A 56,795-nucleotide genomic window follows, 5' to 3' on the forward strand; every position below is an offset into this window, starting at 1 on the left:
AGGTCAACCGCTTGACATCCAAGCTCCTGGGATGTCTTTGAGGTGTCTCGTAAAACTCGACGCATGTGGTTACGTCAGCATTCGACGGCCCGGTCGTCATGTTGACGGGCTCAGGAGGGGGTTCGGTTGTCAGGCCTCTCGGGGCCGCGCGTGGAGGGGGTCGTCTGCGGGCGGGGAGTGGCGTGTACTTACATTGTTGTGGGCAGGCCCGCGGGTCCTGCGTTCGTGCGCAGCGTGGCGCTCCTTCCCGATGTCGACCTCTGTGGTCGGGGCCCGCCCCGGTTCTGGAGCGACAGAGCGAAGGAGCGCAGCGACTGAGCGGCGGAGTGAAGAACCGGGGTTAATAGGGCCCCGACCCGCGCCGCCGGAGGCGGCGCCGAAGATAGGGGTGTTGTTTTGGCCGAGACCACCGTGCTGGTCACCGTTACCGGGCCCGACCGTCCCGGTGTGACGTCGGTTCTGCTGACGGCCATGTCGCGGCACCGGGTGAGTCTGCTCGATATCGAGCAGGTGGTGATTCGCGGCCGGCTCACCCTGGGCGTGCTGATCAGTTGTCCGTCCGATCCCGAGTCGTTGCAGGACGAGCTCGAGGAGGCGATGAACACCGTCGGTATGCAGGTGGATATCGATATCGATGCCGATGTCGCGCGGGCCCCGGTGTCCACGCACGCCGTGGTGGTGCTCGGTTCGCCGGTGACGGCGCGGGCGTTCAGTGCCGTGTCCCGGGAACTGGCCGGGCTCGGGGCCAATATCGATACGATCCGCGGTATCGCCGACTACCCGGTGACGGGTATGGAACTGATGGTCACCGCGCCCGACCACGGCGGAAATACCGATTCGCGGTTGCGAACCGCGCTGGCCGAGGTGGCGGTCATCGAACGCGTCGATATCGCGGTGGAGCGGGCCGGGCTGGCGCGCCGGGCCAAACGGCTGATCGTCTTCGATGTGGATTCCACCCTGATCCAGGGGGAGGTGATCGAGATGCTGGCCGCCTACGCGGGTGTCGAGGAACAGGTCCGGCAGGTCACCGAGGCGGCGATGCGCGGGGAGATCGATTTCGGGGAATCGCTGCGGCAGCGGGTGGCGACCCTGGCGGGACTGGACGAATCGGTGATCGGCGAGGTCGCGGCCACGATCACGCTCACTCCCGGTGCCCGGACCACCATCCGCACGCTGAAGCGGCTCGGGTTCCGGTGCGGGGTGGTTTCCGGCGGTTTCCGGCAGGTGATCGACCCGCTCGCGCGCGAACTGGATTTCGATTTCGTGCAGGCCAATGTCCTGGAAGTAATCGACGGGAAACTCACCGGCCGCGTGGTCGGGCAGGTCGTGGACCGGGCCTACAAGGCGACCGCGTTGCGGGCGTTCGCGGCGGAATCCGGGGTGGCGATGGAGCAGACGGTCGCGGTGGGCGACGGCGCCAACGATATCGATATGTTGAACGCGGCGGGGCTGGGTGTGGCTTTCAACGCCAAACCGGCACTGCGCGAGGTCGCCGATACCGCGCTTTCGCACCCCTATCTGGACGCCGTGTTGTTCATCCTGGGCGTGACCCGGGACGAGGTCGAGGCCGCCGACGCCGAAGACGGCCTGCTACGTCGCGTTCCGCTGGGGTGAGAGGTGTGCATGGCGCGCGGTGGTTCGAAGGCCGCTCGTGTCCCGTTGTCGCGCGCTCGGGGCCGGCGCCCGCGGCGGATACGCTCGGCGGGCCGAACGGCGGGACAGGCCTCCACCATTCGACGGCCTCGTTCGACCCGCACCGCGGCGGTCCGCTGGTGAGTTCGTGGGTAGGCTGTCGTCCGGTGTTGCTCGGGTGCTGGGAGGGTTGGTGAAATGCCGGATAGCGGCGTGACGGATGTGGCGGCGAACGGTCACGACATTGATGCGGATCCGGACCTGGAGGACGGTATGGATCCCGACTTCTTCACGGACCCCGGATTTTCCGAGCGTCACGCCGAACTCGCCGCGGGATACGGGGGTCTGGGTGACCCCGAGGATCCCGCGCAGGTGCAGGCGATGCAGATGGTGCTGCACATTCCCAAGACCGACCCGCCCGCGCGCAGCGATGTTCTCGCCGCCGCGGCGGCCGCGGCGGTCGCGCTCTGCCTGGATCCGCGCGTCGGCTCCGAAGGTGAATGGGAGCAGCGGTATCTGGCCTGGAAGCGGTCGCGGATCAGGAAGGTCGCCCGGCGGGCGCGCGGTGCCCAGTGGGCGGCCGCGAACGAGGTCCCGGGTGTGACCTTCGAGAGCGGCGGTGCGCTGGTGCGGGCACTGGCACCGGGCCCCGTGGGATCGGTCGACGCCCGGATCCGGCGACTACAGATCGGCGGCACCGACCTGGAATCCGACGATCCCGGTCCGGTACCGCTGGATGTCCCGGTGTTCTGGGTGAACGCCGAACTCGGTATGACGGTCGGCAAGGCCGCGGCCCAGGTCGGGCACGCGAGCATGCTCTTCGCCGGCGCGCTGCCGGTGGAACAGGCCCGGACCTGGGCGGAGCGCGGATTCGCCTGCGCGGTTCGCGAAGCCGGACCCGACCAGTGGCAGATGCTGCGCGCGGCCGTCACCCGCAGCGCGGCGACGGCGGTACGCGACGCCGGTTTCACCGAGGTCGCGCCCGGGTCGACCACCGTGATCGCCACCCGGCCCGCGCGGCCGGACCAGTGGTAGCGGATGCGCACCGTGCACGTCGTCACCCACCCGGAAGCCACGCATCACGTCGACCGGGTGGGCGGCTGGTACGACTCCGGGCGCATCGCCGCGGGTGAACGCGCCGCGGCGGTGCGCCGGGGACTCGTTGCGGTCGTGGTGAGCCGCTGCGATACGCGCCACCTCCGGGCCCGCCGCTGAGACGCCGATCTCCCGGGAATCTGCCCCGTTGGTCCCGTTTGTCGCATACCCGCAGGTCTGGGCGGCGTGTCGCGTGGGGTCCCGTCCGGTGCTCCGGTGAATCACGGGTGCCCGGTGCCGCGATCGTGTTCGCCTCGAGACAAGATGGAGCGCGTGGCGCACCCCGATCCAGATCTGCTCATCGACTTCACCAACGTTTCCATCCGCCGCAACGGGCACACCCTCGTGGGCCCCGTGACCTGGCAGGTCGAACTCGACGAACGCTGGGTCGTGCTGGGCCCCAACGGAGCCGGTAAAACCTCGCTGTTGCAGATCGCGGCGGCCGAGACCCACCCCTCCTACGGCACCGCTTTCGTACTCGGTGAACGACTCGGAAAAACGAACGTCAGCGAACTGCGGCCCCGGATCGGGTTGTCATCGGCGGCGCTGGCCGCGCGCATCCCGGCGGAGGAGCGGGTGGCCGATCTGGTGGTCTCGGCCGGTTACGCGGTACTCGGCCGCTGGCGCGAGAAATACGACGACGTCGATACCGATCGAGCGATCGACATGTTGGAAAGCCTGGGGGCCGAACATCTTCTGGACCGCACCTACGGCACGCTGTCGGAAGGTGAACGCAAACGGGTCCTGATCGCCCGTGCCCTGATGACCGACCCGGAACTGCTCCTGCTGGACGAACCGGCCGCCGGTGTGGATCTGGGCGGCCGCGAGGAACTGGTGGAGAGCCTCGGCGACCTGGCATCCGATCCCGACGCTCCGGCGCTGGTACTGGTCACCCATCATGTGGAGGAGATCCCGCCGGGGTTCACCCACTGCATGCTGATCAGCGAGGGGGAGATCGTCACTCAGGGGTTGCTCGACGATGTGCTCACCGCCGAACATCTCAGCGAGGCTTTCCGGCAGTCGATCGCGCTGGACCGGATCGACGGGCGGTATTTCGCGCGGCGGGCGCGGCGGCTGGGGCGACACCGGTCGCGATAATGGTGACATACATCAGGGGCGCAGCCCCGCTCGAGTCGGTGCGCAGACAGCACAGCTACTGTGCGAAGGGTGACTGAGACGACTGTGCCGGATTCGGACACCGGGGTGCCCGACGCCAAGGACGCCTCGACCGTGATGCTGGTGCGGGACGGTGCTTCGGGTCCGGAGGTGTTCCTGCAACGGCGTGCCGGGGCCATGGAATTCGCCGCCGGGATGACTGCTTTCCCGGGTGGGCGAGTGGACCCGGTCGACGCCGAGGTGGCGATCGAATGGGCCGGGCCCGTGCCGCGGTGGTGGGCGGAGCGGTTCGGGGTGTCCGAGACCCGGGCCAAGGCGCTGGTCTGCGCGGCGGTGCGGGAGACCTTCGAGGAGTGCGGGGTGCTGCTGGCCGGCCCCACCGCCGAGACCGTGGTCGCCGATACCACCGGATACCGGCGGGAACGGGAGCGGATCGAGGGGCGGGATCTGACGCTGTCGGAATTCCTGGCCGAGCAGCGGCTGGTGTTGCGCGCGGATCTGCTGCGCCCCTGGTCGCGCTGGATCACTCCGACCGTGGAACATCGTCGCTACGACACCAATTTCTTCGTCGCCGTGCTCCCCGAGGGCCAGTTGGCCGACGGAGCCACCACCGAGACGGACCTGGTGCAATGGTCGACCCCGGCCGCGGCACTGGCGACCTGGCGGGCCGGCGAAAATGTGCTGCTGCCACCGACCTGGTCGCAGCTGGCCTCGCTGGCCGATTACGCGGATACCGCGCAGATCCTGGCGGCCGAACCGCGCATCGATCCGATCCAGCCGGTGTTCGGTGAGGTCGACGGGAGGAAACTGCTGCAGTTCCCGGACAATATGCGCTACTTCGCGGACCTGCCGGATCCGTCCCGGCTGGTCGGGTCGAAGGGGATGCGCGATACCGATCCGTCCCTGCTGGGCGGCTCGGGGAATGCGGGCGACGCCGCCGGCGGCCGGTAGCGTAGCCGTCCATGGCGGAATTCGTATCCCTGTCCCGGCTCGGGTCCGACGACGCGAGCGGCCCCGGGCGTGGTGTGGCGGTGCTGCGTATCGCCCGCCCGCCGATGAACCTGTTCGACACCCAGCTGATCCGTGAGATCGCTGCGGCGGCTGCCGCGTGCGGTGCCGATCCGGCGATCGCGGCACTGGTGGTCTACGGAGACGAGCGGGTCTTCGGCGCCGGTGACGATCTGGCCGAACTCGCCGAACTCCCCGCCGAACAGGCCGCCGCCATGGCCGCCGATCTGCAGGCCGCGCTGAACTGCCTGGCGGCAGTCCCGCAACCCACGGTCGCCGCGATCAGCGGATACGCTCTCGGGGCGGGCCTGGAACTGGCGCTGGGCGCGGATCGGCGGATCATCGGCGACAATGCGAAACTGGGCTTTCCGCAGATCGATGCCGGTCTGATCCCGCTCGCCGGGATCCGGCGGCTGTCGCTGCTGATCGGCCCCGGGCCGGCCAAGGACCTGGTGTACAGCGGCCGTTTCGTGGAACCGGACGAGGCCGCGCGGCTGGGTCTGGTGGATCAGGTCGTCGCGCCCGACGACGTACTGGGGGCGGCGATCGACTGGGCCCGCCGGTTCGTCGACGGTCCGGCACGGGCGTTGGCCGCCGCCAAGGCGGTTTTCGAGGCGGGACCGCATGGTCACGAACGGGCGCGCACCGAATGGGCGCAGCTGTTCGCCACCGAGGATCAACGTATCGGAACCCGCTCCTACCTGCGTGACGGGCCGGGGTCGGCAGTGTTCACCGGGCGCTGAACGATTCGCGGGCCACCACAACTCACCCGGTGGTATCGAACGGCCGACGGCCGAAGGAAGGCGTACCTCCGCCTCCGCTCCGGCCGTGCGCGGACTGCGGATGGGCTACGCCCGGTAGCACCTATTAGGCTCTCCGACCATGACGGTACGCCCCGACGACCCCGCACCACATCCGCACGCCACCGCCGCGGAGGTCGAAGCAGCATTCGAGGACACCAAGCTCGCCCAGGTGCTCTACCACGACTGGGAAGCCGAGACCTACGACGACAAATGGTCGATCTCCTATGACGAACGCTGTATCGACTACGCCCGTGGCCGGTTCGACCTCGCGGTCGGCACCGATGCGGAGCTGCCGTACGACCGGGCCCTGGAACTGGGCTGCGGTACCGGTTTCTTCCTGCTGAACCTCATGCAGTCCGGGATCGCGAAGAGCGGTTCGGTCACCGACCTGTCGCCCGGCATGGTGAAGGTCGCCCTGCGCAATGCCGAGCGCCTGGGCCTGGATGTGGACGGCCGGGTCGCCGACGCCGAGACCATCCCCTACGACGACGACACCTTCGATCTGGTCGTCGGACACGCGGTCCTGCACCACATCCCGGATGTGGAGCAGTCGCTGCGGGAATGCCTGCGGGTGCTCAAGCCGGGTGGCCGTTTCGTCTTCGCCGGGGAACCCACCACCATCGGCAACCTGTATGCCCGCAACCTGGGCAACATCACCTGGAAGGCGACCACCGCCCTCACCAAGCTCCCGTTCCTGCGGGATTGGCGCCGCCCCCAGGAAGAGCTGGACGAATCGTCGCGCGCCGCCGCGCTGGAAGCCGTGGTCGACCTGCACACCTTCGATCCGACCCAGCTCGAGAAGATGGCCCGGTCCGCGGGCGCGGTGAACGTCGCCGCGAAGACCGAGGAATTCGCCGCCGCCCTGTGGGGCTGGCCGGTGCGGACCTTCGAGGCCGCGGTTCCCGACGATAAGCTCACCTTCGGTTACCGCATGGCGATGTACCGTGCGTGGCTCGGGCTGAGCTGGGTGGACGAGAACGTGATGCGCCGGGTGGTGCCGCGCCAGTTCTTCTACAACGCCATGATCACCGGAGTGAAACCGGCCGCCGCCGGAAAATAGTGGGATACGGCTTCAGCGCGGCCGATATCGGCTACCTCGGTGCGGCGGACGGCGCGGCCGCGCTGGCCGAGGTCGCCGGACTGGAACTCACCGCGGCGTCGCAACTGCGCGACGTGGCGGTGGTGCGGCGGTGGTACGGCGAGCGGGCTCCGGCGCTGATCGAAACGGTGCGCCTGCGCCGCCGCGCGGCGGCCAAACTGCACGGTGCGCAGGACTGGCTGCTGACCGACGAAGCGGTACAGCAGGCCACGCCGACCCTGGTCGCCCGCCATCGTGCCCACCGGCTGGCCGGCCGCGACGTCCACGATGTGACCTGCTCGATCGGCGCGGAGCTGGCCGAACTGGCCCGGGTGTGCCCGCGGGTGGTCGGCAGCGATCTGGACCCGATCAGGCTCGCCATGGCCCACCACAACCTGACCCACCCGATCCCGGAACCGATCCACGCCAGCCTACTGACGGCAGCACCCTCGGTAACCACCCGCCAAGGGAACACGCCCATGGGCGGGGCCCGCCCCGATTCTGGAGCGACAGAGCGAAGGAGCGAAGCGACTGAGCGCCGGAGTGAAGAACCGGGGTTAATAGGGCCCCGCCCCGCGGCGCCGAAGGCGACGCAGAAAAATACCGTGCTGGTGCGCGCCGACGCGCTGGCCCCGTGCACCTCCGGCACGGTCGTCGTTGCGGATCCGGCGCGCCGGGCCGACGGCAAACGCACCTCCGACCCGGCGGCGCTGCAACCGCCGCTACCGGATCTGCTGGCGGTGTACGCGGGTCGTGATCTGGTCGTGAAATGCGCTCCCGGATTGGATTTCGACCGGTTGGACTGGGACGGTGAGGTCGAGATCGTTTCGCTGGACGGTGGGGTCCGGGAAGCGTGCCTGTGGTCGCCGGGGCTACGCGAACCCGGTGTCCGCCGCCGGGCCACCGTTCTCACCTCGGCGGGTGCGGCGACCATGCTCACCGATACCGATCCGGACGAGATCCCGGAGCGGGAACCGGGGGAATGGATCGTGGACCCCGACGGTGCGGTGGTCCGCGCCGGACTGGTTCGTCATTACGCGGCCCGCCACGGTCTGTGGCAACTGGATCCGCGTATCGCCTACCTGACCGGTGACCGTCTTCCCGAAGGTGTGCGGGGCTTCCGGATTCTCGACCGCTGCGTGCTCCGGGAGAAGGTGTTGCGGGCCGAACTGCGCCGCCGTGACTGCGGCCGGCTGGAGATCCTGGTCCGCGGTGTCGATATCGATCCCGATGTCCTGCGGCGACGGCTCAAGCTCGCCGGTTCCCGGCCCTATACGCTCGTCATCACCCGCATCGGCAGTACGGCCACTGTATTCCTGTGTGAGGCTTCGCGCCCCTGAGCGGGCGCGCGGCGCGGAGCAGCTCACCACAGCAAGTGCCGCGCGAATCCGGCCGGGCGAACGTATCGCTCGCCGCGGGGCGGCGCCGACCGGAACAGCGCCTGCCGGGTAGCGGAAGTCATCGATACCTCGGGTGCCGCGCAACAGCGGAACGGATTCCGCGGATCGCATATCCGGAACATGTTACGGAAGTCCGATGTAGCGCGGCGGCTCCCCGTCCAACGCCTCCAGGATCGGAATCGGTTTATCAGTGGGCAGTCCGTTCTCGTCGAACGAGAGCACCCCGCTGGCCCCGCGGACCGCGGTGGCCCCGTGCAGGCGTTTCATCGCCTGTAGGACCTGGTCGGAGTGCACGGTGCTCCCGGCGTACCCGGCTGCCTGCCGGATCGCCTGGACAGCCGTCACCACCGCGTCGTGTTCCATGACGGCAGCGAAATCCTCCAGGGTGTCGTCGGAGAACGCGCGATAGCAGACCGGGCCCGCGCAGCCGGGCGAGAACTGCTGGACGGAGTGCACATTGAACCTGTCCGGATGGTCGAGCCAGGCCTGCGGATGGACGAGCCCGGTGTACAGCACCGATACTCCGGTTTCGAGCGCGACCCGGGCGGGGCTCTCCGAGATGCGGTAGTACGGCATATCGTCGGCGGTGACCACCCGGATCGGCAGCTCTCGGCAGCGGCGTTCGGCGAGCGCGGTCAGGAAGGTGAGCGCGTGCGCGGCCCGGCCCGCGAAATAGATGGTGTCCGGGGCGTTCTGGCAGATGTTCGGCATCATGTAGTGGAACGCGTTGGCCACATTGCCGATATCGGAGTCATAACCCTCCACCGTGCCGGCGAAGCGTTGCGGATCGTCGGGGAAGCTCGCCGCGAACGCTTCGGCGAGGGTCCGGCCGTAGTGGTCGACCGGACTGTCGTCGCGGACGATCAGGATTCGCCGGCTGCGTGTGGAAAGGTATTCGGCGGCGGTCCGCGCGTGGTCCGCGGCGGAGGGGGAGACCCGCAGGAATCCGCGGAGCACCGGCAGATCGCCGGCGGTGAGAGTGGAGCCGACGACCGGGATCTGCAGTCCGGTGAGATGTTCGATGGCCCGGACCGCGTTCTGGACACTGAACGCGATGCCGGTGACCGCGACGATCCGCTCGGACGCGCGCCGTGCCTCGATCTCGCCGACCGCGGTTTCCCATTCGGCGAAATCACTTCCGGGGTTGGCCGGCAGCAGCCTGATCTTGGGTGTGTCCCCCCACACCGGGGTCCGGTTCGCCGCGAGCTGTGCCAGATGCGCGCCTTCGAGCCGGTGCCGGATACCCGATATGGTCACGATGCCCTCGGTCGTGTCGCCCGGTGTCATCGGCGACAGCATCACGATGCTCACATACGGAGCACCGGAACTCTCGACGGCGCGGTTCTCGTCCAGGATGCGCTTCTCGATATCGGCGAGTTCCGGGGCGAAGACCACGTGGCCGTCCGTGACACCGACGCATTCGTCGTGTGGTCCGCTGTGGACGACGCCCGCACCGCAACTGTTGTCCGACCGGAACACCGTGGGCAACCAGATCACGGCGGTGACGACCAGCGCCACGACCACGAACGTGGCGGGGACCCACCACCACTTCCGGTAGCCGGGTGGTGGGGGCTGGATAAGAGTGCTCATCGATACCGCTCCGCCCTTTCGTACAGCAGCAGGGCCCCGCGGCCGAGACCCCTGGCCAATTGCCGGAATTCGTTCTCGATGGTGCGATCCAGGGACCGCTGCGGGTCGCCCAGCGGGTCGTTGGAGACCCACAGCGCGGCGATCAACCAGGCCAGTTGGTGTTCGGGTTCCAGACCGTTGTCCCGGACGATCGCCTCGACCTGAGCGAACGGGGTTCCCTCGTCGTCCGGCCGGCGCGGAGCGGCGGTGATCAGGTCCAGATCGGACAGCCAGGCGGTGGCCGTGGTGCGGCCGAACTCGGCGTGGCCGGGTACGAACGGCCGCCCCAGATACTCGATCGCGCCGTCGAGCCGGCCGAGCGCGAGATCGTGGTAGAGGGCCTCGGCCTCGTCCTCCGGATCCCCCTCCGCGAACCTGCGCCGGTAGACCTCCCGGCAGATCGTGTGGGTGCCTTCCCAATTCCGCGGATCCTCCGGTCCGCGTCCGGCGAGTTCACAGAGCAGGATCCGGCGCAACCAGGTATCGAGCACCATCTCCGGTTCCGGCCCGTCGACGGTGCGGATCCACAGCCGATTCCGTAGTTCCTGAAGCAGCGCTTCGCCGTCCGGTAGGGCGGAATCCAGGACTTCCGGCTGATAGATGACGTCCACCGTGCGGCCCGCGGCGGCGGTCACCAGGTCGCGCATGCTCTCGGTCTCCAGGAAATCACCGAGCAGCCGTTCCCGGGCACGTTCGAGCACGGTGCCCGGTATCTCGACCGGGTCCGGCAGCGGATCGTGCGCGGTACCCACGGTCGCGGTGAGGACGGTGCGTGCGCCGGCGAGCGGATCGTCCGCACCGGTCTGGCTCAGTGCGGCGATGACATCGGCGGTCCCGGCGGCGTTCCCGGCGGTCAGCGACCGGACGAAGGCCGCGACCCGGGGGATCGAACGCATCCGCTGGTCGGCGGCGAGGTCGCCGATGGTCTGTTCGCTCAACCGGCTCAGATCCACCAGGTACCAGGGGAGCCAGGACGTCGCCGGACTGTCGGCCGATACCCAGTCGGCGAGGATATCGGGCGGGTTGCGCGGGGCGGGCCAGTCGATACCACCGGTGCGGTGTTCGGGTTCGCGGCGTTCGGTGTCCTCGCTGGAGCGGTGCATTCCGGGGCGGTGCCAGCATTCGCTCCACGCCGGTAGCCACTGCTCACTGGTGGCGACGACCACCAGCGGATCGGGCTCGGCGCCGTTGCGCCGGCGCGCCTCGCGCAGGGTCTGCAGGAATTGCCGTCCCGCGGGGGTGTGCGCGTTGTCCAGCAGCAGTACGGAATTGAGCGTTCGCCGCGCACCCCGGACGCCACCGTAGGCTCGGCGCAGATCGTGCAGGAAGGCCATACCGAAAATTGCGTCGGCCTCGGTGCGGGCCTCGTCGTCGCCGTGTGCCCATTTGGCGAGATCGATGAGCATGTCTTCGCGCTGGATCTGGTCGCCGGTCAGCCGTGGGCCCTGTTTGATCCGCCGCCTGATATTGAGCCGATTCAGGCTCTGCAACAGGGTTTCCACGGTCATGCCCACCCACGGCGACATCCCTTCGGGCACCTGTCCGGCGGCTTCGAGGATATCGGCGACACTCTGACTGCGTGCTTCCATCGGCTGGGCACTGGAGACGACCTGGCGCAGATTCTGCAGCGCCGCCCGGCGATTGTCGTCGTGCATGTGCAGCGTGCTGCCCACCGCGACCAGGCACAGCCACAGTTGCGGAAAGGCGATCCGGCCGAACTGGCGCCGATACCGGCCCAGCTCGAACGCGAGTTCCCCGAACACTTCACGTGGTGCGCGTTCGCCCTGCCGCAGATCGACCTGCGCGAGCGGAAGTTTCGCGCAGCGCTGCGCGAGTGCCTGCAGCAGTACGGATTTCCCGCTGCCCGGCGGCCCCACCGCCACCACCACCGGCAGCGATCGGCTCCGGCCCTCCGGCCGCTGGACCAGCTGCTCGATCAACACCCCGGTGATCGGCTCCAGCCCATGCAATTTCGGGCCCTCCACAGGCATCGCCCCTCCCGGATCGGTATCGATATCCGGCATATCGATTTCCGGCACCTCGTGGACGCCCCGGTCACCCCGGTCCGAGCTGGGCGAACCGGTCGAAGATATCGATCGGTACAGCCATCGTATGCGTACCTCAGCCTTCGCTCCGGCCGTGCGCGAAAATATGTCGACATTCCGACCACAGCACCGGCAGGCCCGAGCCTCGGCAATTACCCCGGCGTTGCCGGGCGCATGGAAAAAGCGAAATGTGAAACGGGGGCGTGCGAATTGTCCGGTCGTGATCCCCCGGGCCCTCGGGGATCGTCAGCGCCCCGACACCGAGGCCGACAACGACGACAACCAGCAGAGGGGGGTCGGGGGGTACTGCATGGTGCACACGAGACCGACTCGCCCGGGTGCCTGCTGCTCGACGACCGGCTGTGGCCGTGGCTCGAGCGGTAGGGCCGAGGATGTGGCCGCGGTGGCGGCCGGGACCGTCAGCAGAGCCGATACGAGCAGACCTGCCCGGAGAACATGACGCATGATCACTTCCTTCCGATCGGGCGGTACCGATCAGCATCGAGGCTAGTGACGTTCGCCTTTGCGGCACAGCCCCGAGTTGCCCTGCCCATGGTTCTCCGGGCGGCCCGATCCGTCGACCCGTGGGGCGGGAGCGGGTCCTCCGCCGGTGTCGGAGCGCCGGGGTACGGTCGCTGCATGACCATGTACGCCGCGCTGCTGCGGGGGATCATGCCCAGCAATCCGAATATGAGCAACGACAAGTTGCGCGGCGTGTTCACCGGACTCGGATTCGAATCGGTGGCCTCGGTGCTGTCCAGCGGCAATATCGTCTTCGCCACGGCGGATACCGATATCGCCGAACTCGAGGATCGCATCCAAGAGGCACTGAACACCGAACTCGGTATTCCGGGCGGCACCATCATCCGCGCCGAGTCCGAGCTGCGGGATCTGCTCGATCGCGATCCGTTCGCCGGTTTCACCCACGGTCGCGGCACCTACCTCACCGCGACCTTCTTCAAGAGAACCGGAGAGGCCCCGCCCGTCGAGCCGGCCGACGGTGATCCACTCACCAAGATCATCGGTTACGACGCGTCGGCCCGCGTCTTTCTCACGGTGATCGACAACAGCACGTCGAAGACGCCGAATTTCATGGCCTGGCTCGAGCGTGCCTACGGCAAGGACATCACGACCCGCACCTGGCTCACCGTGCAGCGGGTCCTGAAGAAGATCGATGCGGTGAAGTAGGCGGCGGGCTCACGCCTCCTGGGTGACGCCGTTCTTCTTCCGCGCGATATCGGCCAGCGCCGCGTCGCGGGCCGCGCGCGCGGCAGCCCCGGCTTCCCAGGTCGATTTCCGGTTCTTCACCACTCGGGCCGGTGCGCCGACCGCGATGCTGTAATCCGGGATCTCACCCTTGACGACCGCGTGCGCGCCGAGCACGCAGCCGCGGCCGACGCGGGTCTCGCGCAGCACGGTGACCTTGGCCGCGATCCAGGTGTCGGGGCCGATCCGGACCGGGCTCTTCACGATGCCCTGATCCTTGATGGGCAGGGTGATGTCGTCCATCCGGTGATCGAAGTCGGTGATGTAGCACCAGTCGGCGACCAGGGTGGATTCGCCGATCTCGATATCGAGGTAGGTGTTGACGACATTGTCCTTGCCGAACACCACCTTGTCGCCGATGCGCAGCGAACCCTCGTGGCAGCGGATGGCGTTCCCGTCACCGATATGGACCCAGCGCCCGATCTCGAGGCGGCCCAGTTCGGGGGTCGCGTGGATCTCCACATTGCGTCCGAGGAACACCATGCCGCGCAGGATCACGTGCGGATTGGCGAGCCGGAACTTGAGCAGCCGGTAGTAACGCACCAGGTACCAGGGCGTGTAGGCGCGATTGGCCAGCACCCAGCGCAGCGAATCGAGAGTGAGGAACCGGGCCTGCCGCCGGTCGCGCCGCCGGGAGCCCTGCCATCGTGTGCGCAACGGTGCGCCCCACATGCTCGTCACGTACGTCTCCTCGTATCCTGTGCTGCCCAGTACTGCCGAACAGCCTACTTTCGTGCTCGGGGGCCCCGGCCTATACCCTTCCGTTAATCTCACACACACGTGGGCCCGGGGAGACAGGACTACAGAGGAGACCAGCAGGTGCGTATCGGCAGCGGCGTACGGACCGTGTCCTGGCTTGCGGCGGCGGTGGCCGCGCTGGGGGTGCTCACCGCGTGCGGGACCGATGTCGACGACATCACGGTCGGCCGGGGTCTGGGCTGGCCCGCGCCCGGGCACGAGAGCCGTAACAGCGGCACCACCCCGGTGACCGGTTCGCGGGCGCTGAGCCTGCAATGGTCGCGGCCGGTCGGTGGGCCCATCGTGCAGCCGCCCACGGTGGGGTCGGAGGGGCAGATCTTCGTCACCAGCCGCACCGACGCGCAATGCGATATCTTCTCCTACCAGATGCGCACCGGACGTAAGCGTTTCTGTAATCCGCTGGGCCCCCAGGCCATCTATTCGCCCACGCTGCTCGATGGTGCGAACAATGTCTATGTCGGTCTCGACAGCGGGGTCGAATCGGATAATTTCCTCGGTCAGCCGCGCTGGCGTACACCGGTGGCGGGCGTGCCGATCGGGATGCAGTTCACCGGGGACGGCCATCTGCTGGTGATCACCCAGTCCGGCCAGGTCGATGTGCTGGAACGGCAGACCGGTAAGCGGATGGTCCCCACCCGGCAATTGCTGCCGCAGCCCGATTTCCTGCAGTCGCCGAACCTGGACTGGCCACCGGCCGGTGCCGGCCTCGACGACTGCCGTACCGGCGGTCCCGACTGTGCCGTCGCGACGGTGGCGGCCATGGATACCGACAGCGGGCGGATCTACGCGACGGTTCGCAAACCCGGTGAATCGAAGGCCGCCCTGGTGGCGCTGCGCTACGCCGACGGCAAGGTCGTGCAGGAGTGGAGCCGGGAGATCCTGGTCGACGGCAGTGCCACCGATCCGGCGCTGTCCGCCGATGGCGCGACACTCTACGTCGGTGACAACAGCAAACGCCTGATCGCGGTGAACACCGCCGACGGGACCCCGAAATGGGAGGCTCAGCTGGACTGGGAGCCGCGCCGCGGTATCTCGGTTTCCGACGACGGCCTGATCATCCCGGCCGGTGACGACGGCTATCTGATCGCATTGCAGGACACCGGCACCAGTTTCGAAAGGGTCTGGGAGCGTAAGGATCTCGCGCTGCGCGGTCTCCCGGTGCAAACCGCGGGCGGGACCGGGTACGTCACCGCCGCGATCGGCACGGGATTGAATCTGGTCACCTTCGACACCAGCACGGGTGCCACCCTCGATTCCGATGTCCTGCCCGGCGCCCAGGGCACGACCACCGGTACCGCGGTCGGCGCCGAGGGGGAGGTCGTGGTCGCCACCCGGATCGGGGAGATCTTCGCTTTCGCGGAGAACGACTGACCCGGCCGGGAATCACTCGGCTGTCCCGCCGAGCGCGCATCGACGCTGTCTACGCGAACGAGTCGGCGCTACTTCGGGTCCCGCTCCGGCAGCGGGCGTTCCACGATCACCGGGCGGCCCAGCGGATTACGCACCCGCCGCTTCGCATCCGAATAGATCCCGGCGGTTTCGGCCGCCACCACATCCCACGCGAAATCCGCGGTCAGTCGCTCCCGTGCGGCGAACGCGCGATCCTGAGCGGCGGCCGGATCGTCGAGTACCGAGATCGCGGCGTCCACCAGCCCGTTCACATCGGCGGGTTCGAACGAGGCCCCGGTGACCCCGTCGATCACGGCTTCGCCCAGACCGCCGGCGGTCGAGGTGACCAGCGGAGTTCCGGCCGCGGCCGCCTCGAGCGCGACGATCCCGAACGGTTCGTAGCGGCTCGGTAGTACGATCGCGTCGGCCCCGTGCAGCCAGCCGAGCAGTTCGGCATGATCGAGCTGGCCCGCGAAATGCACCGCCCGCGCCACCCGGTGCGTCCGGGTGCGCTCGCGCAGCCATTCGAACTGGGTCCCGACCCCGGCGATGGTGAGAACAGTGCCGGGGTGGGCCCGGCGGATCCGGGGCAGCGCGGCGATCGCGTCCTGTACGCCCTTCTCGTATTCGAGGCGTCCCACATAGAGCAGTCGCGGTGGGCCGCTGCGCGGTGAACGGGTGCGGAATGTCCACGCCCCCACATCGATTCCGTTCCGGATCACATGCACCGGCACACGGTCGGGCCGGTACAGCCGCTCGACCTCGTCCTTCATCGACGTGGAACAGGTGATCAGCACATCCGATTCGTTGGCCAGCCACCATTCCACCGAATGCACCTGCCGGTTGACCCGGCCCGCGACCCAGCCGCTGTGCCGGCCGGCCTCGGTGGCGTGGATCGTCGATACCAGCGGCACATCGTAGTACTCGGCCAGCGCGATCGAAGGATGGGCCACCAACCAGTCGTGCGCGTGCACCACATCGGGGGTCCAGCCCTCACCGATTCCCGGTTTGTCCAATGCGATACCGGCGCGCACCATCGCGTGCCCCATCGCCAGGGTCCAGGCGAGCATATCCTCGCCGAAATCGAAGATCGGCGGATCCTCGGCGACCGCCACCACCAGAACCCCTTCGGCGACGAAGGAATGGGTCGGGTGGGTGGCCGGGCTGGTACCGGTGGGCCGCCGGGCCAGAACCACCACTTCGTGACCGGCCGCGGCCAGTGATATCGCCAGGTGGTGGACATGCCTGCCCAGTCCACCGACGACCACCGGGGGGTACTCCCACGACACCATCAAGATTTTCATCGCGGTCCTTCTGCAGGGGTGACGCGTAGCCTACGCGCGTCCAAGGCCGGGAACACTCCGTCGGCCACCGCCCATCCTGCCGCCAGATCGCGTGCTCTGCCGAGTTGGCCGGCTTCGACCGCGCCGGCGATCTCGCGGACCGCGTGCGCGTGCTGATGGGCTCGGTCGCGGGCGTAACCGGCGGCGGAGTCCTTGCTGACCATGAACGCCCAGTCGCTCGACACCGCCAGGATCGCTTCGCGCAGTAGCTGGTCGGCCACTGGATCACGGCCGGTCGGGGCACCGGCGCGCATCTTGGCGGTCGTATCCAGCGCCAGCCGGACGATCTCGGAATTCAGATCCACCAGATCGCTCACCTGATCACCGGCCCAGACCCGCCAGTCCTTGCCCGAACCCCACGACGAATCGGCGAGCGGGACCGGTTCCCCGACGAATCCGCGGTCGCGCGCATCGGCGAGGGTGCCGACGTCGATCCCGGCCTCCGGCAATGCCCGCAGCACCCGCGCCAGCCACTGCGGCCCCTCGTGCCACCAATGCCCGTACAGCTCGGTGTCGAACGCGGCGACCACGAGCGCCGGGCGCCCGATCCGCTCGGATTCGCTGATCAGCCGCTCCCGCACCGTCTGTACGAAATCGTCGACATCGCGCCCGATCTGGGCCGCGGCGAGGCCGGGATCGTAAGGCGCCTTGTCCGGCCCGGCCACGGTCTTACCAGTGACCCGGGCGGGTTTGAGGCCGGTGGCGTGGTCGTAATGGTGGAAATCCCGGTACGCCCCGTGCCCCGGATAACCCGATTTCGGCGACCACACCCGGTAGCTGACCGTGAGATCGCGGCCGAACGCCAGCACCGGCGAATCGTGTACCGGGCGGCCGAGGGTCGTATCCCCGCGCAGCGCGGGCCCGTCGACCATGAAATGCGTCACACCGGCGTCCGCGTACCCCCGTTCCATTCCTGGGGTGAAGCCGCATTCCGGCGCCCAGATCCCGGCGGGGGTATGGCCCCAGCGCAGGCGGGCGTCGGTGAGTCCCTCGCGGAGCTGGAATTCGCGCAGCCGGTCGTCGAGCAGTGGCTGGAACGGATGGGCCAGCGGGCCGCCGAGGAGTTCGATGACATCGCCGTCGAGCAATTGCCGCCATACCGGTGCGGCGCCGTGGCGCCAGTTCCGCTCGAATTCGGCCAGTGCCGCGGCCGCCAGCCGGTGTTCGTGCCCGCCCAGCGCGCGGTTTCCGGATTTCGCGGCCTCGTCGGCCCGCAATTGCCAGTTGCCCAGCCAGTGGTGCATACCGGCGAGACAGTGCGGATCGTCGAGCTGGGCGCCCAGGACCGGAGTGATCCCGAGGGTCAGCAGGTGCGAGCGGCCCTCGGCCGCCAGAGTGCGCAGTACCTCGACGACCGGCAGATACGACGCCGCCCAGGACTGGTAGAGCCACTCCTCGCCGACCGGCCACCGGCCGTGGTGGGCCAGCCAGGGCAGATGGGAATGCAGGACGAGCGTGAACTGTCCGGGTACCTCGTGAGTCTGCTTGCCGCTCAAGGCTTCACCGCGAGTGCCACGAGATCGAGACTGGTATCGATGGTTTCGGGGGTCAGCGCGAAATCGTCGGTCGTGATCCCCGCTACGTCGGCGGTGAGTTCGGCGGGCCAGGGCTCGCCGGCCAGGGCGCGGTCGATCTGGGCATCGATGAACGAACCGCCGTGTTTGGCGTCGAGGGCCCGCAGGTTCGGACCGTGATGCACACCGGTCATCAGATCGACCCGGAACCCGGCCTCCTCGAGGAGTTCGGTCAGTTCGGCGGCGTTCAGTTCGCGGGTGTGGAAGGGATTGAGCGGAGTATCGCGACCGGGCGAGAAAGTGATGCGGTTCGGGGTGCTGATGAGCAGTTCCCCGCCGGGGCGCAGCACCCGCAGGCATTCGCGCAGAAACTCTGCCTGATCCCAAAGGTGTTCGATCACTTGGAAATTGACCACCGCGTCCACCGCGGCCTCCGGCAGGGGCAACGCGGCGAGATTGCCGCGGATCATATGTACGGCCGGGTAGCGGGTACGCACATGGACCGCGGCGCCGCGGTCGTAATCCAGGCCCACGACCGCCTGCGCGACTCCGGCGATCATATTCGCGCCGTATCCTTCGCCCGACCCCGCTTCGAGAACGACCTTGTCCGCGCAGCGCGACAGCAGCCGGTCGTAGACGATCTCGTGCCGGCGGAACCAGTAGTTCTCCTCCGCGATACCCGGCACCGTCCGCTCACCGGTCAACGGCAGCGGCTCCAGTACGTCCTCGGTGGCCGGTGCGGCGGGAATCACAGCCTCGCTCATTGCGACGAGGTTACTGGTACGGCCCGGTACGGGAGACGCCCGGTGGCCCCTCGAGACGGCCCGCAGCGTAAGTTACCCACGAGTAACTTAACGTAGGGTAATGTCTCGGCCTGAGCTACTCACATGGACGTACGGCCGCTGGAGATCGTGCGACCGCCAATACAGGTAACCAGAACAGGAGGTCGACGAAGACCGATGCCGAATATCGTCGTACTCATCAAGCAGGTGCCCGATACCTGGTCCGAGCGCAAGCTGACCGACGGTGACTTCACCCTCGACCGTGAAGCCGCCGACGCGGTGCTCGACGAGATCAACGAGCGCGCCGTCGAGGAAGCCCTCCTTATCAAGGAGGCCCAGGGCGGTGAGGTCACCGTGCTGGCCGCCGGTCCGGACCGTGCCACCGAGGCCATCCGCAAGGCGCTGTCCATGGGCGCCGACAAGGCCATCCACATCAACGACCCGGCCATCCACGGCTCCGACACGGTGCAGACCGCGTGGGTGCTGGCCGGTGCGCTGGGACAGGTCGAGGGTGTCGAACTCGTCATCGCCGGTAACGAGGCCACCGACGGACGCTCCGGCGCCGTCCCGGCCATCATCGCCGAGTACCTGGGCATCCCGCAGCTCACTCATCTGCGCAAGCTCACCGTCGACGGCGAGAAGATCACCGGCGAGCGGGAGACCGACGACGGCGTCTTCAAGCTGGAGGCCACGCTGCCGGCCATCGTGAGCGTCACCGAGAAGATCAACGAGCCGCGCTTCCCGTCCTTCAAGGGCATCATGGCCGCGAAGAAGAAGGAAGTGCAGACCTTCACCCTGGAAGACCTGGGTATCGACCCGTCGACCGTGGGTGTCGCGAACGCGGGCACCTCCGTCACCACGTCCACCCCGAAGCCGCCGCGCACCGCGGGCGAGAAGATCTCCGACGAGGGCGACGGCGGCACCAAGATCGCCCAGTACCTGGTCGGCCAGAAGATCATCTGAGAACCGCACCCGCAGCAACTTCTAGGAGAAGAGACAAATGGCAGAAGTACTTGTGCTCGTCGAGCACGCCGAAGGTGCGGTCAAGAAGGTCAGCATCGAACTGCTGAGCGCTGCCGCCGCCCTGGGCGAACCGGCCGCCGTGGTGACCGGCCCGTCCGGCACCGGCGACAAACTGGCCGACGCGCTGGCCGCGGCCGGTGCCGCCAAGATCTACATCGCCGAATCCGATGATGTGGACGGCTACCTGGTCACCCCCAAGGTCGATATCCTGGCCGGTCTCGTCGAATCCGCGTCCCCGGCCGCCGTGCTGGTCGCCGCGACCGCGGAAGGCAAAGAGGTCTCCGGCCGGCTCGCCGCCCGTATCGGGTCGGGCCTGCTGGTCGACGTCATCGATGTGAAGGCCGACGGCACGGCCGTGCACAGCATCTTCGGTGGCGCGTTCACCGTCGACGCCAAGGCCACCGGCGATGTCCCGGTCATCTCGGTCCGCCCGGGTTCGATCGAGGCCAAGCCCGCGGCCGGCGCCGGCGAGAAGGTCACCGTCGAGGTCCCCGCGCAGGAAGAGGGCGTCGTCAAGATCACCAGCCGGGAGCCCGTCGTGGCCGGTGACCGTCCGGAGCTCACCGAGGCGAATATCGTCGTCTCCGGTGGTCGCGGTGTCGGTTCGGCCGACAACTTCTCCGTGGTCGAGGCTCTCGCCGATTCGCTCGGCGCGGCCGTCGGTGCTTCCCGCGCCGCGGTCGACTCGGGGTACTACCCGGGGCAGTTCCAGGTGGGTCAGACCGGTAAGACGGTCTCCCCGCAGCTGTACGTCGCCCTGGGTATCTCCGGCGCCATCCAGCACCGGGCCGGTATGCAGACGTCCAAGACCATCATCGCGGTCAACAAGGACGAGGAAGCCCCGATCTTCGAGATCGCCGATTACGGCATCGTGGGCGACCTGTTCAATGTCGCCCCGCAGCTGACCGAAGAGGTCAAGAAGCACAAGGGCTGACCACCCGCGGCATCGGCCGCGAACAGATCACAGCTGTGCCCGGCCGGTTCACCGGCCGGGCACAGCTCTTTCGGACGCATCCCGAAACGGCAGTTACGCCGCCCGTTCGTCACAGTTCATCCGGGGGCCGATCGTCTGTGCGGCCGGGGACCGATTCTTGTCTCCGAGCGATTCTTGTTTCCGAGCGAGCGGTGTGTCCGTCACCGGCGCGCGGAATCGGGCGGGGGTAACAGGAGAGCGAGCGCGGCCGCCGCGGCGGGGACCACACAGAGCGCGGTCAACGCGGCCTCCGGGCCGTGCCGGTCGGCGAGGCCGCCGAGGACGGGCATGAACAGCCCGCCCGCGCTCACCGCGATACCGAGGGTTACGCCGGCGGCGGTACCGGGCCGCGTCGGCAGATAGTCCTGTCCCAGTTTGACCAGCACCGCGAACGGCATATTGACAGCCACCCCGGCCACGGCCACCAGCGCCACCGCCAGCCGGGGATCGGCGCTGAGCCGCAGCGCGACCAGGACCGGGACCGCGACGAGGCCACCGAACTGGATGGTCGCCCGCATTCCGATCCGATCCGCGATACGTCCGCCGGCCAGCGTGCCGGCAACGCCACCGACCAGGAACGCGGTAAGTGCTACCCCGCCCATCACGCCGCCGGCGCCCAGATACCCGATCCAGTACAGGGCGATGAAGGTGTTCATCCCGAGGAATACGACCGACCGGATGATCGCGACCACGGTCAGCAGGAGGAAAGGCCCCCACCGGTCCCGGCCCACCGCCGCGATCGCGGCCGGCGGGTGGGAGCCGAGCCGTGACTGGTGCCGCCACAGGACGAAAGCCATGAGTACCGCCGGTGGGATGAAGAGCGCGGTGGCGCCGACACCCAGCGTGGCGAGCAGTGGAGTGGCGAGGGCGGGTGCGAGGAAGAAACCGACGCTTCCACCGGCCGCGAACAGGCTCATGGCGACGGTGCTGTCGCCGGCGGCGACGCGGGCATCCCGCCCGGCCGCGGGATGGAAGGCGGCGATACCGATTCCGGAGAGCAGGATCAGCGACCATACGATCGGATAGGCCGGTGCCGGGCCCGCCAGTCCTGCTCCGGCCCCGGCCACCAGTAACCCGGCGGGCGCCATCCACCGCAGCGGCCTGCGGTCCACCAGTACCCCGAGCAGTGGCTGGGGTAGTGAACTCCCCAGCGCGGCGGCCAGGGCGAGACCGGACGCGGCGACATAGCTGTAGCCGCGCTCCAGGACGAAGAACGGGATGCTCGCTGGTACCAGACCCTGATAGAAGTCGTCCACCGCGTGCGCGAAGAACCACTGGCGCATACGATTCCAAATTCTCGCCGGATTCGCGGCCGCGGTGGCGGCGGTCGTCGGGGTGTCCACAGCCGGTCCTCCTGATGGTCGGTCGACGATCAGCGTAGGAAGCGGCCGGGTGCGACTTCTTCCGATAAAATGCCAAGTTATGTCGATAACCCGCCAAACCATGCCCGCGCCGACCAGGGTGCGGGATCTGCCGGGTGGATCGCATATCGAGCTGCACCGGCATCCCGAGCATCAATTGATCTATTGCAGCGGCGGTGCGGCCCAGGTGCGTACCGAGGCCGGTACCTGGATCGCACCGCAGGATCGAGCGATCTGGATTCCCGCGAGGCACTGGCATGAGCACCACTTCTTCGGCCCGACCCGATTCCACTGCATCGCGTTCCCGCTCGGGCAGTGGGCGGATCGGGTGACGCCGGAGGTGCTCGCGACTTCCGCGCTGGTCCGCGAACTGATCATCACCTGTTCCGCGCCGGGCGAATTGCCGGAGCGCGAACTCGGCCGGTTGCGGCAGGTTCTGCTGGATCAGCTGGACCGGATGCCCCGCCAGCACCTGCCACTGCCGGTCGCCATCGACGAACGCCTCCGTGAAGCATGTGCCCTGGTCGAACGCGATCTCGAGAGCACCCGGACGCTGGCCGAACTGGGCCGGCGGGTGGGAGCCGGGGAACGCACCCTCACCCGGTTGTTCCGCACCGAGTTCGCGATGACCTACCCGCAATGGCGGACCCACCTGCGTCTGCACCGGGCGGTGCGATTGCTCGCCGAGGGGTATTCGGTGACCACGGTCGCCGGTCGCTGCGGCTGGGCCTCGCCCAGCGCCTTCATCGACGTCTACCGGCATGCCTTCGGGTGCACCCCCGGTAGTTCACGTCGTGGGGTGATCCCGGAGTCGCGCAGAGGCGGCGAGGCCGTGTCGTCGGCCCGCGCGCGCTCCGCCGGGCGTGGCAGTGGAAACGCCAGCGTTTCTTATTCGGTCTATTCCAAATAGTCTGTGGTGGAGCGTTTTCCGTATCGATATCCATTCCGGTAACCGCTGACTCGAACGAGAGAATTGGCTATGCTGTGCGCGTCGATCGTCGACGGCATCGGCATTACTGCGTGGTGATCGGCGCTCGGGGGCGCCGATTTCCGATAATTCAAGATCGGCCGCCTCGGCGGTGAGAAAAGGGGAGCTGTGCACGGCCGTAGGGGGTTCGGTCCATTGCCGGACAGCCGAGTCGTATCGACAGTGTTCGCGCGGGTCACCGGATCCGGTCGCGTGGGTGGCACCGATTTCGGCTGCCCGTTGCTCACCTCCGCCGCGGGCCTGGTGGATGCGCATCGGCGCTTGGCGGTGGCGCGGCCCAGCTGGGATGACGTGGTGATGACCTGGGTGCCGGGTGCGGCCGGCCCGGAGCTACCGGAAATGGATCCGGCCGATGATCCCTTCACCGGCAGTTGGGAGGACGCGCAACGGCATATTCTCGCGATAGATCTGGAGGCCCACCGTGTTCTCGGTGAGCCCGGTGCCGGTGCGGTGGAGCATCACGAGGGCCTGGGCGCGATATTCGGCCGTATGGCACATCTGTACACGATTTCCTTCGATCGGTTCGTATTGGACGGACCACTTGCGCCGAATCGCCGGCAATTGGCCCGCGCGTATTTTTCCTACGAGACCCTCGCGGGTGAACTGGTCTGCGGGAAAAAGTGTCTGCCACCGTTGTTCGGCCGCCCGGTCGCCGACGACATCGGTGACGAATGACCCTCTATCGGACGGTATTTCCGGGATTCCGGGGGCCCTACCCACGAGCTACCGCGATATCAGACCGTGGACCGATGCGGCTGCCGACGGCGCCGGTGACGATGGTAAAGGTCGTCCGCCACCGGGGTGGACCAGGCGGAGTGGAGTTTTCATGGAATTGGAGTCCGGGCAGGTAGCTGTCGTTACCGGTGCCGCGAATGGGATCGGCCGGGCCGTGGCCGCCGCGCTGGTAGCGCGGGGGCTGCGGGTCGCGGTGGCCGATGTGGAGACCGATGCCCTGGTGCGGACCGCCGCCGAACTCGGCGATCAGGTGATCGCCGTGCCCACCGACGTCGCCGATATCGATCAGGTGCGTGCGCTCGCGGACCGGACAATCGCCGCGTTCGGCCGGGTGGACCTGGTCGTCAACAACGCGGGTGTGGGCGCGGGTGGGCCGAGCTGGGATATCGCTCCGGCGGATTGGGACCGGGTCTGGTCGGTGAACGTGGGTGGTGTGGTCAACGGTATCCACGTGTTCACCCCGCATCTGATCGCCGCCGGAAGTGGGCATATCGTCAACACCGCCTCGCTGGCCGGACTGACCGTCGGTCTGTTCGGTGCGCCGTACGCCGCGAGCAAGAGCGCCATCATCTCCCTCTCGGAATCGCTGCGGGGCGAACTGGAGATCATCGCGCCGAATATCGGTGTGACCGTGGTGTGTCCGGGGCCGGTCGATACCCGCATGTTCCGCGGACTCACCGAAATGGCCGGGCCGCCCGAGGGTGGAGCGTCCGCGTCGGAAGCGATGTCCCCGGAGGTCGTGGCCGCACTCGCGCCGATGATGGAGGCGGTCGCCGAGATGGCGAAGGAGATATTGCCGACCGCGCAGGCCGCGGAGATCATCCTCGCCGCAGTGGAGGCCGGAAAGCTCTACGAGACAACACATCCGCTGATGTCACTCGCGGCGCGGGAGCGGATCGACACCATTATGGAATCATTCGGCGCGCCCACCGGATAGGTGGATGGCATGGTGCGCATTCCTCGAATCGGGGCGGCGATATGACACAGCCCGAAGCCCTTGCCCGGCCGTACTGGCGGAGCACCGGCAATCCGCGATTCCCATTGGCCGCCGAAGTGGCGGGGAGCTGGTGGGTGGTGCGCGCCAACCCTTTCCCCGACCACTGTATGTGGACACTGTTCGTCGACGGGGTCGTCCGCTACGACATCGAGCGGGTGCCGCCCAGTTGGGGACGGCTCGCCCCGTGGTCGGCACCGCCGCTGGATTCCGCTACCGCGGAATCGGTACTCGCCCCGGTGCGGCAGCTGGGTGTCTACGGCAGCGAGGTCGGTCGGCCCTGTGACGATCCGTTCTGCTGCGGTTGAACCGCACCCGGTTCTCAGGAACCGGGTGCGGTTCCCAGCAGACTCCCAGCTGTGCCCCCAGCCGGCGCACAGCGAGCCGGACTAACGTCGCGGTTGTCGGAGAGTCGGTCGGATCGGTCGACGAGAAGTGCGGTGCGACAAGGAGTTACACAGTGAAACTGAAACCGGCGAGTAGAGCCCTCGCCGCCCTGGTGTGCGGGGCGGCGGTGGCGGGTGCGGCCGTCACGGGAACCGGCGTGGCCGGTGCCGATCCTGGGCCCGAGAAGAAGATTGTCATCAACGGCCAGGAGAGGCCCGATATCGACCGGGTGATCCTGCGTGCGGATATCGACCGGGATCTGCCGGGCTATCGGCTGCCGCCGGGGAGCCCCGGCGTGATCATCCTGAAGAGCGGTGAGGTCAAACCGGTGCCCGAGGGCGCCGTGCTCCGGCAGCGCCCCGGCCGGTGATCGCGCGGTGACAGTCGCCCGTGTCGTTGTGTGACGGCACCACGAACCGACCCGAGCCGGATCCCTCGCCACTCGGGTCGCCGGTGGCCCGCCGTGCCGAACCGGCGAGGTCACTGAAGCCCCGTCGGCCATTGCCCGGCCGGCGGGGTAGCGCGGCCCGGTACGTCGGCAGAGCATTGTGAGGACTGCACTATCGGAACGGCTCGGCTCCGGCATGGGTGGCACCGAGAGGTGAAGCCTCGGTATCGGCGTCGGGCTCTCGGTCGTGGCCGTTGTTCGTGCGGCTCTGAACCTGGTCTCGGTGGCGGTGATCGCCGGCATGCCGGTCTCGGGCAGGGCGTCGCCGGATATTCACCGATGAATCCGCCGCTCGCCGATTCGGGCCGCGGTCGCGGTGTTCACGACGGGATCGTTTCGGGAATCGTCACAGAACCCGAGCCGACGCGTCGGCCTGCCCCAGTACTGCTAGGCGCAGTGCAGACCCTCGAGCAGTGAGTCGAGGATGGGTGTACGGCGGGTGTCGGCACGAATGACCGCCGAAACGGGGATGCGGAGGCGGTGGTCGACCAGCGGGAGCGCGGCGATGCCCTCGGTGGAGCTGTTGGCGTAAAGGACCGTCCAGGCGTCGGGGTGGTTGATCAGCTCCATGGTCGCGGTGTGGTCCGGCGGTATGGGTGGGCCGAACGTGGGTCCGGTGGGGAGGTCGGCGAACGCGGTCCGGATGACAGTGTGCAGGAGGAACTGCTCGGATTCCGGCGGAAGGAGCAGCGGGTAGGCACTGAGTTCGGCGAGGGTGACGTCGGTACGGCCGGCCAGCGGATGCGCGGGGGCGGTGGCGAGAGTGAGGTCCTCCACCCATAGTTGCTCGACCATCAGTCCGGCCTGCTGCACACTGCCGCGGATCAGCGCGAGATCGCAATCGCCGTCCGCGACGGCGGCGACCCGCTGACGGAAGGGTTTGATGACGAATTCGATCTCCGCGCCGGGGTGCGCGTCGCGCGCACCGGCGATGGCCGAGAGCGATCGCGTGGCGAACGACATATTCGCCGCCAGCCGGATCCGCGGTCCGGTGGTACGGATGGAGGCGCGGATGGCCGATTCCAGACCTAGCATCTGCTTGGCCAGCGGTAGTAATCTTGTGCTCGCGTCGGTGGGGACGACCGATCGGGTCGAACGCTCGAAGAGTTGCACGCCCAGGTCGTGCTCGAGCCGGGCGATCTGATGGCTGATCGCCGACTGTGAGATAAAGCACCGGACGGCAGCCCGGCTGAAACTGAGCTCCTCGCACACCGCCACGAAGTACGTGAGCTGGCGTAGTTCCACCGCGATCTCCATTCATGATCAGAACAGATAAGAGTCATCTCAATTATGCGCCCTGAACCCTGAAATATCTTCCTTATGGATGACGGTTCCTAATGAGTGAAGGAGGCTGTCATGCACAAGGTCAGTGATATCGGCGCCGGCGTGGAATACGCGGATGTCGTGATCATCGGTTCGGGGTTCGGCGGGCTCGCCGCGGCCAAGCAATTGGCCAAGGCGGGAGTGGATCATGTCCTGATCTCGAGCACGCCGGAACACCTGTTCCAGCCGCTGCTCTATCAGGTCGCCACCGGGGTATTGGCGTCCGCCGAGATCGCACCCCCGATCGCGAACATCCTGCGCCGGCACAAGGAGGCGGATGTCCGGTTGGGTGAAGTCACCGATATCGAGCCCGACGCCGCCGTCCTGACCTACCGCACCGGTGAAGAGACCCGGCAGATCCGCTACGGATCGCTGATCGCGGCCACCGGTGCGAGCCAGTCGTATTTCGGACGCGACGACTTCGCCGACAAGACCTACTCACTGAAGACCATCGACGATGCGCGGCTGCTCCGGGCCCAGATCGAACGGGTATTCCGTGAGGCGGCCAAGGCCGACGAGGAAACCCGCCGCCGGCTGCTGTCGTTCGTCGTCGTCGGCGCCGGGGCCACCGGTGTCGAGGTCGCGGGGCAGTTGAAAGAGCTGGCCAAGCGGTATTACCACCAGGAGGTCTCGGTGACCCTGGTCGAGGGCGCCGGCGCGGTGCTACCGCCGTTCGGCGGCGGGCTATCGGAGTACGCGAAGAAAACGCTGACCCGCAGCGGGGTCGACGTGCTGCTCGGTACCTTCGTCACCGATATCCAGGACGGCCAGGTCACGGTCAAGGACAAAGACGGTACCCAACGACAGATCGACGCCGAGACCATCGTGTGGTCGGCGGGTGTGCAGGCCGGTGGTTTCGCGAAACTACTGGCCGCGGCGACCGGTTGCGAAACCGATCGCGCCGGGCGCCTGCTCATCAACCCCGACCTCACCGTGGGCGGCTACGCCGATATCTACGCGATCGGCGATATGACCTCGCTCAACGGCTACCCGGGCCAGTCGCCCGTGGCGATGCAGGAAGGCCGGCACGCCGCCGACATCATCAGCCGTGACACCCACCCGGGCACTCCGTTCGTGTACTGGGACAAGGGCAGCATGGCGGTGATCAGCCGGTTCAGCGCGGTGACGAAGCTGAACGACAAGATCACCTTCCGCGGTGTCTTCGCCTGGTTCATCTGGCTGGCCGTGCACCTGTTCTACCTGGTGGGCTTCCGGAATCGGTTCGCCGCGGTCCTGTCGTGGCTGGTGGCGTTCATCGGCACCGGGCGGCCCGGGTTCCAGGAGGTGGACCGCCAGCATCTGGAACGGGTACGCGAACCCGAACGTTTCGTCGCCTGACGAGCGCCGCCGGGCGGAGCTCTCGGCGGACCGGGCACGGCCGCAGCGATCGCGGGGGTACGCAGGGTGCGCACGGCCGCAGCGAACGCGGAGGTACGCAGGGTGCGCACGGCCGGAGCGAACGCGGAGGTACGCCTAGGCCCGCGGGCGGGCCCGGTCGAGCAGGGTCCGCCCGCGGCGCTTACGCTGGGTAGCGGCGAATTCCAGGTTGCGGCCGGCCCAATTCCGGTGCCGAGTCCGGTGTTCGCGCGAACGCGCGGGTACTGTCCGGTGAACGTCCGGTGTGACCTACGTCTCGTTAACCGAACCGGCATGCTCGCGACACGTCACGGACGCCCCGGCGCAGTCTCGGACTGGCCTGCTTGGCGTCATGGCTATTACGTCCGTGCTGACGGCTCCGGCTCGACCGGCCGCCGGCGAGGATCACCGGTCCCGTTACGCTCTGATCGTCTCCTCCGACACCGACCATCGCATCGCGGCGCAGCGGTTGCGGTACAACGTATTCGCCGGCGAGCCGGGATTCTCGATCCCCGACGACGGCACAGGCCTGGACGCGGACAGGTTCGACGAACACTGCGACCATATGCTGGTCCGCGACGAGACCACCGGCGAGTTCGTCGGGTGCTACCGGATGTTGCCGCCGGACAAGGTCGCCGGGGCCGGTGGGTACTACACGGCCACCGAATTCGACCTCACGAACCTCGACCCCGCGGGTTTGCGGGTCGTGGAGATGGGGCGCGCGTGCGTGGTCCCCGATCATCGCAACGGCTCGGTCCTCACGCTGATGTGGGCCGGCATTCTGCACTATATCCAGCTCACCGGCTATGACTGGGTGATGGGATGTGCTTCGGTGCCCATGCAGAACAGCCCGGCCGAACCGGCCGGTGTCAATGTTCGCGGGGTGCGCGACTTCCTGCTCGGTAAGCACGCCTGCGCGCCGGAGAAACGGGTGCGCCCCTACCGCCCTGTTGTGGTCGACGGGGTGGCGCTCGACGATCTGCCCGCCCCCGCCCGCCCGAAACTGCCGCCCCTGCTCAACGGCTACCTGCGGCTCGGCGCCGAGATCTGCGGGGAGCCCGCGCACGATCCGGATTTCGCCGTCGCCGATTTCGTGGTCTTGCTGGGGCTCGACACCATCAACACCCGCTATCTCGATCGGTTGCGCGGCGCCGCCGCGAATTTCGGCGGCGGGCGGTGAGGTGATGGAGATGGTCGCGAATCCGGTGGAGCGGGTGTCCGTCCTGGTGCAGGAGCCGCCCGCCCAGCACTCCTGGATGCCGGTGAGTCCGTGCGGGACCGGCTGTGTGCAGCAGCGTCCCGAGATAGGTGTCGCGCGGGCCGGGCTCCGGGCGATGGGCGCCCTCTCGGTGCTGTTCGCCTATCCCTTTGTGCATATCGTCACACCGGCGTCGCGGCGCTCGGGGGTCCAGCGCCGGTTCGCCCGGACTCTGCTGCGTGCCTGTGGTATCCGGTTGCGGGTGGTGGACCGGCGCACGGGAGCCGCGGCGATCGGGCCGCGGTACGCCGGCCCGGGCACCGGGGTGCTCGTCGCCTGTGGGCATATCGGGTGGGCGGATATCGTCGTGCTCGCCTCGGTGCAGCCGCTCGCGTTCGTGGCGCGAGCTGATCTGATCGATTGGCCGGTGCTCGGGAAACTCGCGCGGGTGATGCGGGTCGTCCCGATCGAACGGGAGCGGCTGCGGCGCCTGCCGGATGTGGTGGAGCAGATCGGGCAACGGCTCGCCGCAGGCGAACGGATCGGGTTCTTCCCGGAGGGCACCACGTGGTGTGGTCGTGCTTACGGGACGTTGCGGCCCGCGCTGTTCCAGGCCGCCGTGGACAGCGCGGTCCCGGTGCAGCCGGTCCGGCTGCGGTACCTGGACGGGCACGGTAATCGGTCCACCGTCCCGGGTTTCGTCGGGGACGACACGCTCATCGATTCGATCGTGCGAGTCTTGCGCGCGCGAAATCTGACCGCCGAGGTCGTTCTCGCGCCGGTTGAGCCGGCCGGTACCGATCGCAAGGATCTGGCTCGGCGTTGTGAGCGAGCGGTTCGCGCGGAGGAACTCTCCGATGCCGCGCATGCCGTGCTCGCCGCGGCGGGCCGGCAACTGACGAAAGCGGCGGTGGAAGCAGTCTGATCGGAGCGGATCGCGGCCGAGCCCACCGAGTGGGCTCGGCCGTTCTGCAGTTCGATAGCGACTCGCTGGCCTATGTACCGCTACTCAACGGCTACTTGTTTGCCGTATCAGCGAGCGCTGCCCGTCCCGGGAAGCCCCGGAATGCCCGGCAGTGCGAAGGGGAGTTGCGGCAATACCGGCAATTGGACCTGCGGCAGAAGGCTCGGCGGGGGCGGCGGGATATACGGGTTGGGCACGTTCCAGTTCGGCGGCGCGCCCCCGCCGCCGCGAGGGTTCTCGTGGTCCCAATCGGCGGGCTGGTCGTAATCGCGGCCCCGGTTGTTGTGGGAGTCGCGGTCGGGGTACTGGTTGTCGCCGCTGTTGAGGTGGTCCTCCCAGCCGTCGTAATCCTGCCGGTGGTGGTCCTTGTAGCCGTAATGACCGTTGTCGTCCCAGCCGAAATCGTCGTCGTCGTTGTCCCAGGCGTGGTGGTCGTTGTCGTTGCGGCCGCTGTCGTTCCAGTTGCTGCTATCGCCGAAGCTGTCGCTGGAATCGTGGGAATCGCTGACCTGGACCGCCGCGGCCGGACCGGCGAGGGCGGGGCCGGCGGTGACCGCCAGTGGCGCGAGGGTGATGACTGCGAGCGCGGCGATCCGCGCCGCGAGACGGCGGGCGCGCTGTTCGTGGTTTCGGTTCATCGGTGGTCCTCACTCGGTCACACCCCCGATCGGGTCTTCCGGGGTGCTCGCACTGCTTGAAGTGCTTTATTGATACATCAATCACCGTACCGCTGAATAACGGTACGTTCAATAGGTGGGTGTCAAGTGGGGTGATCGGCGTGCCGAATCGGGCCCGCCGTGACACGATCGAGAGCGGTCCGGTCGCGGCCCGAACGTCCACCGGGGCGCACGGCGGCGGTAGAGGGGACTACGGTGGTGACGAACACCGTCGAGCAGCCGTTCGGCTGCCGAATCCGATGGAACCTCTTTCGAACTGCCGCAGTCCCTCGCCTCCGGGCCGACGGGAAGCTCCACTCGGCGGTCCGTCGCGGAGTGGTTCCGGGTTCGGATGGGTACTCCCGGAAGGCCCGGACCGCCGGTCGGACCAACCGCCGCGGGACGCGCATCTCGACCCTGCCTGCCGCGAATTCACCGGCAGCGCACACCGAAGATCGGAGCACGAACATGCACGACGACAACACAGGACTGTTCAGTCACGTCCCCGCCGACCCCGAGCCGTACTCGATACCGGCCGATGCTCCGCAACCGGTCTTCCTGACCGCCGTGCCGGAGCAGGACTCGGCCGCGTCATCGGACGCGGGCCCCCGGTAACGGTGTCCGGCCGGGCGCAGGACCTCGGTTACGCGGCGGGCTGGCGCCTGGTGCGTGCCCTGCCGCACCGATGGGCGGTCCGACTGTTCGATGCCGGTGCCGACCGCATCGCCCGGCGCGACGGCGGACCGACTCAGCTCCGGCGCAATCTCGCCCGGGTACTCGGGGTAGCCCCCGAAGAGGTTCCGCAGGAACTGATACAGGCGAGTCTGCGCTCGTACGCGAGATACTGGCGGGAGGCTTTCCGGCTGCCCTCCATGGATCCGCGGGAGCTGGCCGCCATCATCGAAGCGTCGGCCACCGGCCTGGACCGTATCCGCGAAGCGTCCGCCGCGGGTCGTGGCGCGGTGATAGCCCTGCCGCACAGCGGGAACTGGGATCTCGCCGGAGTCTGGCTCGTGCAGCGGGTCGGTACGCCCACCGTCGTCGCCGAACGATTGCGGCCGGAGTCGCTGTTCCGCCGCTTCGTCCGGTTCCGGGAGGGTCTCGGCTTCGAGATCATCCCGCTCACCGGAGCCGAGACACCGCCGTACGAGCGGCTCAGCGACCGGCTCCGTGCGGGCGGACTGGTCTGCCTGCTCGGCGAACGGGATTTCTCCGGCCGGGGCGTGGCCGTCACGTTCTTCGGCGAAAAGACGCTGATGCCCGCCGGCCCGGCCCGGCTGGCTATCGAAACGGGTGCCCCGCTGCTGCCCGTACACTGCTGGTTCACCCCGGCCGGGTGGGGATTCTCGGTCGGGGAGCCGGTCGACACCTCCCACGGGGTCGAGGACGCCACCCAGACCCTGGCCGACCGGTTCGCCGCGGGTATCGCCGCCCACCCCGCCGACTGGCATATGCTGCAACGCCTCTGGCCGGGCGGGTGAAGGCGGTGGCGTCATCCGCACCGGACTGCGCGGGCGACGCGTTCGCGCACATCGAGCACATACGACCCAGGGGGTTAAGCGGTAACTCGTGACGGCTGTCCTTTACCGGTTATGAAGTCGGTACAGCGTTTGCGCAGGTCACCATCGTTGCCCATCGTTTCCTGTGATTTCCCTATCTGCGCAGGTAGATGGCTATATTAGTGTTCCGACACTGCTTCTGTGTTCCCGTAACTTCCCGTGCTGGCCCGCGTGCAAATCGTAGAAAAATCGTAGAACCATGCGCCGGACAACAGGCGAACCCGGCGGGGTATCCATGTGCCCGGCTGAGGCGAGTCTGCGGAGGAGGACCTGCCGTTCACAGGTGGCATGCGCTCGGTGTCCGTGACCCGTACCGGAGGTTTCAGTCCGGCGTGATCGGTGCAGTGAAGCGGCGCGTGCGCCGCCGATGCGGTCGCGGACCGGATTGTCGACCGGGAGGCGTGCGGCAGGGGCGGATGGGGCTACGGTGGTGAGGAACACGGTCGAGTAGCCGATCGGCTGCCGAACCCGACAGGACCTCTTTCGAACTGCCGCAGTCTCGCTACCTCCGGGCGACGGGTTGCTCCACTCGGCAGTTCGGCGCGGAGCGGCCTCGGGTTCGGATGGGTATCCCCGAGAGGCCCGGACCGCCGGTCGGCCAGACCGCCACGGGACGCGCATCTCGACCCTGCCTGCCGCGACTTTCACCGGCAGCGCACACCGAAGATCGGAGCACGAACATGTATGACGACAATGCTGGACTGTTCAGCCACGTCCCGGCCGAACCCGAGCCGTACTCGATACCGGCCGATGCTCCGCAACCTGTGTTCCTGACCGCGGTGCCCGAGCCGGACGCCGCCACCCGCCCGGACGCCGGTTCCAGGTAGGCCGGTTCCAGTCAGAGCCGGCGCGCTACTGGTTCGGCAGCAGAAATAGCAGGTCAGGCCCGGTCTAAGACCGGGTCCGACCTGCTTTTTTGTGTCTGGCCCCGCGTTTCCCCCCCGTTTTGGTCCTAGTGTGCTTGCCTGCCCGGACCAAAGCGATCGCTCGGGTCCGGAACTCGGTGGGATAAGCGCGTGAGTCTGCCTTTCGGTAAGGCTGTCAGTTAGCGACCGGAGTTGGGACCCAACCGGTGGGGCAGGTCAAAACATAGGCAACCGGAGAATGCCCAGTCATCGTGGCGATGTACCCCTCGATGAACTCTCGGATCTGCACCGCCTCGACGAGAGGTTCGCCCGCGGCTACGAACTGCTCAACAGTGGCGACGGTTCTGTACCCGAGGTCGATATCGACGAGTTGCGCGCCCTGCATCCGGAATTGCTGGACCTCCGCACCTGGCTGCACCGCACCGCTGGACTGATCGGGTTCAAGCTGGCGGTTCCCGTTGAGCTGCGGTCATTTCGCGCAGGTACGGGCAATTCGCGGCCGGGTCGTCGTCCGGGCAGGCGAGGAGATGGTCGAGGTGCGCTTTGGCGGCGGCCAGCCGTTCCTGCTGCCGCTCGATCTCTTCGATCCGTTCGGTCACCGCCTGGCGCCAGGTGTGGCTCCCGGTGTCACCTGTCAGCACGGCGGCGATCTCGTCGAGGCTCAGCAGTCCGGTATCGCGCCAAATCTGGATGAGCCCGATTCGATGCAGTTCATCCGGCCCGTACCGGCGCCAGTTCGCCCGGCGTTCAGCCGGCCGGAACAGCCCGCGTTTCTCCCAGTAGCGCAGTGTCGAACCGGCCAGGCCGAAGCGGCGTGCCGCTGCGCCGATTCCGATGAGCTCCGAGTTGTCATCAGTGCGTGCGGGCGCTGTCTCGTTCATCCCGGGTCCTGCTTTCCGGATCCTTGACTTCAAGCCGACTTCAAATGATTCGGTAAGGCCAACCTTAGTGGGAATGCGGGCTCCGTGTTCCTTCCCGGCGACGAAGGATGTCGATGACCGAAACAATGAGGACGCCTGTATCGAGTGCGGAGACCGTCCGGCAACGATCCGCGAAGCGGCAACCGCCGCGGCTGATCGGCGCCGATGCGCTCAGCACGCTCTTCCGGCCGGTGCGCGCGCACCTCATCGGGTGCGCGGTGCTCTCGGCCCTGGCTTCCGCCGCCGGTTTCGGTCCCTATATCGCGATTGCCGAGCTCGCGCGCGCCGCGCTGGCCGAGGGCAGCCTACCGGCGAGCACTGTCTGGGCGTGGGTCGCGTTCGGGGCCGGTGGCGCCGCCGCACGGTTGGTATTGGTCTTCGCCTCGTCGCGGCTCGGCCATTACGCCGATGCGGAAACTCTGCACCGGATCCGCACCCGGCTGGTCGCCCACCTCGGCGGGGTGCCGCTGGGCTGGTTCCGCTCGGCCGGCTCGGGGCAGATCAAGAAGGCGATGACCGATGATCTGGAGACGATGCACCAGCTCATCGCGCACGCGCTCGGTGAGGTGGTCGGCGCGGCGGCGGCGATCGTGGTCGGGCTCGCATACCTGGCCTCGGTCGACTGGCGGCTGATGCTGGTCACCGGGGGTGTCTTGGTGGTGACCGCGCTGGTCTACCGGATCGCCATGCGCTCGATGACCACGCATCTCACCAACCTGACCGAGGCCGAGGGCTGCATCAATGCGGCAAGTATCGAATACGCCGACGGGATCACGGTGGTCAAAACATTCGGCGCCGGTGGTGCGCTCCTGCGGCGTTTCGACGACGCCGTGCGCGCGTATACCCAGGCGATGCGGGCCTGGGTGAACGAGGTCCGCTACAGCTCCACGATCGATCGGCTGCTCGCTTCCGAGATGAGCGTGCTCGGGGTCGTGCTGATCGTCGGGCTGGGCATGGTGGCGCGGGACGCGCTCACCATGGCAGATCTGCTGCCGTTCCTAGTCGTCGGCATCGGCCTGCCCACATCGCTCACTCCCGCGATCCAGGGTTCGCAGGGTATCCGGCAGGGGCGGATGGCCGCGGGCAATATCGAACGCCTCCTGGCGCTTCCCGCGCTCCCGGAACCGGTGCGGCCGTGCCTCCCCGACGGGTACCGGATCGAATTCGACCGTGTCACTTTCTCCTACGACGGTAAGACCGATGCCGTGACCGGGTTCAGCGCGGTGTGTGAGCCGGGCACGGTGACCGCGCTCGTCGGTCCGTCCGGGTCGGGGAAGTCCACGGTAGCGAGCCTGCTGCCTCGGTTTCACGACGTCACGGACGGTGCCATCAGAATCGGCGGCGCCGATATCCGTGCTATACCGTCGGCGGCGCTGTTGTCGTCGATGTCGCTGGTGTTCCAGGATGTCGTGCTGTTACGCGACACCGTCGCCGCGAATATCCGGATCGGCCGGCCGGAGGCCACCGACTCCGACGTCCGGCGTGCCGCGAAGGCGGCCCAGATCCACGGTGTGATCGAACGGCTTCCTGCGGGCTACGACACCGTACTGGGCGACGGAACGGGCGGGCTCTCCGGCGGGGAGCGGCAGCGGGTCACCATCGCGCGAGCCATCCTGTGCGGCGCCCCGATCGTCGTACTGGACGAGGCCACCGCCGCCATCGACCCGGACAGCGAGGCCGCGGTCCAGCAGGCACTCGCCGAGCTGATGGTCGGCAAAACCGTGCTGGTGATCGCCCACCGGCTGTACACCATCGCCAGCGCCGACCAGATTCTCGTACTCGACCGAGGCGAGGTCGCCGAAGCCGGGACACACCACGAATTGCTTGCCCAAGGGGGACGTTACGCCCGTCTGTGGGTCGCTCAACACGAAGGAGTGCACGCGTGATCCGCCACCTCTACCGGCTGTGGCCGCACCCCGGCACATTGTTGCGACTCGGCGCCCTGCACGCGGTACTAGCCGTACTGCAAGGCCTGCTGCTCGGATTGCTGGTGCCGATCCTGCGCGCCCTGCTGCGCACCGAACCGGACTTCGCCGCAGCGGAACCATGGTTGATCGCGGGTGGCTGTGGACTCGTGGCGTATGCGGCGCTCACCGTGCTCGCCACTCCGGTCGGGTTCGCCGCGAGTATGGAACTGGCTGCCCAACTGCGTCGCCACCTGATGCGGCACGTGACCACGCTGCCGCTCGGCTGGTTCACCGCCGAGAACAAAACCAGGCTCGGCCGCACGATCACCACGTCCGCCGGCGGCGTTGCGCAGCTCACGGTGACGATCGGCGCACCCGCGATCACCAGTGTTCTGGTGCCCGTGACGATCACTGTCGTCACCTTCTTCGTGGACTGGCGGCTGGCCCTGTTCTTCGTGGCCGTCGCGGTGGTCGCGCTCCTCGCGCTGCGCCGCGCCGGACGGATCTCGGCGATCGCCGAGGTCGAACTAGAGCGAGCAGGCATCGAGATCGCGGGCCGGGCAGTCGAATTCGGCCAGGCGCAACCGGTACTGCGCGCTGCTGGCCACAGCCACACCGGCACCGACGCCATGCACAACGCTCTGGCGCAGCACCGCAGCACATACCGGCGTGGGCTGCGCCGTTCGATGCTGCCAGACCTGTCCTTCACCGCCGTCGTCATGGCCGGCTTCGCCGTGATGCTGACACTCGGTGCGGGATTTCTGCTCGACACCACCACAGCCGTCGCCGATACCGTCGCACTACTGGTGCTGGCGGTGCGGTTCCTCGAACCCCTCGGCAACCTGATCGAACTGAACGGGGCGCTGCACGCACTGGACAACAACATCGGCCGGGTCGAAGCCGTTCTGCGCACCCCGGCCCTGCCGGCACCGGCCGATCCGATCGGGCACGTACCCGACGCGACGATCGAGTTCGACGAGGTGACCTTCCGCTACGGCGACACCGTCGCCCTGTCCCGGGTCTCGTTCCGCTGCGAGCCGGGAACCATGACAGCGCTTGTCGGACCATCCGGATCGGGCAAGACGACGGTCACCCGGCTCATCGCCCGCTTCTTCGACACCGACGAAGGTCGGGTACGCGTCGGCGGCATCGACGTGCGCGACTACGACCAAGAAGTACTGCTGAACGAGATCGCGATCGTATTCCAGGACGTCTACCTGTTCGACACGACCATCGAGGAAAACGTCCTCCTCGCCCGGCCCGAGGCAACCCGTGCCGAACTCGCCGAGGCCGCGCGGGCGGCCCGCCTCGACGAGGTCGTCGAGCGGCTCCCCGACGGCTGGCAGACCCGCGTCGGTGAAGGCGGCGCACAGCTCTCCGGCGGAGAACGGCAGCGGGTATCGATCGCCCGCGCCTTCCTCAAACGCGCCCGGATCGTGCTCATCGACGAGGCCACCTCGGCCCTGGACCCGCACAACGAACAGGCGATCGCCGCGGCCGTCGCCGACCTCGCGGCGGACCCGGAGCGCACCCTGGTGGTCATCGCTCACCGCCCGGCCACCCTGGCCGCGGCCGACCGGGTCGTGGCGTTGGTATCCGGGCGGGTTCGCGAGAGCGGCCCCCCGGAAGCGCTGCGGGAGACCGACGGCATATTCGCCCGCCTCGAGAGTCAGTACGCGAGCGCACACAGCTGGCGCGTCACCGCGCCCCGAGTTGCGGGAAGTAACCCGTGATCGCAGCACGGGCCACCGACCTTATTCCGGTGCGGCGGCGGCGACAGCTGCTCCGAAGTCGTCCGAACAGATGAGCGCCATCACGGTCTGCGGGCTCGCAGCGGTGACCAGCTTGCCCTGAGGCAGGTCGGGGAACATGTAGTCCCGCTTGGAGGGGAGGAGGTAGTTCTCCATGTGGAAGGCGGGCTTGAAAATGGTCCAGTGGTCGAAGCCCGCCTGCCGGATGGCGCTTCTCCGGCGACCGAAACACCGTCCGACAGCTCGACGGCGTCGAGGTCGAGGTTCGGTGACGATGCCGAAGAACGGCAACGCGATGATGTAGACCTCGGGGTGTCCGAAGAACCAGAACAGGTGCTGCCACAGCAGGACACCGCCGACGCCGGGGTCGTAGATGTGGCCGCCGAGGTGGCGGTCGTAGGCCAGCGGCCGCAGCTCGATGGTGCCGATCGACCGACCCGACCACACGGGCGGGCGCGGGCTGCTGCTGGTTGCGCAGCTCGCGACCGAGGGAACCGACTGTCGCGAGGGCGGGAAAACCGTGCGGACCGAACTCGACCGGCCCGCCGCTATCCGAACCACCAATGACCGCCACCCGGCGGCCGGGTCGTCTTCGCGCCAAGAGGCAACGAGCCGCGCTCAATCCTGCTGGGTGAGGGCGGCGTTGATTTCGAGTGCTTCGGCGAGTTGGTCTTCGAGGATGATGATCCGGCACGCCGCTTCCAATGGGGTGCCGGAGTCCACGAGTTCGCGGGCGCGGGCGGCGATACGCAGCTGGTATCGGGAGTAGCGGCGGTGCCCGCCGGGGGAGCGTTGCGGGGTGATCAGTTGCGCGTCGTCCAGGGTGCGCAGGAATGCTTGGGTGGTGCCGAGCAGGTCTGCGGCCCGGCCCATGGTGTAGGCGGGGTAGTCGTCATCGTCGAACTTTTCGTTCGCGGTCGTGGGTTCAAAAATCGCGTGGCCTCCATACGCCGAAGTGCCCCGGCGCCTGCGGCGCCGGGGCACTGAAAGGGGGAATTACTTCGTCTTCCGACATGTAACCAATACGTCGGCGATCACCCCGACCACATACTTCATGGGCGACCCGACGGGCAATGCCTCCTCTCTCCTCACGGTGTTACTTCCTCTTCTTTCCATGCAACTTCACTTACTCCCGGCGGGCGGTAGGACTGTTGTATCTGCTGGTCCCGTGGCCGCGCCCGCCGTCCTACCATCACGGGCAGTTCGTCATCTCCCGTGCCGTATGGATACTTCCTTCGCTTCCAACGACACAGAAACTACCGCACCTTACGAGGAATGTCTACAGTGACAGCTGTAGATTTTTTCGGGCGGCCGGACAGGCCCTACATACGGGCCCGAACCCCTGTTCGCCCACTTATCGGAGTCCCGAGTAGCAGAGGGTGGTTGTGCCGGTGGGTTCCAGTGCGGCAGAGACGGGGCAAGCGGTATTCGAAACCGACGACCTCAGTGAGGCCGAAGCCGAGCTGGCCCGGCTCTACGGGGTCGAGATCCGGCTACAGACCGGGACCACCCCGCTGCCGACGCGTACTCGGCTGGCGGTCACCGCGGCAGGCCCGGTCACTTACAGCCGTCACATCTTCGGTTTCGACGCCGGCTACCACAGCCCACCGTCTGGCCGGTTGGCGCTTGCCTGGGTCGGTTCCGGAGCCCTGGAGCTCCACCCCACCGGTGACCGTGAACCCTTGTGGTGCGGGCCCGGCGAGGTGATAGCGCTGGAGGCCCCCGACCACCCCCACCGCGGCGTCGTCCACCACTGCGATCACCAGCTCGTCCTGCTCGACCCCGATATCCTCACCCGGCTCGGCGACCACCCGCCGGGCGGGGGCCCGGTGCGGCTGAACGGCCACCGGCCCCGCACCCCTTCCGCGGGCCGGCGCGTAGCCCAGGCCATCGCGCATCTGGGTGGCCAGGCCCACCGGATGACCGACCACCCGCTGCTGGGGGCCGCGGCCGCGGACTATCTGGCTGCGGTGGTGCTCAGCGCCTTCCCCACCACCATCGACCCCGAACCCGCCGCCACCGATCGCCGCGACGCCCACCCCGCCACCGTGCGGCGCGCCCTGGCCTACATCGAATCCCATGTCCGCGACGAGATCACCGTCGCCGATATCGCCGCCGCGGCGTTCGTCTCGGTCCGGGCACTGCAGCTGGCCTTCCGCCGCCACCTCGACACCACACCGCTGGCCCACCTCAAACGAGTACGCCTCGACGGTGCCCACCAGCAACTACACGCCACGGACCCCACCGACGGGCACACCGTGGCCTCGATCGCCGCGCAATGGGGATTCGCCCACCCCGGCCGCTTCGCCACCACCTACCACCGCGTCTACGGTCACCCACCCGCACACACACTGCACCAGCACCGACCCCCACCACGCGCTGTCGCGTCGGGTTAGGGCCTGCGCAAGACAGTTCCGGCATCGTGGCCTGCCGTGGCCGATTCGCGCGATCCCGCACTGATGTATCTGGTCGAGATCTCCCGTCCCGCGCTCGGTGACGAGAGCCCGTGGTGGGCGACCCGCAATACCGGAACAGCAGACCAGGTCGTGGCGGCGTTGAGGGAACTCGCCGACCGGGTAGCCCGCGACCTACCCTCGATGAGGTCCTGGCGGCCGCGATGCTGGTACCGCTACCTCGTCCGATGGCGCGACGGCAGCATCCTCGACAGCTGCGACGGGATCGCCGCCCCCGAGACAGCGGTACGGGAACAACGACTGACCGCGGCCATCGTGTTCACGGTGACCCGCCCGCACTGAAGACCGCAGCGCACAGAGGACCACGAGGCTACGACGGCTTGCCCGACATCAATTCTTTCCCTTGCGATGACCGGAAGCCACATGGACGGACCAGGTTTCGTGCGCGATAGGCCCCCTGGCGGCGTGAGCCGGGGCTACCATGGCGCTGCCCGGCGGTTGCACGCCGGTTCGACTGCTCTGCGGCGTCGAAGTCGAACCCCCGCGGGCGCGACTTCGCCGCGCCCGCGGTCCGCAGAGCGTGCTACCTGGGAGCCGTCGGGCGGATTCGGTGGGCGGCGCGCGGGCGCAGGGGCGCGCCGCCCACCGGCTCCCGACGACCCCGGTACAGGGCTCGTCTGCCGCGCTATCAGGGACCGGTCAGTGCCGAGGTAGCCCGAGGAAGCGGGGCCGAGCCGGACGTAATCGCACGACCGGCCCCCAAATCCGGTCGTGCGGCTTCCGCGGTCGGCGGCGGCGGGTGAACTTTTCGGAAGGGGCGGCTGCCGACCTGGTCTGCGAAACGTTGGCTGTGGCTTTCCCTGGTGCCGGGTGTTCAGGCCTATTTTTCGGATTCGACGGCGCGTGTGACTGCGCGAGTCACGAATTCGGCCGATCGTCCTGGGTTCCGGTCCGGCGGTTGAGCTGGTCGGTTCGTCTTTCGGAATTGACCTGGTGGGAGACCGAATTCGTTTTTGAACGCGTGAGCGAACGCGAATTCGGATGCACAACCGGAGTCTCGGGCGATGACGGTCAGCGGAGTATCGGTGTCGCGCAGTTCCCGAGCCGCGAGGGTCATTCGCCACCAGGTGAGGTAGGCGATGGGTGGCCGGCCGATGAGGTCGGTGAATCGGCGGGCGAGACCAGCTCGCGAAATCCTGGCGTGCGCAGCGAGTTCGGCGACGGTCCAGCTTTGCCCGGGCGAGCCGTGGATCGCTGAGAGCGCCGCGGCGACGGCTGGGTCGTGTAGCGCGGCCGACCACCCGGTGTCGGTTTGGCGGTCGAGCCAGCCTCGCAGGATGTGTAGCAGTAGCACGTCGAGCAGCGAACGGAGCATGGCATCGTGACCGGGCCGGTCGGCGGCGAGTTCGCTGTCGAGGAGATCGATGATCGCCCCGACCGGGGTATGGCGAGTTTCCGGAGCGGGCAGATAAATGACCTCGGGCAGATCAGCGAGCATCGAATGTGACCGGCTTCGATCGAGAAGGTAGGCACCACACAGCAGCACCGTCTCCGGTCGCGGTTCAGATGCGGGGTCCGGTCGGGACGGTCGCCGGTTCACCCGGCGCAGTGATGTAGCAGCAGGACGTAGCGACGTGGCCGGATCGTCGGCCAGGCCATGGGCGCATCCTCCCGGGAGGAAGACTATGTCGCCCGGCCGCAGCGCGATCGGGGCGCCGGCGGGGGGCAGGAACCAACAGGTGCCTGACAGGACCACATGGAACCCTGCGGCATCGAAGGCGGGAAACTGCCAGCCGAACGGAGCATGATGGCTGACCCGGCCCGAATGAGGCTCACCCCGCTGACGGAGATCACTGTCAGCCACTTCATCACCGGTGCTGCCGGTCTCTCACGCGGATCGCTGCGCTCGGCGTCGGCGACGATGGACGCGATGCGGTCAGGCGGGCTGACCTATGACGACGGTGCCTGGCGTAGCGGGATCCCGACCCGACGCGACCGAATCACGTTGCCCGACGGCCAGTCCGTCGCGATGGCGGCGCTGCCGACATGCGAGGTAGTCACCATCCCCCGACACGTGCAGGTCGAGCATGTCGAAAGCCTGCTGGAGGCAACTTTGAAGGCCGGCCTCGAAACACCCATCACACCGGAGTTGATCGCAGGGCTTCCCGCAGGCCCGACCGAGCTCGACCGCGCCGGGCAGCAATTCACCTACGTGCTCGACGCCGTGGATTACCAGGGGCAGCAGACACGGGGAGTCATCCGAGGCCGAGACACCTACGGAACCACCGCCGTCGCCGTGGTCGAAGCAGCCCGGCGATTGGCGGCAGGCAATACTCCTGCCGGAGTACTCACCCCGGCGCAGGCATTCGATCCCGCCGACTTCCTCGAAACCCTCTCCGGCCACGACCTCAGCTGGACCATCGAGGCGACCTTGACAGTGAAGTGACACAGATGTCATGTCCTCAGCCGAACTTGAACTGTCGCCGCCGCAGTCGGTCGCCGTCAGATGCGCCAAGAAGCCATCGACAGGATCCAGCACCACGTACTGCGCATCCAAACCGTCCACGAATCCGGCCCGCCCTCCGGCGCCGACACCCGCTGAACCCGCACCCCGCCTCCTCCGCACACCATCACTGGAACGTATGGCGAGCGAGGCTACGACCGTCGGCGCGATCTATCCAATCGGCCCCGGCGCGTCGTGGACACCCCGGATAAGCGTGTCGCCACCACCGATGACCAGCACAAACCGGAAACGTCGACTACGTCGAGGACGCCTTTACTGAAACCCTGGGGAACACATATTCGATTATGCTCGGGGAGGTGATCGAAGTCGGCGACCAGGTGCGCATCGGGACCTCCGGTGAGTCGATCTTCGTCGTGCGCGAGGGCGATCCCGACGAAGGGGGTCCGGGGACCGTCTGTCCCGAGCCCTGGACGGTCAATAGCTCGGGTGCCAAGTGCCCTACCGGATGCCTGGAATCCGGAATGTCGGTGGTGCCTGCACTGTTGTGAATCGCGTGCAAATCGTAGAAAAATCGTAGAAGGAGGGGGGAGACCCCGAAGATGCCCAGGTCAACGGTGGGATAGGCTTAATCGGTCATGAAGTCGGTTTTCCCGGGTGCTGTCAGCGGTGTGCCCACGACGGTCTACCTCGATCATGCGGCGACCACACCGATGCTGCCCGCCGCGATCGAGGCGATGAACGCTGCTTTCGCGCTGCCCGGAAATGCTTCCTCACTGCACGGATCGGGCCGGATGGCCCGGCGCATGCTGGAGGAATCGCGGGAATCGATCGCTGCGGATCTGGGCGCGCGTCCCTCCGAGGTCATCCTGACCTCCGGCGGAACAGAGAGCGACAATCTCGCGATCAAGGGCATCTACTGGGCCCGCCGTGACGCCGATCCGCGATGTCACCGGATCCTGGCCGGTGCTACCGAGCATCACGCGGTCCTCGACGCCGTGGAATGGCTGGAACGGCACGAGGGAGCCAGGGTCACCTGGCTGCCTGTGGACGCGGACGGGATCGTGACCCCGGAAACCCTGCGCGCTGCCCTGGCCGAGCACCCCGGCGAGGTGGCGCTGGTCACCGTGATGTGGGCCAACAACGAGATCGGTGCCATCCAGCCGATCCGGGAACTGGCGGAGATCGCGCAGGCGGCGGGCGTGCCCATGCATAGCGACGCGGTCCAGGCCGCGGCGCAGCTGCCCATCGATTTCGCCGCCAGCGGGCTCGCGGCGGCGAGTTTCGCCGGCCACAAGCTGGGTGGGCCGCACGGCGTGGGCGTGCTGTTACTGGGGCGGCAGGTGGGCTGTGTGCCGCTGCTGCACGGCGGCGGACACGAACGGGACCTGCGCTCGGGTACGTCCGATGTCGCGGCGGTGGCCGGGCTGGCCGCGGCATTACGGCAGACGGCGGTCGAGATGCCGGTCCGGGCCGGGGAACTGGCCGCGCTGCGCGACGAGCTGATCGCCGGGGTGTGCCGGGCTGTCCCGGACGCAGTACTCAACGGTCCGTACGACGACCGGCGGCTGCCGGGTAATGCTCATTTCACCTTCCCGGGCTGTGAGGGCGATTCGCTGCTGATGCTGCTGGACGCCGCGGGAATCGAATGTTCGACCGGCTCGGCGTGCACGGCCGGGGTGGCCTCGCCGAGTCATGTCCTGATCGCGATGGGAGTCGGGGCCCGGGAGGCCCGGGGATCGCTACGGTTTTCCCTTGGACACACTTCGCAGCGGTCCGATATCAATGCACTACTGGAAGTGTTGCCGCAGGTGGTGGAACGAGCCAGGGCCGCGGGCCTGGCCGGTGCGAGAGGAGGTGCGTAGCGAATGCGAGTACTCGCCGCGATGAGTGGTGGCGTCGATTCGGCGGTAGCGGCGGCACGGGCCGTCGACGCCGGGCACGAGGTGGTCGGGGTGCATCTGGCGCTGTCGACCGCGCCCGGCGCCCTGCGTACCGGATCACGCGGTTGCTGTTCGAAGGAGGACGCGGGGGACGCCCGCCGGGCCGCCGATGTGCTCGGGATCCCCTTCTACGTCTGGGACTTCGCGGACCGTTTCAAAGAAGACGTGATCGACGATTTCGTCGAGTCCTACGCGGCCGGTGAGACGCCCAACCCCTGCCTGCGCTGCAACGAGAAGATCAAGTTCTCGGCGTTGGCCGATCGGGCCGTGGCGCTCGGCTTCGACGCGGTCGCCACCGGGCACTACGCCCGGCTGTCCGACGGTGTGCTGCGCCGGGCGGTGGACGCGGACAAGGACCAGTCCTATGTGCTGGCGGTGCTGACCGCCGAGCAGCTGTCGCGGGCCGTGTTCCCGGTGGGCGATACCCCGAAACCGCAGATCCGGGCGGAAGCCGCCGAACGGGGGCTGGCCGTCGCCGACAAACCGGACAGCCACGATATCTGCTTCATCCCCTCCGGGGACACCCGCGCCTTCCTCGGCGCGAAGATCGGCATCCGGCCCGGTGCCATCGTGGACTCCGCGGGCGCGGAGCTGGGCCGGCACGAGGGTGTGCACGGGTTCACCATCGGGCAGCGCAAGGGCCTGGGACTGCCCGGCCCCGGCCCCGACGGCAAACCCCGCTACGTGACCGATATCGACCCCGATTCCGGCACCGTACGAGTCGGTTCCGCCGACGATCTGCAGGTGTGGTCGATCGAGGCCGACCGCGCGATCTGGACCAGCGGGGCAGCCCCCGAGGAGCCGCTCGACTGTGTGGTGCAGGTCCGTGCGCACGGCGGAACCGCGCCCGCCACCGCCGAGGCGGTGGGCGACGGGCTCGTGGTGCGTCTGCACGAACCTCTCAGCGGTGTCGCACGGGGCCAGGCCGTGGTCCTGTACCGCCCCGATGCCGCCGGTGACGCGGTGCTCGGCAGCGGCACCATCACCGCGACCGCGCGTACGGCTCCGGCGGGCGTGCCACGATGAATCCGGCGGGTTTCCCGGCCGGAGCGGCCACCGGGGTGGGGTCGTGGCCCGGTACCGATCCCCGGGAAGCCGCGGCGGTGATCGTGGGGGAGCTGACCGGACTGCCGCATCTGGTGGAACTACCGGCCCGCGGGGTGGGCGCGGATATGGTCGGGCGGGTCTCGGCACTGCTGGTGGATATGCGCTTCGACACCACGCCGCGCGGATATCGGCTGGCCGCCCGTCCCGGCTCGGCCTCGCGGCGCGCGAGCGATCTGTTGCGCACCGATCTGGACGCGTTGCAGGAGGCCTGGGAGAACGCCGGGTTGCGTGGGTCGGGCCGGAAGGTGAAGGTCCAGGCCGCCGGGCCGCTGACGCTCGCCGCCCAGGTGGAACTGGCCGGAGGGCATCGGGTACTGACCGACCGGGGCGCCGTACGAGATCTGGCGGAATCGCTGGCCGAGGGCTTGGCGACCCATATCGCCGAGGTCGGATCGCGGCTCGGGGCCGAGGTCGTGCTGCAACTGGACGAACCGTCGCTGGTCGCTGTCCTCGACGGTTCGCTGCGCGGGCCGAGTGTGCTGAACACCATCGCGGCGGTACCGGAGCCCGAGGCGCTGGCGATCCTCGATATCGTGCTCGGACATCAGCAGGTGCCGACCGTGGTGCACAGTTGCGCGAGCCCGCCGCCGCTGGCATTCCTGGGCCGGACCTCGGCGGTCGCGCTGGGGTTCGATCTCGCCGCGGTATCCGGTACCGCGGGCCTGGACGCCCTGGGCGAGGCACTGGACCGGGGTAAACACCTGATCCTCGGACTCGTGCCCACTACGCGGCCGACCCCGCCGGTGACCTGGCGTGAGATCGCCGAACCGGGCGCGCGCCTGGTCGATCGGCTCGGTTTTCCGCGCGCCGAATTGGCACGGCAGGTCACGGTGAGTCCCGCGTGCGGTCTGGCCGAGGCTCCGCTGAGCTGGGCTCGCGACGCCCTCCGTCTGGCCGCGGATACCGCGAGGGCCTTCGCTCAGGATCCGGAGTCGCTCGTCGCGGGGTGATTTCCGCACAGGGTCCGGTCGCAGTGGACGTTGCCGGAGAAGCGGGCAGTACGGAACCGGACCTGCCCGGAGCCCCGCCCGTGCAGCCGAGGTCGGCGCGGACCTCGGGTGGGCGAGTTCCATGGTGACGGCGAGCGTCGACCCCGCGTCTCTGCCGGCGGGTACCCGGTGCCGTCGGCCCGCCCGGGGCCGCCCGGATATGGTTCGGCCCGGTGTTCCGAAGCGGCCGTGCGCGCGGCGAACTTGCCGGGCGACGTGCGGTTACAGTGCTCCTGGAGTGTTGGTGGGCTGGACTACCCTGCGAGATGTGAGTGAGACCGTGAGCCCCGCCGAACGGGACGACACCCCCGCCGAAGCCGCCCCGCCCCCGGCCGCCGGCGAGGAGCGGGTGCGCTGGCAGGAGCTCGCCGAAACGGTGCGCGAGCATCAGTTCCGCTACTACGTGCGGGACGCGCCGATCATTTCCGACGGCGAGTTCGACGCACTGTTCCAGCGGTTGCTGGCGCTGGAGGAGCAGTTTCCGGATCTGCGTACCCCGGATTCGCCGACACAACTGGTGGGCGGTGGGTTCGCCACCGATTTCACCGCGGTGGATCATCTCGAGCGGATGCTCTCGCTGGACAACGCGTTCTCCGAAGCGGATATGCGGGCCTGGGCGGCTCGGGTGGAAGAGGAGACCGGGCCGGATCTGCACTATCTGTGCGAGGTGAAGATCGACGGAGTGGCGTTGAACCTGGTGTACCGCAATGGGAAACTGGAACGCGGCGCGACCCGGGGCGACGGTCGGACCGGCGAGGACGTCACACTCAATGCCCGCACCATCGAGGACATCCCGCGGGAGTTGAACGCCGATACCGAGTTCCCGGTACCGGAACTCCTGGAAGTGCGCGGTGAGGTGTATTTCCGGCTGGAGGATTTCGAAACGCTGAACGCGGCCATCGTGGCCGAGGGCAAACCGCCGTACGCCAACCCGCGCAACACCGCGGCGGGGTCGCTGCGGCAGAAGGACCCGTCGGTCACCGCGCGGCGGCGGTTGCGGATGATCTGTCACGGACTCGGCCGTACCGCGGGATTCACCCCGAAGTCCCAGCACGAGGCCTATCGCGCGTTGCACGCCTGGGGTCTGCCGGTCTCCGCGCACACCAGGCTGGTGCAGGGTGTCGACGCGGTGCTCGAACGGATCTCCTACTGGGCCGAGCACCGCCACGATATCGAGCACGAGATCGACGGGCTGGTGGTGAAGGTCGACGAACTGGCGCTACAGCGCCGGCTCGGTGCCACCTCGCGAGCTCCGCGGTGGGCGATCGCCTACAAGTACCCGCCCGAGGAAGCCACCACCGAACTGCGCGATATCGCGGTGAACGTCGGCCGGACCGGCCGGGTCACCCCCTTCGCGGTGATGGAGCCGGTCGTCATCGCCGGTTCCACGGTCGCCATGGCGACCCTGCACAATGCGGCCGAGGTCGTGCGCAAGGGAGTGCTGATCGGGGATACGGTCACCATCCGTAAGGCCGGGGATGTGATCCCGGAGGTGCTGGGCCCGGTGGTGGATGCCCGCACCGGCGACGAGCGGGCCTTCGTGATGCCGACGCACTGCCCCGAATGCGGAACCGAGCTCGCCTACGAGAAAGAGGGCGACGCCGATATCCGCTGCCCCAATCAGCGAACCTGTCCCGCGCAGCTGCGGGAGCGGGTGTTCCATGTGGCCGGGCGCGGTGCCTTCGATATCGAGGCGCTCGGGTACGAAGCGGCGATCGCGTTGCTGGATGCCGGGGCGATCACCGATGAGGGTGATCTGTTCGATCTCGACGCCGACCGATTACGCAACGTCTCGCTGTTCGTCAACAAGAACGGCAGCCTCTCGGCGAACGGCAACCGGCTGATCACCAATCTCGCCGCCGCCAAGGACCTGCCCCTGTGGCGGGTTCTGGTCGCCCTGTCCATCCGGCATGTCGGACCGACCGCCGCCCGGGCACTCGCTGCCGAATTCGGCAGTCTGGAACGGATCGAACAGGCGTCACTGGAGGAGCTGGCGGCCGCCGAGGGCGTCGGGCCGACCATCGCCACCGCGGTCGCGGAATGGTTCGCCGTCGACTGGCATCGCGCCATCGTGGAGAAATGGCGGGCGGCCGGGGTGCGGATGGAAGACGAGCGCGACGAGTCGATCCCGCGCACGCTGGAAGGTCTGTCCATCGTGGTGACCGGGTCGCTGGAAGGTTTCTCGCGTGACGGCGCGAAGGAGGCGATCCTCTTGCGCGGTGGGAAGGCCGCGGGGTCGGTATCGAAGAAGACCGCGTTCGTGGTGATCGGAGACGCGCCCGGTTCCAAAGCCGCCAAAGCCGAAGAACTCGGTGTTCCGATCCTGGACGAGGACGGGTTCCGTGTCCTGCTCGAATCGGGCCCGGACGCGGTGCGGCCGGCGGCCGCGGCCGGTACCGAACCAGCTGAGTAGCGGCGGCACGTCCGGGACACGACCGGAGTCCCGGTCCTGCGGCACCGGGGCCGGACACGGCAGGATGGCGGGATGTTGCGCAGTTTTCGGGTGTCCAACCACAAATCGCTGGCCGATCTTCAGGAATTGCGGTTGACCCGCGGCGCCGCCGCACCGGTCGCGGTGCCGGTGACCGCGGTGCACGGCGGCCCGGCCGCCGGTAAATCGAATCTGGTCGATGCCGTGGGCCATATGCGGGACGCGGTACTGAACTCGGTGACCGGCTGGGACCCCTACGCCGGTCCGGTACGGTTCCCGCACCTCGCGTTCCCGGGCCGGCCCACCGACTTCGAGGCGGTTTTCATCGCCGAAGGTATTCCCTACACCTATGGTTTCCGGTTGGACGCTGCCGATGTCGCGGCCGAATGGCTCTACAGCCATCCGCGATCCCGTAAGCGGATCGTCTTCGAACGCGAGGGGGAGGCCGTCCGGATCGGGCCGATATTCGAACCGGCGCGATTCGGGATCACCGCACTGATCTCGCTGGTGCGGCCGAACGCGCTGCTGCTGAGCCTGGCGGGCCAGATGTATTCGGAGGCGCTGGTGCCGGCCTACCGGTGGTTCGAGACCATGCTCGAGGTGCTGGCCGGGGGTGCCGATATCGAAGCGACCGAGCTGCGACTGGGCTCGCATCTGTCCCGGTCCACCGAGAACGCCGCCCGTCTGCTGACCCTGCTGCAGTCCGCGGATCTCGGGATCACCGATCTGCTCATCGCGCAGAACGATCCCGGCTACGCCGACTATCTGCGCGACCTCGACGCCGATATCGCCATCCTGGGCGAACAGACCGAGCGGGCGGCGGTATCGGCGGGCTATGCCGCGCAGCTGGAGCAGGACAGTGGTTTGAACGCCACCCAGCTGGCTCGCGAACTGACCAATATGCGCAATGCCCGCGACGCGCTCTACTCCCGGATGGTGGTGCGGCGCGGTGTCGGTCTGCGGCTGGTGCACACCGGCGTGGAGCCGGTTTTCACACTGGCCGAGGAATCCTCGGCCACGCAGGCCCTGTTGCGCTTGCTACCGGTATTGCTCGACGCTCTCGACGCGGGAAAAGTGCTCGTGGTCGACGATATCGGTGCGCAACTGACGGTGGAGGAGACCGACCGTCTCGTGCAGCTGTTCCAGAATCCGGAAACCAATACGCGTGGTGCGCAACTGGTGTACACCACGGGGAACCGGGCGTTGATGGATCGGGGCAACGGCCGTTCCGCGCGAACCCGCAGCACTGTCTGGACCGTGCGGCGCTCCGACGCCGGTACCAGCACACTCACGGTGTCCTGACTACACGGAACCCGGCCGCCGCGGCAGCGGCGGCCGGGTTTCCGGTCTACTTGCTGGGTTCCGGAAGAGTGCATCCCATCTTCGGATTGAGGCCGACATAGTTGAGCGGACCGGCCACCACGGTCACCGCCAGCGTCGCGAAGTGGGAGCACTGCTCCGGTGGATCATTGAAGTAACCCCGTTGCCACGCGGCGATGATCCCCGCCACGAACCAGACCAGTACTACGAGGCTTGCTATTCGGCTACCCATTGCACCTGCTCGAATCGAAGATTCCGGCATGACGATCGCTTCCTTCCATGTCCGGTGGAAGTGAAATACCCCGTCCCGCACGACTCATGCGCGGGGTGGCCCGTCTCGCAGAAGTGGGGGTCACCGGGCGTGTCGACCGAATTTTCGCCGACGCAGGGTCATTCGGGGCGGAGAAGTAATCGGTGCGAGCTCGGCGCGGGCCGAGTAGCGGCCGGGAAGCGTCGGGCGCGGGAGACGGCCACGTCGCGACGTGCTGCTGCGCAGCCGCCGGTCCGGAGAGCGTCGGCGGCCGCGGTTCCGCCGCGGGGCTCTAGCATGGTGGAGTGTTCGAACTGGCGATGCTGGCGATCATGGTGGCCGCACTGGCGGGAATGCTCGTCCTGGTTTTCCGGGGGCGGCGGGGTGGAAGCATGCCCACGGACGCGGAGATCGGTTCGCTCTACCTGACCGGAGTGAGCCCGCGACCCGAGGCGATGGGCGAACAATTCGTCACCGTCACCGGGAATCTGTCCGGGCCGTCCGAGCCGGGGAAGGTCGTCTACGGGCGGATGGTCTGGGATGCCGCCTACTGGCCTTCGGTCGGGGATACGCTGACCGTCGCCTACCCGCCGGGTAAACCGGACCGGTGGCGGATCGTCGAACTCGGCACCGGGCAGTAGCGCCCGCGCTCCGGTTCCGGTTCGCCGGGGGACGGTCAGCCCAGAACGGTGGCGACGATCCCGGCGAGGTAGCCCAGGCGGGCGATCTCGGACGGGCGGAAATCCGGTCCGCCGGGGCGGCCGAGCAACAGCGCCTTGCTGGACGGGCCGAGTGGTGCCGCCGCCAGTTTGGTGTCCATATCGCGCCAGATTTCGGGAACCCAGTCGGCATTGCCGTCGAGCGCGGTCGGTTTCTGCAGCGGCATCCACGGCACCGACGCCGCCTGGGTCTGCGGCGCGCTCGGACTACCCACCACGCGGTACGCGCCGTGGGTGCCCATATCGAGAACTGTGCTCCAGCCGACCCGCAGGACGCGCGGTGCCCCGTCGACCAGCACTTGTAACCGATCGTCACGGGCATTGGCCACATTGTCGATGAGTTCGAGTTCCCGATGAGTATCGAGCACCCCGGAATAGGGCCGGATGGAATCGACCCGCACATCGCCGAGCGATTCCGCGGCGGTGATGAGGGTGTCCGGAAGTGCGTTCGGGGCGATCTCGACCACCAGATCGTCGACAGCGAACCCCGCGCCGCGCTCGACCACGTCCAGCGAAAGAATATCGGCGCCGACGGTTCCCAGCGCTACAGCTAGTGACCCGAGGCTTCCCGGACGATCCGGAAGTTGCACGCGGAGCAGATATGACACGTGCGTTTCCCTTTCCTTCTGCGGCCGAGGCTCTCAACGGATACCCGGTCTGCCCATCCTTACACCCATTATCGAGGGTTATCGACTCGAATTGTGCGCGCAGACGGGACCGTACAGGTGACGAATGGTGTGAAATGTGTAACTTTCGGATATGTCCACAGGTTTGCGGGTATCGCCGCGGCCTGACGACCGGGGGTTCCGTGGCGCGTCCACGGACCGCCGAAGACCGCCCACGCGGGCTGCCGGGCGACCCCGTCCGGCCACACCATTAGGCTGTTCGGTGCTTGTGATCCGCAGTCCGAACTATCGCCGAAAGGGGTCCGCGGTGACCGCCATCTCCCGCGACGAGGTCGCACACCTCGCCCGGCTGTCCAGGCTCGCCCTGTCCGAAAACGAACTCGATCAGTTCGCCGGACAGTTGGATTCGATCCTCAGCCATGTGCGGACCATCTCCGAGGTGGCCGCCGCCGATGTACCGGCCACCGCGTCGCCGGATCCGGTGACGAACGTGACCCGCCCCGACGAGGTCCGGCCCGGGCTCACGCCCGGGCAGGCGCTGTCCGGGGCACCCGCCGCCGAGGACCAGCGTTTCCTGGTTCCGCAGATCCTGGGAGAGGGCGAATGAGCGCGAGTGAGCTGACCAGGCTCGGCGCGGCCGATCTCGCGGCGCGTATCCACGGTGGCGAGGTGTCCTCGGTGGAGGTGACCCGGGCGCATCTGGACCGGATCGCCGAGGTCGACGGCGAATACCACGCCTTCCTGCATGTCGCGGGGGAGCAGGCGCTCGCCGCGGCGGCCGAGGTGGATACCGCGCTCAGTGCCGGACAGCCCCCGGCGTCGCCGCTGGCCGGGGTGCCGCTGGCACTCAAGGACGTGTTCACCACGACCGATATGCCCACCACCTGCGCGTCGAAGATCCTCGAGGACTGGGTGGCGCCCTACGACGCCACGCTGACCACCCGCTTGCGCGCCGCCGGTATCCCGATTCTCGGTAAGACCAATATGGACGAGTTCGCGATGGGCTCGTCCACCGAGAACTCCGCCTACGGGCCCACCCGCAACCCGTGGGACACCACCCGTATCCCCGGTGGCTCCGGCGGCGGTTCGGCGGCGGCCCTGGCGTCGTATCAGGCGCCGCTGGCGATCGGCACCGATACCGGTGGTTCGATCCGGCAGCCGGCCGCGGTCACCGCGACCGTCGGCACCAAACCCACCTACGGGACCGTATCCCGGTACGGGCTCGTCGCCTGTGCTTCCTCGCTCGACCAGGGTGGCCCGTGCGGGCGGACGGTGCTGGACACCGCGCTGCTGCACGAGGTGATCGCCGGGCACGATCCGCGCGATTCCACCTCCCGTGATGTGGCGGTTCCGGCGGTGGTCGACGCCGCCCGCCTGGGAGCGAGCGGTGATCTGCGCGGGGTGAAGGTCGGCGTGGTGAAGGAACTGCACTCCGACAGCTACCAGCAGGGTGTGCTCGCGTCGTTCGATGCCGCGGTGGGAGTGCTGAAGGATCTCGGCGCCGAAGTGGTCGAGGTGTCCTGCCCGCATTTCGAATACGCGCTGGCCTCCTACTACCTGATCCTGCCCAGCGAGGTCTCGTCCAACCTGGCCCGTTTCGATGCCATGCGCTACGGGCTGCGGGTCGGCGACGACGGCAGCCACAGTGCCGAGCAGGTCATGGCCGCGACACGGGCCGCCGGATTCGGCCCGGAGGTCAAACGGCGGATCATGATCGGCACCTACGCGCTGTCGGCGGGGTACTACGACGAGTACTACGGGCAAGCGCTCAAAGTACGCACCCTGATCGCGCGTGATTTCGACAAGGCCTACGAGCAGGTCGACGTGCTGGTTTCGCCGACCAGCCCGTTCACGCCGTGGAAGCTGGGCGAGAAGGTAGACGATCCGCTGGCCATGTACCTGTCGGACCTGTGCACGCTGCCCACCAACCTGGCCGGGCATCCGGCCATGTCGGTACCGTCGGGACTGAGCCGCGACGACGGGATGCCGGTGGGCTTGCAGATCATGGCGCCCGCGCTGGCCGACGACCGGTTGTACCGGGTCGGCGCGGCCTACGAGGCGGCGCGCGGCGATATCGTCTGACGCGCACCCGCGCACCCGCCGGTGATTCGGCGGTGCTCCAGTGCGAAGCATCCGATGGCGGTGATCCTGGAACGGGTCGCCGCCGTCGGCGTCTCCGGGCTGCGGGGTATCGCCTGACGCGGTTCGCCCCGGTCGACGGGCAGCCCGGCACGGGTCCACCGATATCCGGGGCACGAGAACCTCCCGGCGTATCGGCCGAATCGCGTGCCGGCCCGGCGGCGTCGGCTGGTTCGCCGGGTCAGCTCGAGTGCAGGCGCGCGGCTTCCTGCTCGACCGCGGTCGTCATCGCGGGGAATCCCCGTTCGAATCCACGGCCGAACAGCAGGCCGACCAGCGGGGCCAGCCAGCCGTCGAGTTCGAAATGGGATTCGTAGCGAGTGCGGTCACCGGTCAACGGGGTCAGGGTGTGTGCGCGTTTGCTGCGCAGCGCGCCGAGCGGGATCGGCTTCATGGAGTAGGTGAACTCCTGACCCGGCGTCACGCTGCGGATCCATTCGCGCATCCGGATCGGCCGGGGCGCGAGCTGCTGGACCGTCATATCGATCGGCGCGCCCACTGTGAGATCCGCCCGGCATCGGCTGATGAACGGATTCCAGTCGCCATACCGGTCGAAATCGGTGAGTACCGACCACACCACCTCGGCGGGGGCATCCACCTCGACCACGTCGTCCACTACAAGCACGCCCCCAAATTAGAACGTGTTTCAAGTGTGGTCAACCGCAGTCAGCCGGTGCGTGTCGGCTGGGTATGCGAGGGCGACGGCAACAGGTGCAGGCCCGCCGGAAGTGCCGGTTCGGCCGCGGTGCCCGTCGGTCGGTTCAGGAAACCGGGCAACCATCGGGCGCGCGGTAGCAGCAGACCCGGCACCGCCGGGCGTGGCAGAGCCGGGACGCGGCCGGGCCGGACCGGCCCGACCGGGACAGGGCGATCCGGGCCGGTCGTGCGCCGGATACGCCGGTTCAACCGCCGGATACCGAAGACCAGCGCGGCCATGGCTGCCAGCCCGAGTGCCACCGCGCGCAACAACCAGGGCCGGGTCGGATGCTCGGTGGCGGCATGGGCCGCCACCTGACTGAACGTCTCCACTACTGGGACCCCGTAGTGCTGCCGCCGGGAATTCAGTTCCACCGCCGCCGCCGCGATTCCGGCCAGCGTGTCGCAGCGGGTGCGCACCACCGGCTCGGTATGCGTTTCGCAGGCCTGGTGCAGCCGGACGCTCAGGGTCCGGTCCAGCGCCTGGCGGGCCCACGGTCCGAGCGGGGCGCCGGTGCGTCCGGCGTAGCGGAGCAGGTCGTACCCCAGGTCGTGCGCCATACAGGCCGTATCGAACTCCGGCGGTAATTCGACCGGAGACGAGCAGCCGCCGTCCGGCGCCACGAGCACACCCTGCCGGACGGCCGGCTCGTAGCCGGTGTACGTCGCGAAATCCCGCGGTATGGCCGCTGCCGCGTCCGTGACCGCATCACCGGAAGTCAGATCCACCACCGCCAGTCCGGCGGGCGCCGCGACCGAACCGTCGATACCGACGGCCTCGGAGGTCGGCGCCGGTACTGCGGTGATCACCAAGCCGAACAGCGCGGCGCCGGTGAACGCAGGCAGCGATACACGCCGGAACCGGCGCCGCGGCCGGCGCGGGTGGTCGATGCGGGGTGAAGCCATGATGGGACACCTTAAGCGGTACACGGCTATGGGTACGCACGGCAGGTATCGGTCCCGGTGACCGACGTCACCGGGGTGGCCGCCCGCATCCGACCGGCAAACGGGCCGACCGAAGCAGGCGCCGCCGGTTATACCGGGTCGCAGCCGGGTAAGGCCGTCCCCTGGTCCGTGTCGTAGCGATGACCGTGCCCCGGCGGCGCGCCGAGGGAGCCGAGCAGGTCCGCGGTGGTCTGCAGGAAACTGACCACGGGCAGCCAGGGCGGCGTGGGCGCGTCACGGTGGGTGGCGGTGAGATCCGGCGGCCGCCACAGCAGGTCGAGTGACCAGTGCACGACCGGGTCGGAGGTATTGGCCAATACCGTAGTCCGGGCGCCCGGTTCGGGACCCCCGCCACCCGGCATCCCGGCCCAGAGCGCCGAGCACACCCGCCGGTTCTGCTCGGCGGCACCGGCGAACACCGCGCTACCGCCGAGCGCGCCCAGGCTCTGGCCGTACAGGTGCAGTCGCGGTGGGTCTTCCATGGTGG

The 56,795-nt window shown here is 68.1% G+C and carries 54 protein-coding genes and 2 pseudogenes (1 of these 56 running past the window's edge); 37 read left to right on the forward strand and 19 right to left on the reverse strand.

All coding sequences use genetic code 11. The annotated features are described in order from the left end of the window. Positions 1–396 precede the first annotated feature (396 nt). The 8 genes from serB (at position 397) to IEY68_RS29835 (ending at position 8,072) form a co-directional block, all read left to right on the forward strand. On the forward strand, positions 397–1,614 hold the full coding sequence (gene serB / locus IEY68_RS29800) for a phosphoserine phosphatase SerB (protein WP_058854972.1): 1,218 nt from the start codon (positions 397–399) through the stop codon (positions 1,612–1,614). 291 nt (positions 1,615–1,905) lie between these two features. Next, positions 1,906–2,667 carry an aminoacyl-tRNA hydrolase gene (locus IEY68_RS29805; RefSeq protein WP_058855011.1) on the forward strand — a complete coding sequence of 254 codons (762 nt, stop codon included), beginning with the start codon at positions 1,906–1,908 and terminating at the stop codon, positions 2,665–2,667. A gap of 3 nt (positions 2,668–2,670) precedes the next feature. Beyond that, positions 2,671–2,847 (forward strand): hypothetical protein, encoded by a 177-nt coding sequence (locus IEY68_RS36505; RefSeq protein ID WP_229719121.1) that lies wholly within the window; start codon positions 2,671–2,673, stop codon positions 2,845–2,847. 144 nt (positions 2,848–2,991) lie between these two features. After that, positions 2,992–3,825 carry an ABC transporter ATP-binding protein gene (locus IEY68_RS29815; protein ID WP_058854973.1) on the forward strand — a complete coding sequence of 278 codons (834 nt, stop codon included), beginning with the start codon at positions 2,992–2,994 and terminating at the stop codon, positions 3,823–3,825. A gap of 135 nt (positions 3,826–3,960) precedes the next feature. Continuing rightward, positions 3,961–4,794: an NUDIX hydrolase gene (locus IEY68_RS29820; RefSeq protein ID WP_229719128.1), complete on the forward strand. Its 834-nt coding sequence runs from the start codon at positions 3,961–3,963 to the stop codon at positions 4,792–4,794. A gap of 11 nt (positions 4,795–4,805) precedes the next feature. Then, positions 4,806–5,594, forward strand: coding sequence for an enoyl-CoA hydratase-related protein (locus IEY68_RS29825; RefSeq protein WP_058854974.1), 789 nt, complete (start codon positions 4,806–4,808; stop codon positions 5,592–5,594). A gap of 139 nt (positions 5,595–5,733) precedes the next feature. Then, the gene (locus IEY68_RS29830) at positions 5,734–6,714 is read left to right on the forward strand and encodes a class I SAM-dependent methyltransferase (protein ID WP_058854975.1); all 981 of its coding nucleotides are present in this window, start codon (positions 5,734–5,736) and stop codon (positions 6,712–6,714) included. After that, complete coding sequence (locus IEY68_RS29835; protein ID WP_058854976.1) at positions 6,714–8,072, forward strand: class I SAM-dependent methyltransferase; 1,359 nt, start codon at positions 6,714–6,716, stop codon at positions 8,070–8,072. Before IEY68_RS29830 ends, IEY68_RS29835 begins: the two co-directional genes overlap by 1 nt. A gap of 183 nt (positions 8,073–8,255) precedes the next feature. Here the strand turns inward: IEY68_RS29835 and IEY68_RS29840 are convergent, their stop codons facing one another. The 3 genes from IEY68_RS29840 to IEY68_RS29850 form a co-directional block, all read right to left on the reverse strand. Beyond that, positions 8,256–9,722, reverse strand: coding sequence for a type 1 periplasmic-binding domain-containing protein (locus IEY68_RS29840; RefSeq protein WP_156426190.1), 1,467 nt, complete (start codon positions 9,720–9,722; stop codon positions 8,256–8,258). Next, positions 9,719–11,752, reverse strand: coding sequence for an ATP-binding protein (locus tag IEY68_RS29845; RefSeq protein ID WP_189094555.1), 2,034 nt, complete (start codon positions 11,750–11,752; stop codon positions 9,719–9,721). The genes IEY68_RS29840 and IEY68_RS29845 overlap by 4 nt, the downstream gene beginning before the upstream one ends. A gap of 300 nt (positions 11,753–12,052) precedes the next feature. Next, positions 12,053–12,271: a hypothetical protein gene (locus IEY68_RS29850; RefSeq protein ID WP_156426192.1), complete on the reverse strand. Its 219-nt coding sequence runs from the start codon at positions 12,269–12,271 to the stop codon at positions 12,053–12,055. A gap of 174 nt (positions 12,272–12,445) precedes the next feature. Here IEY68_RS29850 and IEY68_RS29855 point away from each other — a divergent pair, with 174 nt between their 5' ends. After that, positions 12,446–12,994: a DUF1697 domain-containing protein gene (locus tag IEY68_RS29855; RefSeq protein WP_058854979.1), complete on the forward strand. Its 549-nt coding sequence runs from the start codon at positions 12,446–12,448 to the stop codon at positions 12,992–12,994. A 9-nt stretch (positions 12,995–13,003) separates the two neighbouring features. Here the strand turns inward: IEY68_RS29855 and IEY68_RS29860 are convergent, their stop codons facing one another. Next, positions 13,004–13,753, reverse strand: coding sequence for an acyltransferase (locus IEY68_RS29860; RefSeq protein WP_058854980.1), 750 nt, complete (start codon positions 13,751–13,753; stop codon positions 13,004–13,006). Between the two features lie 138 nt (positions 13,754–13,891). Between IEY68_RS29860 and IEY68_RS29865 the strand changes: the two genes are divergently transcribed. After that, positions 13,892–15,202, forward strand: coding sequence for an outer membrane protein assembly factor BamB family protein (locus IEY68_RS29865; RefSeq protein WP_229719122.1), 1,311 nt, complete (start codon positions 13,892–13,894; stop codon positions 15,200–15,202). Positions 15,203–15,270: 68 nt separating this feature from the next. Here IEY68_RS29865 and IEY68_RS29870 read toward each other — a convergent pair whose 3' ends face one another. The 3 genes from IEY68_RS29870 to IEY68_RS29880 are packed head-to-tail and all read right to left on the reverse strand — an operon-like array spanning position 15,271 to position 18,841. Then, on the reverse strand, positions 15,271–16,524 hold the full coding sequence (locus tag IEY68_RS29870) for a glycosyltransferase family 4 protein (RefSeq protein ID WP_058854981.1): 1,254 nt from the start codon (positions 16,522–16,524) through the stop codon (positions 15,271–15,273). Further along, positions 16,521–18,059, reverse strand: a complete 1,539-nt coding sequence (locus IEY68_RS29875) for a 1,4-alpha-glucan branching protein domain-containing protein (protein ID WP_058854982.1) — start codon at positions 18,057–18,059, stop codon at positions 16,521–16,523. The genes IEY68_RS29870 and IEY68_RS29875 overlap by 4 nt, the downstream gene beginning before the upstream one ends. Beyond that, entirely contained in the window at positions 18,056–18,841 is a 786-nt protein-coding gene (locus IEY68_RS29880) for a class I SAM-dependent methyltransferase (protein WP_058854983.1), read from the reverse strand. The genes IEY68_RS29875 and IEY68_RS29880 overlap by 4 nt, the downstream gene beginning before the upstream one ends. A 195-nt stretch (positions 18,842–19,036) precedes the next feature. Here IEY68_RS29880 and IEY68_RS29885 point away from each other — a divergent pair, with 195 nt between their 5' ends. Continuing rightward, a complete protein-coding gene (locus tag IEY68_RS29885; protein WP_058854984.1) occupies positions 19,037–19,822 on the forward strand; it encodes an electron transfer flavoprotein subunit beta/FixA family protein in 786 nt (261 codons plus the stop codon). Positions 19,823–19,859: 37 nt separating this feature from the next. After that, positions 19,860–20,816, forward strand: coding sequence for an electron transfer flavoprotein subunit alpha/FixB family protein (locus tag IEY68_RS29890; protein ID WP_058854985.1), 957 nt, complete (start codon positions 19,860–19,862; stop codon positions 20,814–20,816). Between the two features lie 200 nt (positions 20,817–21,016). On the opposite strand, the gene IEY68_RS29895 is transcribed toward IEY68_RS29890, so the two are convergent. After that, on the reverse strand, positions 21,017–22,138 hold the full coding sequence (locus IEY68_RS29895) for an MFS transporter (RefSeq protein ID WP_082681363.1): 1,122 nt from the start codon (positions 22,136–22,138) through the stop codon (positions 21,017–21,019). A gap of 139 nt (positions 22,139–22,277) precedes the next feature. On the opposite strand from IEY68_RS29895, the pseudogene IEY68_RS29900 reads away from it, so the two are divergent. The 5 genes and pseudogenes from IEY68_RS29900 to IEY68_RS29920 all read left to right on the forward strand — a co-directional run. Beyond that, positions 22,278–23,003 (forward strand): annotated as a pseudogene (locus IEY68_RS29900) (AraC family transcriptional regulator); the annotation flags it as partial. 393 nt (positions 23,004–23,396) lie between these two features. After that, positions 23,397–23,879, forward strand: coding sequence for a hypothetical protein (locus IEY68_RS29905; RefSeq protein WP_156426193.1), 483 nt, complete (start codon positions 23,397–23,399; stop codon positions 23,877–23,879). 151 nt (positions 23,880–24,030) lie between these two features. After that, positions 24,031–24,876: an SDR family oxidoreductase gene (locus tag IEY68_RS29910; protein ID WP_058854987.1), complete on the forward strand. Its 846-nt coding sequence runs from the start codon at positions 24,031–24,033 to the stop codon at positions 24,874–24,876. Positions 24,877–24,917: 41 nt separating this feature from the next. Further along, complete coding sequence (locus IEY68_RS29915) at positions 24,918–25,241, forward strand: hypothetical protein (protein WP_063000409.1); 324 nt, start codon at positions 24,918–24,920, stop codon at positions 25,239–25,241. A 152-nt stretch (positions 25,242–25,393) separates the two neighbouring features. Further along, on the forward strand, positions 25,394–25,690 hold the full coding sequence (locus IEY68_RS29920) for a hypothetical protein (RefSeq protein ID WP_063000407.1): 297 nt from the start codon (positions 25,394–25,396) through the stop codon (positions 25,688–25,690). Positions 25,691–26,155: 465 nt separating this feature from the next. Here IEY68_RS29920 and IEY68_RS29925 read toward each other — a convergent pair whose 3' ends face one another. Continuing rightward, positions 26,156–27,013, reverse strand: a complete 858-nt coding sequence (locus tag IEY68_RS29925) for a LysR family transcriptional regulator (protein WP_058855014.1) — start codon at positions 27,011–27,013, stop codon at positions 26,156–26,158. Between the two features lie 111 nt (positions 27,014–27,124). Between IEY68_RS29925 and IEY68_RS29930 the strand changes: the two genes are divergently transcribed. From IEY68_RS29930 to IEY68_RS29940, 3 genes are all read left to right on the forward strand, one after another. After that, positions 27,125–28,429 (forward strand): NAD(P)/FAD-dependent oxidoreductase, encoded by a 1,305-nt coding sequence (locus IEY68_RS29930; protein ID WP_189094556.1) that lies wholly within the window; start codon positions 27,125–27,127, stop codon positions 28,427–28,429. A gap of 370 nt (positions 28,430–28,799) precedes the next feature. After that, a complete protein-coding gene (locus tag IEY68_RS29935; protein WP_058854988.1) occupies positions 28,800–29,627 on the forward strand; it encodes a GNAT family N-acetyltransferase in 828 nt (275 codons plus the stop codon). 10 nt (positions 29,628–29,637) lie between these two features. Next, positions 29,638–30,570 carry a lysophospholipid acyltransferase family protein gene (locus IEY68_RS29940; RefSeq protein WP_058855015.1) on the forward strand — a complete coding sequence of 311 codons (933 nt, stop codon included), beginning with the start codon at positions 29,638–29,640 and terminating at the stop codon, positions 30,568–30,570. Between the two features lie 107 nt (positions 30,571–30,677). Here IEY68_RS29940 and IEY68_RS29945 read toward each other — a convergent pair whose 3' ends face one another. Next, positions 30,678–31,247, reverse strand: coding sequence for a hypothetical protein (locus tag IEY68_RS29945; protein ID WP_058854989.1), 570 nt, complete (start codon positions 31,245–31,247; stop codon positions 30,678–30,680). 486 nt (positions 31,248–31,733) lie between these two features. Between IEY68_RS29945 and IEY68_RS36510 the strand changes: the two genes are divergently transcribed. From IEY68_RS36510 to IEY68_RS29955, 3 genes are all read left to right on the forward strand, one after another. Next, complete coding sequence (locus IEY68_RS36510; protein WP_229719123.1) at positions 31,734–31,880, forward strand: hypothetical protein; 147 nt, start codon at positions 31,734–31,736, stop codon at positions 31,878–31,880. Between the two features lie 2 nt (positions 31,881–31,882). Continuing rightward, the gene (locus IEY68_RS29950; protein ID WP_229719124.1) at positions 31,883–32,746 is read left to right on the forward strand and encodes a phosphatidylinositol mannoside acyltransferase; all 864 of its coding nucleotides are present in this window, start codon (positions 31,883–31,885) and stop codon (positions 32,744–32,746) included. Between the two features lie 758 nt (positions 32,747–33,504). Next, the gene (locus IEY68_RS29955; protein ID WP_156426194.1) at positions 33,505–33,651 is read left to right on the forward strand and encodes a hypothetical protein; all 147 of its coding nucleotides are present in this window, start codon (positions 33,505–33,507) and stop codon (positions 33,649–33,651) included. Positions 33,652–34,130: 479 nt separating this feature from the next. On the opposite strand, the gene IEY68_RS29960 is transcribed toward IEY68_RS29955, so the two are convergent. Continuing rightward, positions 34,131–34,571 (reverse strand): MerR family transcriptional regulator, encoded by a 441-nt coding sequence (locus tag IEY68_RS29960; RefSeq protein WP_058854991.1) that lies wholly within the window; start codon positions 34,569–34,571, stop codon positions 34,131–34,133. A 113-nt stretch (positions 34,572–34,684) separates the two neighbouring features. Between IEY68_RS29960 and IEY68_RS29965 the strand changes: the two genes are divergently transcribed. Both IEY68_RS29965 and IEY68_RS29970 read left to right on the forward strand, forming a co-directional pair. Then, positions 34,685–36,496, forward strand: coding sequence for an ABC transporter ATP-binding protein (locus IEY68_RS29965; RefSeq protein WP_229719125.1), 1,812 nt, complete (start codon positions 34,685–34,687; stop codon positions 36,494–36,496). Beyond that, positions 36,493–38,250 carry an ABC transporter ATP-binding protein gene (locus IEY68_RS29970; RefSeq protein ID WP_058854992.1) on the forward strand — a complete coding sequence of 586 codons (1,758 nt, stop codon included), beginning with the start codon at positions 36,493–36,495 and terminating at the stop codon, positions 38,248–38,250. Before IEY68_RS29965 ends, IEY68_RS29970 begins: the two co-directional genes overlap by 4 nt. Positions 38,251–38,271: 21 nt before the next feature. Here IEY68_RS29970 and IEY68_RS36515 read toward each other — a convergent pair. Beyond that, positions 38,272–38,691 (reverse strand): annotated as a pseudogene (locus IEY68_RS36515) (cbb3-type cytochrome c oxidase subunit I); the annotation flags it as partial. A 195-nt stretch (positions 38,692–38,886) separates the two neighbouring features. Next, positions 38,887–39,141, reverse strand: coding sequence for a MerR family transcriptional regulator (locus IEY68_RS29980; protein WP_058854994.1), 255 nt, complete (start codon positions 39,139–39,141; stop codon positions 38,887–38,889). A gap of 518 nt (positions 39,142–39,659) precedes the next feature. Between IEY68_RS29980 and IEY68_RS29985 the strand changes: the two genes are divergently transcribed. Beyond that, positions 39,660–40,664 (forward strand): helix-turn-helix transcriptional regulator, encoded by a 1,005-nt coding sequence (locus IEY68_RS29985; protein ID WP_063916450.1) that lies wholly within the window; start codon positions 39,660–39,662, stop codon positions 40,662–40,664. Between the two features lie 36 nt (positions 40,665–40,700). Then, positions 40,701–41,024 (forward strand): hypothetical protein, encoded by a 324-nt coding sequence (locus IEY68_RS29990; RefSeq protein ID WP_058854996.1) that lies wholly within the window; start codon positions 40,701–40,703, stop codon positions 41,022–41,024. 538 nt (positions 41,025–41,562) lie between these two features. Here IEY68_RS29990 and IEY68_RS29995 read toward each other — a convergent pair. Next, positions 41,563–42,546: an AraC family transcriptional regulator gene (locus IEY68_RS29995; RefSeq protein WP_063916446.1), complete on the reverse strand. Its 984-nt coding sequence runs from the start codon at positions 42,544–42,546 to the stop codon at positions 41,563–41,565. Here IEY68_RS29995 and IEY68_RS30000 point away from each other — a divergent pair. The 7 genes from IEY68_RS30000 (at position 42,490) to IEY68_RS30030 (ending at position 50,915) form a co-directional block, all read left to right on the forward strand. Continuing rightward, entirely contained in the window at positions 42,490–43,128 is a 639-nt protein-coding gene (locus tag IEY68_RS30000) for a saccharopine dehydrogenase family protein (protein ID WP_189094561.1), read from the forward strand. The two genes, IEY68_RS29995 and IEY68_RS30000, sit on opposite strands and share 57 nt — an antisense overlap. Positions 43,129–43,502: 374 nt before the next feature. After that, positions 43,503–43,694, forward strand: a complete 192-nt coding sequence (locus tag IEY68_RS30005) for a hypothetical protein (protein ID WP_156426196.1) — start codon at positions 43,503–43,505, stop codon at positions 43,692–43,694. Positions 43,695–43,781: 87 nt separating this feature from the next. Next, on the forward strand, positions 43,782–45,008 hold the full coding sequence (locus tag IEY68_RS30010) for a cysteine desulfurase family protein (RefSeq protein ID WP_058854999.1): 1,227 nt from the start codon (positions 43,782–43,784) through the stop codon (positions 45,006–45,008). A gap of 3 nt (positions 45,009–45,011) precedes the next feature. Continuing rightward, a complete protein-coding gene (mnmA, locus tag IEY68_RS30015; RefSeq protein WP_058855000.1) occupies positions 45,012–46,112 on the forward strand; it encodes a tRNA 2-thiouridine(34) synthase MnmA in 1,101 nt (366 codons plus the stop codon). Then, a complete protein-coding gene (locus tag IEY68_RS30020; RefSeq protein WP_058855001.1) occupies positions 46,109–47,143 on the forward strand; it encodes a methionine synthase in 1,035 nt (344 codons plus the stop codon). The genes mnmA and IEY68_RS30020 overlap by 4 nt, the downstream gene beginning before the upstream one ends. Before the next feature lie 307 nt (positions 47,144–47,450). Continuing rightward, complete coding sequence (ligA, locus tag IEY68_RS30025) at positions 47,451–49,595, forward strand: NAD-dependent DNA ligase LigA (RefSeq protein ID WP_058855002.1); 2,145 nt, start codon at positions 47,451–47,453, stop codon at positions 49,593–49,595. Positions 49,596–49,667: 72 nt separating this feature from the next. Then, a complete protein-coding gene (locus IEY68_RS30030) occupies positions 49,668–50,915 on the forward strand; it encodes an AAA family ATPase (protein ID WP_058855003.1) in 1,248 nt (415 codons plus the stop codon). 46 nt (positions 50,916–50,961) lie between these two features. Here IEY68_RS30030 and IEY68_RS30035 read toward each other — a convergent pair whose 3' ends face one another. Further along, positions 50,962–51,165, reverse strand: coding sequence for a hypothetical protein (locus IEY68_RS30035; protein ID WP_156426197.1), 204 nt, complete (start codon positions 51,163–51,165; stop codon positions 50,962–50,964). 323 nt (positions 51,166–51,488) lie between these two features. Here IEY68_RS30035 and IEY68_RS30040 point away from each other — a divergent pair, with 323 nt between their 5' ends. Next, positions 51,489–51,824, forward strand: coding sequence for a hypothetical protein (locus IEY68_RS30040; RefSeq protein ID WP_063916445.1), 336 nt, complete (start codon positions 51,489–51,491; stop codon positions 51,822–51,824). A 35-nt stretch (positions 51,825–51,859) separates the two neighbouring features. Here the strand turns inward: IEY68_RS30040 and IEY68_RS30045 are convergent, their stop codons facing one another. Then, a complete protein-coding gene (locus IEY68_RS30045) occupies positions 51,860–52,510 on the reverse strand; it encodes an ACT domain-containing protein (RefSeq protein ID WP_058855005.1) in 651 nt (216 codons plus the stop codon). Positions 52,511–52,835: 325 nt separating this feature from the next. Between IEY68_RS30045 and gatC the strand changes: the two genes are divergently transcribed. Next, a complete protein-coding gene (gene gatC / locus IEY68_RS30050; protein WP_058855006.1) occupies positions 52,836–53,135 on the forward strand; it encodes an Asp-tRNA(Asn)/Glu-tRNA(Gln) amidotransferase subunit GatC in 300 nt (99 codons plus the stop codon). Continuing rightward, positions 53,132–54,610: an Asp-tRNA(Asn)/Glu-tRNA(Gln) amidotransferase subunit GatA gene (gene gatA, locus IEY68_RS30055; RefSeq protein WP_058855007.1), complete on the forward strand. Its 1,479-nt coding sequence runs from the start codon at positions 53,132–53,134 to the stop codon at positions 54,608–54,610. Before gatC ends, gatA begins: the two co-directional genes overlap by 4 nt. 238 nt (positions 54,611–54,848) lie before the next feature. On the opposite strand, the gene IEY68_RS30060 is transcribed toward gatA, so the two are convergent. The 3 genes from IEY68_RS30060 to IEY68_RS30070 all read right to left on the reverse strand — a co-directional run. Next, positions 54,849–55,292, reverse strand: a complete 444-nt coding sequence (locus tag IEY68_RS30060; RefSeq protein ID WP_058855008.1) for an SRPBCC domain-containing protein — start codon at positions 55,290–55,292, stop codon at positions 54,849–54,851. 41 nt (positions 55,293–55,333) lie between these two features. Continuing rightward, the gene (locus IEY68_RS30065) at positions 55,334–56,269 is read right to left on the reverse strand and encodes a hypothetical protein (RefSeq protein ID WP_058855009.1); all 936 of its coding nucleotides are present in this window, start codon (positions 56,267–56,269) and stop codon (positions 55,334–55,336) included. Between the two features lie 128 nt (positions 56,270–56,397). After that, positions 56,398–56,795, reverse strand: partial view of an alpha/beta-hydrolase family protein gene (locus tag IEY68_RS30070; protein ID WP_082681362.1) — the final stretch only. It continues 1,042 nt past the right edge of the window; only the last 398 of its 1,440 coding nucleotides appear in the window; its start codon lies off the right edge, out of view; it ends in the stop codon at positions 56,398–56,400.

The organism is Nocardia jinanensis, assembly GCF_014645735.1.
Taxonomy (GTDB): domain Bacteria; phylum Actinomycetota; class Actinomycetes; order Mycobacteriales; family Mycobacteriaceae; genus Nocardia; species Nocardia jinanensis.

Bases quoted from the DNA above. Each gene is read 5' to 3' on its own strand.
- IEY68_RS29965 (WP_229719125.1), top strand. From the start codon at position 34,685: ATGACCGAAACAATGAGGACGCCTGTATCGAGTGCGGAGACCGTCCGG.
- IEY68_RS30010 (WP_058854999.1), top strand. From the start codon at position 43,782: ATGAAGTCGGTTTTCCCGGGTGCTGTCAGCGGTGTGCCCACGACGGTC.
- IEY68_RS29930 (WP_189094556.1), top strand. From the start codon at position 27,125: ATGCACAAGGTCAGTGATATCGGCGCCGGCGTGGAATACGCGGATGTC.
- IEY68_RS29845 (WP_189094555.1), bottom strand. From the start codon at position 11,752: ATGCCTGTGGAGGGCCCGAAATTGCATGGGCTGGAGCCGATCACCGGG.
- IEY68_RS29870 (WP_058854981.1), bottom strand. From the start codon at position 16,524: ATGAAAATCTTGATGGTGTCGTGGGAGTACCCCCCGGTGGTCGTCGGT.
- IEY68_RS29945 (WP_058854989.1), bottom strand. From the start codon at position 31,247: ATGAACCGAAACCACGAACAGCGCGCCCGCCGTCTCGCGGCGCGGATC.
- IEY68_RS29850 (WP_156426192.1), bottom strand. From the start codon at position 12,271: ATGCGTCATGTTCTCCGGGCAGGTCTGCTCGTATCGGCTCTGCTGACG.
- gatA (WP_058855007.1), top strand. From the start codon at position 53,132: ATGAGCGCGAGTGAGCTGACCAGGCTCGGCGCGGCCGATCTCGCGGCG.
- IEY68_RS29840 (WP_156426190.1), bottom strand. From the start codon at position 9,722: ATGAGCACTCTTATCCAGCCCCCACCACCCGGCTACCGGAAGTGGTGG.
- IEY68_RS30035 (WP_156426197.1), bottom strand. From the start codon at position 51,165: ATGGGTAGCCGAATAGCAAGCCTCGTAGTACTGGTCTGGTTCGTGGCG.
- IEY68_RS29895 (WP_082681363.1), bottom strand. From the start codon at position 22,138: ATGCGCCAGTGGTTCTTCGCGCACGCGGTGGACGACTTCTATCAGGGT.
- IEY68_RS30020 (WP_058855001.1), top strand. From the start codon at position 46,109: ATGAATCCGGCGGGTTTCCCGGCCGGAGCGGCCACCGGGGTGGGGTCG.
- IEY68_RS29955 (WP_156426194.1), top strand. From the start codon at position 33,505: ATGTATGACGACAATGCTGGACTGTTCAGCCACGTCCCGGCCGAACCC.
- IEY68_RS29960 (WP_058854991.1), bottom strand. From the start codon at position 34,571: ATGAACGAGACAGCGCCCGCACGCACTGATGACAACTCGGAGCTCATC.
- IEY68_RS29890 (WP_058854985.1), top strand. From the start codon at position 19,860: ATGGCAGAAGTACTTGTGCTCGTCGAGCACGCCGAAGGTGCGGTCAAG.
- IEY68_RS29980 (WP_058854994.1), bottom strand. From the start codon at position 39,141: ATGGGCCGGGCCGCAGACCTGCTCGGCACCACCCAAGCATTCCTGCGC.
- IEY68_RS36510 (WP_229719123.1), top strand. From the start codon at position 31,734: ATGCACGACGACAACACAGGACTGTTCAGTCACGTCCCCGCCGACCCC.
- IEY68_RS29880 (WP_058854983.1), bottom strand. From the start codon at position 18,841: ATGAGCGAGGCTGTGATTCCCGCCGCACCGGCCACCGAGGACGTACTG.
- IEY68_RS29830 (WP_058854975.1), top strand. From the start codon at position 5,734: ATGACGGTACGCCCCGACGACCCCGCACCACATCCGCACGCCACCGCC.
- IEY68_RS30030 (WP_058855003.1), top strand. From the start codon at position 49,668: ATGTTGCGCAGTTTTCGGGTGTCCAACCACAAATCGCTGGCCGATCTT.
- IEY68_RS29910 (WP_058854987.1), top strand. From the start codon at position 24,031: ATGGAATTGGAGTCCGGGCAGGTAGCTGTCGTTACCGGTGCCGCGAAT.
- IEY68_RS29820 (WP_229719128.1), top strand. From the start codon at position 3,961: ATGCTGGTGCGGGACGGTGCTTCGGGTCCGGAGGTGTTCCTGCAACGG.
- IEY68_RS30065 (WP_058855009.1), bottom strand. From the start codon at position 56,269: ATGGCTTCACCCCGCATCGACCACCCGCGCCGGCCGCGGCGCCGGTTC.
- IEY68_RS29885 (WP_058854984.1), top strand. From the start codon at position 19,037: ATGCCGAATATCGTCGTACTCATCAAGCAGGTGCCCGATACCTGGTCC.
- IEY68_RS29915 (WP_063000409.1), top strand. From the start codon at position 24,918: ATGACACAGCCCGAAGCCCTTGCCCGGCCGTACTGGCGGAGCACCGGC.
- mnmA (WP_058855000.1), top strand. From the start codon at position 45,012: ATGCGAGTACTCGCCGCGATGAGTGGTGGCGTCGATTCGGCGGTAGCG.
- IEY68_RS29940 (WP_058855015.1), top strand. From the start codon at position 29,638: ATGGTCGCGAATCCGGTGGAGCGGGTGTCCGTCCTGGTGCAGGAGCCG.
- IEY68_RS29825 (WP_058854974.1), top strand. From the start codon at position 4,806: ATGGCGGAATTCGTATCCCTGTCCCGGCTCGGGTCCGACGACGCGAGC.
- IEY68_RS29815 (WP_058854973.1), top strand. From the start codon at position 2,992: ATGGAGCGCGTGGCGCACCCCGATCCAGATCTGCTCATCGACTTCACC.
- IEY68_RS29855 (WP_058854979.1), top strand. From the start codon at position 12,446: ATGACCATGTACGCCGCGCTGCTGCGGGGGATCATGCCCAGCAATCCG.
- IEY68_RS29805 (WP_058855011.1), top strand. From the start codon at position 1,906: ATGGATCCCGACTTCTTCACGGACCCCGGATTTTCCGAGCGTCACGCC.
- IEY68_RS29935 (WP_058854988.1), top strand. From the start codon at position 28,800: ATGGCTATTACGTCCGTGCTGACGGCTCCGGCTCGACCGGCCGCCGGC.
- IEY68_RS36505 (WP_229719121.1), top strand. From the start codon at position 2,671: ATGCGCACCGTGCACGTCGTCACCCACCCGGAAGCCACGCATCACGTC.
- IEY68_RS30000 (WP_189094561.1), top strand. From the start codon at position 42,490: ATGGCTGACCCGGCCCGAATGAGGCTCACCCCGCTGACGGAGATCACT.